The following is a 55,756-nucleotide window of genomic DNA, read 5'->3' as shown; positions in this document are numbered from 1 at the left end:
TCCGCTTCGAGAACGGCTTCGACGTCGTCGGATCCAGCCCCGAGGCCCTCGTCAAGGTCGAGGACGGCCACGCGCTGCTCCACCCCATCGCCGGCACCCGGCACCGCGGCGCCACCCCGCAGGAGGACCACGACCTCGCCGAGGAACTGCTCGCCGACCCCAAGGAGCGCGCCGAGCACCTCATGCTCGTCGACCTCGGTCGCAACGACCTCGGCCGCGTCTGCGCACCCGGCTCCGTCGAGGTCGTCGACTTCATGTCCGTCGAGCGCTACTCGCACGTCATGCACATCGTCTCCACCGTGACCGGCGAGGTCGCCGAGGGCAGGACCGCCTTCGACGTCCTCACCGCCTGCTTCCCGGCCGGCACGCTCTCCGGCGCGCCCAAGCCCCGCGCGATGCAGATCATCGAGGAGCTCGAACCGTCCCGGCGCGGCCTGTACGGCGGATGTGTCGGTTATCTCGATTTCGCCGGCGACGCGGACACGGCCATCGCCATCCGCACCGCCCTGCTCCGCGACGGAACCGCGTATGTGCAGGCCGGAGCGGGTGTCGTCGCCGACTCCGACCCCGTCGCCGAGGACAACGAGTGCCGGAACAAGGCCGCGGCCGTCCTCCGCGCCGTCCACACCGCCAACCGGATGAACGGCGCCTGACCACGTAGGGGATAGTGGGGTACGTGAGTGCCGTACCCGTACCCCAGCCCCGGGCCGCCCGCGCGGCCGTCTCCGGCGGCCGCCGCAGCCTGGCAGCGGCCCTCCTCCTCGGTGCCCTCGGCGCCACCGTCGTCCTGCTCTCCGCGGGCCAGATCTGGGCGGAGGGCACCGCGTCCGTCGGCGGCGGCAGCGTCCCCGTCGAGGCCGACGGCGGCACCGTCACCGGTGTGCCGACCGCCCTCGCGATCGTCGGCCTCGCCGCGCTCTTCGCCGTCTTCGCCGTCCGCCGCACCGGCCGCACCCTCGTCGCCGCGCTCCTCGCGCTCAGCGGCGCGGGCGCCGCGCTCGCCGCGGTCCTCGGCGCCTCCGACAGCGCCGCCCTGGACGCCGAGGCCGCCCGCATCAGCGGCGACACGGCCGCCGCCGTGGCCGGCCTGAGCCACACCGTCTGGCCGTACGTGACCGCCGCGGGTGCCGTGCTCATCCTGCTCGCCGGACTCTTCGCGCTGCGCTTCGGCAAGAGCTGGCCCGCGATGGGCGGCCGCTACGAGCGCTCGGGCACCCCGCGGGCCGCCCGAAAGGCCCCCACGACCGACCCGGACCGGCCCGAGGACCTGTGGAAGGCCCTGGACCGCGGTGAGGACCCCACGCACGGGGCGTGACCGACGACCCCCCGCACGGGGCGGGACGGGGCCGGCCCCCGGTCCCGACGACGCCGCCGCGCGCGACGCGTGATCGTCCCGGTACCCCCGATTCACCCTCGCGCGCCCGCGTGCGGGACAATGAGCGCCGAGAGTCCGCGCACGCGAGACCTCACCATCGAGCAACTGCAACGAGGAGCAACTCATGGCGGGCAGCGCCCACGGACACACCCCGGCCGCCTGGACCGGTGTCATCATCTCCTTCATCGGCTTCTGCATCGCCGGGGTCTTCATGGTGGCCGCCAACATCGCCGGTTTCTGGGCCGGCATGGGTGTCATCGTCCTCGGCGGCATCGTCGGCGGTGCGATGAAGGCCGCGGGCCTCGGCATGCCGAAGGAGTCGGCGGCCGTCGCCGCCGCCCGCGAGGCCGCGACCGCGCAGGCCCGTTCCTGACGCGCCACGACACATCCGAGAGCGCAGTCCGGCCGTGCCGGGCTGCGCTCTCGCGCGTCGGGGGCGAGAATCACCGGGTGGACCCGCAGCCGACGGCCGGAGCCGTGACCGACGCATCCAGCACCCGACCGGGTGAACCTGTGCCACCGGCCGAACCGGCCCGCCAGGAGGCTCCCGAAGTGCCGGGGGCTCCCGAGGTGCGGGGGGAGGCGTCGGGAGAGGCGCCCGTCACGCCTCCGCCCGGGCCCGCGCCCGCGTCCGCGTGGCCGGGTGCCGGGGCCGTCACGCCTCCGCACGCGCCCGCGTGGCCGGGTGCGGTGCCCGTGACGCCGCCGGGCGCCTGGGGACCCGGCCGGACCGGAGGGCCCGTACCGGCGCCGCCGGCGCCACCGGCCCGGTCGCTCGCGCGCCGGCTGTTCGCGCCCGTCGCCACGCTCGCCGGGGTGGCGGCCGCCTTCGCGTACGTCGGGACCGTCGACCCCAACGAACCCGGGCACTACCCCGTCTGCCCCCTGCTCCGCTTCACCGGCGTCTACTGCCCCGGCTGCGGCGGGCTCCGCAGCGCCCACGCCTTCGTCCACGGCGACCTTCCGGCCGCCCTCGGTGCCAACGCCCTCGCCGTCATCGGCTACGGCCTCTTCGGCGTCCTCATGGTCATCTGGCTGATTCGTGCCATCCGCGGGGTGCCCATGCGCCTCGCGGTCTCCCCGGTCCTGTGGTGGGGGATCGGGGCCGTCCTCGCCCTCTTCACCCTGGTCCGGAACCTTCCCTTCGGCTCCGCGCTGGCCCCCTGAGGGCCCCGCACGGCGCCGCGGGGACCCCTGAGGGAGTCCCAGCAGGTGGGACGCGACTCCGGCCGATGCGAGTCCGGGGCCGTCCTGCGGATAGGATCGATGTGGCTGAACCTGGTTCATCATCACCATCACCGTCCCGGAAGGGGGCCCCTCGCGTGAGTGTGCTCGACGAGATCATCGAAGGCGTACGCGCCGACCTCGCAGAGCGGCAGGCGCGGGTCACCCTCGACGAGCTCAAGGAGCGCGCCGCCAAGGCGCCGCAGGCCAAGGACGGCGTCGCCGCACTGCGCGGCGACGGCGTCAAGGTGATCTGCGAGGTCAAGCGCTCCAGCCCGTCCAAGGGCGCGCTCGCCGCGATCGCCGACCCGGCCGGACTCGCCGCGGACTACGAGGCGGGCGGCGCGGCCGTCATCTCCGTCCTCACCGAGCAGCGCCGCTTCGGCGGCTCGCTCGCGGACCTGGAGGCCGTCCGGGCCAAGGTCGACATCCCGGTGCTGCGCAAGGACTTCATCGTCACCGCGTACCAGCTCTGGGAAGCACGCGCGTACGGAGCGGACCTCGCGCTCCTCATCGTCGCCGCCCTGGAGCAGGAGGCCCTGGTCTCCCTCATCGAGCGCGCCGAGTCCATCGGGCTCACCCCGCTCGTCGAGGTCCACGACGAGGACGAGGTCGAGCGTGCCGTCGAGGCGGGCGCCCGGATCATCGGCGTCAACGCGCGCAACCTGAAGACCCTCAAGGTCGACCGCTCCACCTTCGAGCGCGTCGCCCCCGAGATCCCCGCGCACATCGTCAAGATCGCCGAGTCCGGCGTCCGCGGCCCGCACGACCTCATCGCCTACGCCAACGCCGGCGCCGACGCGGTCCTGGTCGGCGAGTCGCTCGTCACCGGCCGCGACCCGAAGGCCGCCGTCGCAGACCTGGTCGCCGCGGGCGCCCACCCGGCACTCCGGCACGGCCGGAGCTGACCGCGTCATGACCCGCCGCCGTGCCACGCCGACCCCTCCGGGCACCGCCCGGGGGACCGTCGGCGTGCCCGGCGGCAGGCTGCGCGTCGCAGCCGCGTCCGTACCCGCGCCGCACGCCCCGCTGGCCCGGGGCTGCCGTCCGCGTGGCTGCCGCGCGCCCGCCCGCCGTGTCCACGGTCGCCGGGTGCGGTACGTCATCGGGGACGAGCCCGGCCAGGTCAACGGCATGCGATGGCGCCGGCGCCCTGCGCGCACCTCCACGAACCGACGCGGCCACTGAGGCCCTTCGGCCCCGTGACCTCGCCGTCGCCCGGCACCGCGCCGCCCCCCGCCGCCTCCGTGTGGGCAATCGTCCCTCCCCCAGACTCCGTCCGGGGGACCCCCAGGGCGGGACGGGTGGGCACACGGGAGGGCGCCCTCTGGCGGCTCCTCCGCCCCCTGTGCCTGAACCCGCACCACCAGTGCGGCGCACACGGTCACGGCGGCAGGGAGCCTGGGCCCGGCAACGGGCGCCGTTCCGTTGTGCCCACCCGTTCCGCCCCAGCGGAACAGATGCCCACAACGGGGGCGGCGGGGCGCGGCGTCAGCCGACGTCGGCGGAGGGAAGTGGAGCGTGCGCATACCGTGACCATCGACCGCACGTAAAGAACACGGGGCACCCGCCCCGCGAGGAGCATCCGCATGTCCAGCGAGTTCTTCATTCCCGACCCGGAGGGTCAGGTCCCCACCCCCGAGGGCTACTTCGGTGCCTACGGCGGCAAGTTCATCCCCGAGGCCCTCGTCGCCGCCGTCGACGAGGTCGCCGTCGAGTACGACAAGGCCAAGTCCGACCCGGAGTTCGCCCGCGAGCTCAACGACCTCATGGTCAACTACACGGGCCGCCCGAGCGCCCTCACCGAGGTGCCCAGGTTCGCCGAGCACGCCGGCGGCGCCCGGATCTTCCTCAAGCGCGAGGACCTGAACCACACCGGCTCGCACAAGATCAACAACGTGCTCGGTCAGGCCCTGCTCACCAAGCGCATGGGCAAGACCCGCGTCATCGCCGAGACCGGCGCCGGTCAGCACGGCGTGGCCACCGCCACCGCCTGCGCCCTCTTCGGCCTCGACTGCACCATCTACATGGGCGAGGTCGACACCCAGCGCCAGGCCCTCAACGTGGCCCGGATGCGGATGCTCGGCGCCGAGGTCGTGGCCGTGAAGTCCGGCAGCCGCACCCTCAAGGACGCCATCAACGAGGCGTTCCGCGACTGGGTCGCCAACGTGGACCGCACGCACTACCTGTTCGGCACCGTGGCGGGCCCGCACCCCTTCCCCGCCATGGTCCGCGACTTCCACCGCGTCATCGGCGTCGAGGCCCGCCGCCAGATCCTGGAGCGCGCCGGCCGCCTCCCCGACGCGGCCATCGCCTGCGTCGGCGGCGGCTCCAACGCCATCGGTCTCTTCCACGCCTTCGTCCCCGACGCGGACGTCCGGCTGATCGGCTGCGAGCCGGCCGGCCACGGCGTCGAGACCGGCGAGCACGCGGCCACCCTCACCGCCGGCGAGCCCGGCATCCTGCACGGTTCGCGGTCGTACGTCCTCCAGGACGAGGAGGGCCAGATCACCGAGCCCTACTCGATCTCGGCGGGCCTCGACTACCCGGGCATCGGCCCGGAGCACGCGTACCTGAAGGACAGCGGCCGCGGCGAGTACCGTGCCGTCACCGACGACGCCGCCATGCAGGCGCTGCGGCTGCTCTCCCGTACCGAGGGGATCATCCCGGCGATCGAGTCGGCGCACGCCCTCGCCGGGGCCCTGGAGGTCGGCAAGGAGCTCGGCAAGGACGCCCTGCTCCTCGTGAACCTCTCCGGGCGCGGAGACAAGGACATGGACACGGCCGCCCGCTACTTCGGCCTGTACGAGACCGACGCCGAGGTCGCCGCGGACGCCGGGGCCGACGACACCGCGGAGATCGAGGGGGACACGAAGTGAGTGGGAACATCCAGCTGCTGACCGACACCCTCGCCAAGGCGAAGGCGGAGGACCGGGCCGCGCTCATCGCGTACCTCCCGGCCGGCTTCCCGACCGTCGACGGCGGCATCGCGGCGATCAAGGCCGTCTTCGACGGCGGCGCGGACGTGGTCGAGGTCGGCCTCCCGCACAGCGACCCCGTCCTCGACGGGCCGGTCATCCAGACCGCCGACGACATCGCCCTGCGCGGCGGCGTCAAGATCGCCGACGTCATGCGGACGGTCCGCGAGGCCCACGAGGCCACCGGCAAGCCCGTTCTCGTCATGACGTACTGGAACCCGATCGACCGGTACGGCGTCGAGCGCTTCACCGAGGAGCTCGCCGCGGCCGGCGGCGCGGGCTGCATCCTGCCCGACCTGCCGGTCCAGGAGTCCGGGGTGTGGCGCGAGAACGCCGACAAGCACGGTCTCGCGACCGTCTTCGTCGTCGCGCCCAGCAGCAAGGACGAGCGCCTCGCCACCATCACGGCGGCCGGCTCCGGCTTCGTCTACGCGGCCTCCCTCATGGGTGTCACCGGCACCCGCGAGTCGGTCGGCGAGCAGGCGGCCGACCTGGTCCGGCGTACCCGCGCCGCCGCCCCTGCCCTCCCCGTCTGCGTCGGCCTCGGCGTCTCCAACGCCACCCAGGCCAAGGAGGTCGCCGCCTTCGCCGACGGCGTCATCGTCGGCTCCGCGTTCGTGAAGCGGATCCTCGACGCCGACGGCGACGAGAGCGCGGGACTCGCCGCCGTAAGGGAACTGGCGGCCGAACTCGCCGAGGGCGTCCGGCGCGTTTCGTAACCCATCCGGGTGGATCTGCGACCGGGGAGGCACGCACGTGCCTCCCCGGTTCGTTTCCGAGGCGTGAGCCAGAAGAACAGTGGTGACGGTAATCGGAGTGCGCGGGAGCGTCTCCAGCAGCAGCGCGAGCGCGAGAAGGCCCGCGAGAAGCAGCGGCGGATCCTGATCGTGTCGGCGGCGGTGGTCGGCGTCCTCGGACTGGCCGCGGTCGTCGGTGTGATCGCCGCGGGCGGCGACAAGGACAGCGGATCCGACAAGGCGGGCCCGGTCGTCGCGCCCGCCGGAGCGACCGAGGAGGACGGCAAGCCCGCCATTCCCACCGGGAAGGCGGACGCCCCGTCGACGCTGGCGATCTGGGAGGACTTCCGCTGCCCGGCGTGCGCCCAGTTCGAGAACGCGTTCCGGGACACCATCCACGAGCTGGAGGCCGCGGGCGCGATCAGGACCGAGTACCACCTCGCCACCCTCATCGACGGGAACATGGGCGGCAGCGGCTCCCTGCGCGCGGCGAACGCCGCCGCGTGCGCCCAGGACGCGGGGAAGTTCACCGCCTACCACGACACCCTCTACATCAACCAGCCGCAGGAGACGGACGACGCCTTCGGCAGCAACGACAAGCTGATCGAGCTGGCGGCGAAGGTGCCGGGGCTCGACACGCCCGCCTTCCGCGGCTGTGTGAACGACGGCACGCACGACACCTGGGTGGCCAAGTCGAACGAGGCCTTCCAGAACGGCGGCTTCCGCGGCACGCCGTCCGTCCTGCTCAACGGAGAATCGGTCTTCCCGCAGAAGGGGAACGAGCAGATCTCCCCGGAGAACCTGAAGAAGTGGGTCGCCGAGGCCAACAAGGGCAAGAAGCCCGGCACGGCGGCTCCGACGACGGCCCCGGCGGCCTCCCCGGGCTCTCCCTCGGCGGGCTGAGCCACCGCTTCCGGCCCGGGTTAGTTACCCATACGTTGCCGGGTGGGCTGCCGTCCCGCCCGCCCGGCAGGGTAGCGTCGGTCCTGCCATGGACCTTGCCTACATTCCCAGCCCGTCGACCGGCGTGATCAACCTCGGACCGGTCCCGCTGCGCGGCTATGCCTTCTGCATCATCATCGGTGTCTTCGTCGCCGTCTGGTACGGCAACAAGCGCTGGATCGCCCGGGGCGGCACCGCCGGCACCGTGGCCGACATCGCCGTCTGGGCGGTGCCCTTCGGCCTCGTCGGCGGACGCCTCTACCACGTGATCACCGACTACCAGCTGTACTTCAGCGAGGGTGAGAACTGGGTCGACGCCTTCAAGATCTGGGAGGGCGGCCTCGGTATCTGGGGTGCCATCGCGCTCGGCGCGGTGGGTGCCTGGATCGGCTGCCGCCGCAGGGGCATCCCGCTCCCGGCGTACGCCGACGCCATCGCTCCCGGAATCGCGTTCGCCCAGGCCATCGGCCGCTGGGGCAACTGGTTCAACCAGGAGCTGTACGGCAAGCCGACCGATCTGCCCTGGGCCCTGAAGATCACCGAGAGCGCGAACCGTGAGGCCGGGCTGTACCACCCGACCTTCCTGTACGAGTCGCTCTGGTGCGTCGGTGTCGCCGTCCTCGTCATCTGGGCCGACCGCCGCTTCAAGCTCGGCCACGGACGCGCCTTCGCGCTGTACGTCGCCGCCTACTGCGTGGGCCGGGCCTGGATCGAGTACATGCGCGTCGACGAGGCCCACCACATCCTCGGCCTGCGCCTGAACGTGTGGACCGCGATCGGCGTCTTCGTGCTCGCCGTGGTCTACATGGTGATCTCGGCGCGGATCCGCCCGGGCCGCGAGGAGGTCGTCGAGCCGAAGGCCGCGAAGGCCGGCGCGGACAAGGCGGCCGGGGCGACGGCCGACGGCGAGGACGCGTCGCCCGAGGGCGCCGCCGAGGACTCCGTCACGGACGCCCTCCCGGACACCGGGAAGGACGCCGGGAACGCCGACAGCCCCGACGGCTCCGACAGTTCCGACGGGGACGTGGAGCACGGGGCCGACAACGGCGCCGGGTCCGCCGCCAAGAGCTGATCACCCTCCAGCCGCTCGAAAGGGCCGCCGGGACCGAGAGGTCCCGGCGGCCCTTTCGCATGCCGGAGACAGGGGCCGGTCAGGCCGTGCGGGCCGCGAGGGCGAGGGTGCGGTGGGCGCCCGCCACCACCGCCGCGTCCACGAAGCGCCCGTCCGGGAGGGCGAGGGCGCCCCGCTCGGGGCCGGCGGCCTCGACGACCTCCCGCGCCGCGTCGACCTCCTCAGGAGTGGGGAGATAGGCGCGCTCGATGACCGGGAGCTGGCGGGGGTGGATGGCCGCCCGGCCGAAGAAGCCCATGGCCCGGCCCCGGGCGCAGCCCGCGGCCAGCGCCTCCAGGTCGCTGATGTCGGGATGGACCGACTGGGCCGGGGGCGGCAGGGCGGCCGCACGGGCCGCGACCACCACCCGGCCGCGCGACCAGTCCAGGGCGCGGTCCTCCCGTACCCCCAGGTCCGCGCGGAGATCGGCCTCGCCGAGCGCGATGCCGCGCACCGCGGGGTGGGCGGTGGCGATGGCGTACGCCTGCTCCACGGCCAGGGCGTTCTCCAGGAGCGGGTAGAGCGGGAGGCCCGGGGCCAGCTCGACGAGCCGGTGGATGTCGGTGGCGTGTGTCACCTTGGGAACACGAAGACCGTGGAGGCCGGGGAGGAGGGCCAGGGTGGGGATGTCGCGCGGGGTGTGGACGCGGACGTGGACCGGAATGGGATGCGGGTCCGCGAGCAGATCGGCCGTGGCGTCGAGGGCGTACGCCTTGCGGTGCGGGGCGACCGCGTCCTCCAGATCGACGATGACCACGTCGGCCCCGGAGGCCAGGGCCTTGCGGACCACCTCGGGGCGGTCGCCGGGGGCGTACAGCCAGGTGAGGGCGGGCGCGGACGGCCAGCGGCGGGTCGTGCCGTTCGCGCGGGTCGGGGTCTCGCTCATGTTGCTCATACCGCTCCCTGCTCGCGGAGGCTGCCGATCTCGGCGGGGGTGAGGCCGAGTTCGGAGAGGACGGCGGTGGTGTCGGCGCCGTGGGGACGGCCGGGCCAGCGGATGGCTCCGGGTGTCTCGGAGAGGCGGAAGAGGACGTTCTGCATCTTGATCGGGCCGAGTTCGGGGTCCTGCACCTCGGTGACGGTGCCGAGCGCCCGGTACTGGGGGTCGTCGAGGACGTCCCGGATGTCGTAGACGGGGGCGATCGCCGCCTCGGCCTTCTCGAACGCGTCCATCGCCTCGTCCCGGGTGCGGCGGGCGATCCACGAGCCGACCGCCTCGTCCAGGACGTCCGCGTGCGCGGCCCGTCCCGTGCCGTCGGCGAACCACGGCTCGTCGATCAGATCGGGGCGGCCGACCAGGGTCATGACGCGTTCGGCGATGGACTGGGCGGAGGTGGAGACGGCGACCCAGGAGCCGTCGGAGGTGCGGTACGTGTTGCGGGGGGCGTTGTTGCGGGAGCGGTTGCCCGTGCGGGGCTGGACATAGCCGAGCTGGTCGTACCAGAGGGGGTGGGGCCCGATGACCGAGAGCATCGGTTCGATGATCGCCATGTCGACGACCTGGCCGCGCCCGGTCGTGGTCCTCGCGGTGAGCGCGGTCATCACCGCGTACGCCGTGGCCAGGGCGGCGATCGAGTCGGCAAGGCCGAAGGGAGGCAGGGTGGGCGGGCCCTCGGGCTCGCCGGTGATGGCGGCGAAACCGCTCATGGCCTCGGCGAGGGTGCCGAAGCCGGGGCGGTGGGCGTACGGGCCGAACTGGCCGAAGCCGGTGACCCGGGCGAGGACCAGACGCGGGTTGACGGTGGAGAGTTCCTCCCAGCCGAGACCCCAGCGTTCCAGGGTTCCGGGGCGGAAGTTCTCCACGATCACGTCGGCGTCGGCGGCGAGCGCGAGAAGGGTGTCACGGCCCCCGGGGGAGGACAGATCGAGGGTGATCGCCCGCTTGTTGCGGCCGAGGACCTTCCACCAGAGACCGACGCCGTCCTTGGCGGGGCCGTGGCCGCGGGACGGGTCGGGCTTGCGGGGGTGCTCGACCTTGACGACGTCGGCGCCGAAGTCGCCGAGCATCGTGGCGGCGAGCGGGCCCGCGAAGAGGGTCGCGAGATCCAGGACGCGCAGGCCGTGCAGGGGTGCCGGGGGCGTGGGGGCGGGCGCGGGCGGGGCGGTCGGTGCTTGGGGTGTGGGGGTCATGCGGGGTCGGTCTCCTTCTCGTCCGTGTCCTCGGGCTCGCCGAGGGAGCCGAAGGCGGCCTCGATCTCGGTGCGGTAGGGCATCGACGTCGACGCGCCCTCGCGCTGGACGGAGAGCGCGGCGGCGGCCCCCGCCCAGGCGAGGGCCTCGGGGGCGGGGCGCCCCTCGCCGAGCGCGACCACCAGTGCGCCGACGAAGGTGTCACCGGCGGCGGTGGTGTCCACGGCCCGGACGCGGGGCGCGGGCACCGTCACCGGATCGGCGCCCCGGACCGCGTACAGGCTGCCGGCCGCCCCCAGGGTGACGACGACCTCGGGGACGTCCCGGAGCAGGGCGAGGGCGGCCTCGCGGGGGTCCGTCAGGCCGGTGAGGGCGGCGGCCTCGTGCTCGTTGGGCACCAACAGGTCGATCGTGGCGAGCAGTTCGGGAGGGAGTGGCTGGACGGGGGCGGGCGTGAGGACCGTACGGACGCCGAGGCGGCGGGCGGTCGCGGCGCCCTCCACGACGACGGAGAGGGGGAGTTCGAGCTGGAGCAGCAGGGCGTCGGCGGTGCCGATGAGGGCCTCGTCGCCGTGGTCGAGGGAGGTGACGGTGCCGTTCGCGCCGGGGACGACGACGATCGCGTTGCCGCCCTCGTCGTCGACGACGATGTGCGCGGTGCCGGAGGCGCCCTCGGCGGTGCGGAGGAGATCGGTGTCCACCGAGCAGTGTTCGAGGGTGTCCCGGAGCCTGGTGCCGAATTCGTCGGCGCCGACCGCGCCGATCATCGACACCTCGCCGCCCGCGCGGGCGGCGGCGACGGCCTGGTTGGCGCCCTTGCCGCCGGGGATCGTACGGAAGGCGCGGCCGGTGACGGTCTCGCCGAGGGCGGGGGCCCTCGGGACGTAGGCGACGAGGTCCATGTTGGTGCTGCCGAGTACGACGATGCTGGTCATGGGCGTACTGCCTCCCGGTGGGTCAGTTCGGCCAGGGTGTCGAATCCGATGCCGTCGAAGGACGGGACGGAGGTCGCGAGACGGTTCTTGAGGGGGGTGGTCCAGTGTTCCGGCAGCCGGTCGGGGTGCCCGGCGAGGAGCCCGGCGACCGAACCGGCGGTGGCGCCGTTGGAGTCGGTGTCCCAGCCGCCGGAGACGGCCGCGCAGATGGAGCGGGTGAAGTCGCCGTCGGCGTGGGTGAGGGCGGCGGCGAGCACGGCGGCGTTGGGGACGGCATGCACCCAGTGGTACCCGCCGAGTTCGCTGTGCAGGCGATCGACGACGGTGTCGAAGTCGGGGGTGTCGCGGGCGAGTCCGATCCCTCGGCGGACCGCCTGCGCGAGGCGGGAGCGCGGTGGGATCACGGCGAGGCCCTCGGCGAGCGACCGGTGGACGTCGGCGGTGCCGGTCGCGGCGGCGGCGAGGGTGGCGGCGACGAACATGGCGCCGTAGACGCCGTTCGCCGTGTGGGTGAGGGTCGCGTCCCGGTACGCCTGCTCGGCGGCGGCGGCCGGATCGCCCGGGTGGGTCCAGCCGTGGACGTCGGCCCGGATCTGGGCGCCGATCCACTCGCGGAACGGGTTGCGGTGGACGGCGGTCAGCGGGGGTTCGATCCCGTCGAGGAGATTGCGGTAGGCCACGCGCTCGGCCGTGAACGTGCGGCCGGCGGGAAGCTCGTCGAGCCAGAGGCGGGCGACGTCGGCGGTGGTGAAGCCGCGGCCGTGGCGCTGGAGCAGCAGCAGGTTGAGGAGGGGGTAGTTGAGGTCGTCGTCCTCGGGCATCCCGTCGATGTTCTCGGCGAGGGAGGTGGAGGCCGAGCGGCGGTTCCAGGGGTGGGCGGCGAGCAGCTCGGACGGGACGCCGCGGGCGGTGAACCAGGTGGAGAGCGGCCAGTTGCCCGCGGCGCGGGCGAGGGCGCGGATGGCGGTGAGGGGGAGCTTCTCGACGGGCTTGCCCAGGAGGCAGCCGGCGGCGCGGCCGAGCCAGGCGGCGTGCAGGCGGTGCGGGAGAGAACCGGGGGCTTCGCTCCCGAACCCCTGGAGCAAGGGCGCTTCGCGCGGGGCGTGGTGGGCCCACCGCCCTGCGGGACGATTCCCCGCGGCGGTGGCGGTGCCGGCGGTCCCGTCAGAGTGTGGGGGAGGGGTGGTGCGGGGGGTCGTCAGAGCTCTGATCTCGGGGAGGGGGGTCGGTTCGTCGTCCGACAGGGGGGTGGGGAGGGCCGTCAGGGTGTCCAGGAGTTCCTCCGCCAGGGGGCGGAGGTCCGGGCGGGGGGTGGCGGACGCGCCGGCCGTGTGCGGGGCGGGTGGGCCGCCCGCCGCCGTCCAGCGGGCCGCGACGGCGCGGGCGTCGCGGCCGTCCTCCGCCGCCTGGCGGAGTTCGTGGCCCACCAGGTCCTCCGGTTGGACCCAGGTCAGGCGGAGGTTCATCGGGCGGCCGTGCCCGTCAGGGTCGCGAACGCCTGCTCGTGGGCCCGGCGGCGTTTCCCGTCCTGGGCGAAGATCTCGTGGGTCACCTCCATCAGGGCCCTCGCAGGGGCGTGCAGGTCCAGTCGGCTCGCCTCCGCCACCCGCTTCGCCCACTCCGCCGGCACCGCCTGCTCCCCGTGCAGCGCGCCCACGATCGCGCCCGCCATCGTGGCGATGGAGTCGCAGTCACGGCCGTAGTTGACCGAGCCCAGCACCGTACGCCGGTAGTCGCCCTCTCCGACGAGCAGCATGCCGAGCGCGATCGGGAGCTCCTCGATCGCGTGCAGACGGGACGGGCGACGGGCGCCGAGGGAGGGGGAGCGGTAGTCGGGACCCACCGAGTCGAACGGGGCCACCGCCGTGCGGAGCGGCGTCAGCGCCGACTCGAAGTCCCGGTGCCGGGCCGCCACTTCCGTCACCTCCTCGATCGCCGCCCGCGTCCCGTCCTTCGCGACGGACAGGGCCGTGTCGACCACGGACGCCGGCGTGGCGCCGGGCGCGCACGCGGCCGCCACCGCCGCCGCGAACACCCCCGCCGCCTCGCGGCCGTACGAGGACTGGTGCGCGCCCGCGATGTCGAGGGCCTCGGCGTACGCGGCCTCCGGGTTCGCCGCGTTGACGAGCCCGACCGGTGCCATGTACATCGCGGCGCCGCAGTTGACGATGTTGCCGCTGCCGGCCTCACGCGGGTCCACATGGCCGTAGTGGATGCGTGTCACCAGCCACTTCTCCGCCAGGAAGATCCGCTGGAGCGGGAGGGCCTCCGCCTCCAGCTCCGGGATCCAGACGGGGGTGCCCATGAGGTCAGGGACGAGGTGGTCCGCGACCGCGTACGCGTCGAGGTGGCCGCGGACCTTCTCGTACACCCGGATCAGCGCATGGGTCATCAAGGTGTCGTCGGTGACGTGCCCGTCGCCCTTGTGGTACGGGGCGATGGGGCGGGCGGTGCGCCACTCGTCGCCGTTCCACGGGCCGACGATCCCGGTGACGCGGCCGCCGTGGCGCTCCAGGATCTGCTGGGGGGTGTAGCCCTCGACGGGGCCGCCGAGCGCGTCGCCGACGGCGGCCCCGAGGAGACTGCCGGTGATCCGGTCATCCAGTGTGGGCGTCACAGCCGGGGGTGTTGTGGGTGTCATGTCTGGATTGTCCACCCGGGGTGGGTGGTTCCGTGGCTGCGAGCAGCCCGGCGAGTTCGACCAGATCCGTTCCCGCGAGGCGGGGCAGCGCGCAGCCCGCGAGGGTCCGGCACGCCTCGCGCCAGGTCGCGGGCACCGAACGGCCCCCGCCCAGCGCCCCGGTGAGCGCTCCCGCCAGTGCGGGCGCGGAGTCGGCGACCCGGGAGAGGCAGACGGCGGCCGGGACCGCGGCCGTCATCTCGCCCCGGGCGGCGGTGGCGAGGGCGAGCGCCACCGGGACGGTCTCGGCGGCGGCGATGCCGTAGCTGTAGACGTGGTCCACGATCTGGTGTTCCAGGAGCGGGACCAGTTCGAAGGCCGAGGCGGCGGTCTGGGCCAGCTTCACCGCGTACCGGGCGTTGCGGCCGATCTCGGTGACGGGCGGCAGCTCGGCGAGCGCCGCCTCGACGGCCTCGTCGACCGTCGCCCCGCCGAGGGCCGCGGCGACGGCCGCCGCCATCGCGCGGGCGCCGTGGACGCCGTCGCCGTCCTGGGTGTACCGGGCGTCGAACTCGGCGAGTTCGGCCGCGGCGCGGGGGTTGCCGGGGTGCACCACGGCCAGGACGACGGCCCGGACGCATGCCGCGTCGTCGAAGAAGTGCGGGTTGTCGTGGCCGGTCGCGGGCGGACGGAGGCCGGTGGCGAGATTGCCGAGGCCCGCGCGGACGGAGATCCGGGCGCGGAGCGGGAGCACGGCGGACTCGACCTCCGGAGCGCGTTCCGCCGCGGCGGCGACCTGTCCGGCGAGGGCGTTCCAGGCGAGGTCGACGGCGGCGCGGAGACGGCGCTCCTCGGGGAGGCCGGTGAAGACCGGGCCCGAGGCGGTGAGGATCGCCTCTGCGGCGAAGACCGCCCATTCGGCGTCGTCGGAGGGGCCGAGGCGGAGGGGCTCGGGGGGCTGGTTGAGGGCGATGGGGACGGGGAGGGTGGTCGTGGCGTTCTGCTCGGCGAAGGTGTCGAGCTCGCGGGTGAGGCGGCGGGTCCACTCGGGCATGCGGGCGGCGCGGTGCCGGGCGGCGGGCCATCCTGCGGCGTCGCCCGCGGCCAGGCCGAGGAGGAGGCCTTCTACTGCGTCGCGCGGTGGCCTGCGGGGGGCTTCGGGCTGTCGGGCCTCTTGGGCGCCGCCCCATGAACCCGTGCCGTGGGGTGGGGCGAGGTCCAGCGAGTCGGTGCCCGGCAGCGGGGTCACCGTCAGGTCCTGGTGGGCGCGGAGCGGGAGGCCGGTATCCGGCAACGGGCGCTGTGCCCACCCACCCCCAGACTCCGTCTGGGGGTGCCCCCACCGCCCTGGGGAACGATCGCCCACAGCGGTGGGGGTGTCGCCCACGGCGGCGGGCGCATGGCCCGCGGTCACTGCTGCCGTGGTCGTCGTCGTGTCGCCGCTCATCAGGATTCCCCCTCCGGGGTCAGGAGGTCCGCTACGTCCAGGACGTGGTAGCCGCGCATCGAGGGGAGGCAGCTGCCCGTGACCGGGGTGATGGCCGAGGCCCATTCCTCGGGGATCGACCGCACCCCGCCCGCCGCGCCGGCCAGCGCGCCCGCCACCGCCGCCGTGGTGTCGGCGTCGCGGCCCATGTTGACGGCCGTCAGGACCGCCGTACGGAAGTCGCCCCGCGCCGCCGCGAAGGCGCCGAACGCCAGGCCCACCGCCTCCGGGGCCAGGTCCGTCCACGGGTAGCCGCCGATGACGACCGCCGAGCGGACCTGGCGCTCGCGGGTCAGCGGGTCCGGCTGGACGCGCTGGGCGGCCACCACCGCGCGGCGCAGCGAGCGGGCTGTCCACGAGTCCATCGGGACGGCCGAGAGGGCCGCCGCGATCACCGAGGTCACCCCCGCTCCCGCCATCGCCGCCGCGACGCCCGCCGCGACCGCCTGGCCGCCGTAGATGCCCTCGCCGTCGTGGCTGACGCTGCCGTCGATCGCGACCAGTCGGGCCGCCTCCGCCGGGCGCCCCGCCGCGAACACCCCGAACGGCGCCGCCCGCATGGCGAGACCGTCGCTCCAGGCGTGCCGGTGCTGCGCGGAGATCGGTGCGGCAAGGCCCCGGCGGAGGTTCTCCAGGGTGCCGCGCTCCGAGAAGCCCGCGCCGCGAAAGGGGCCTTCGTCGAGGTCGGCGATCCAGTGGTGCCAGGCCCGTTCGACGTGGTGGACGGTGAGGGCCGAGCCGTGCCGGGCGAGGAGCAGCGCCGAGAAGATGGCGTACTCGGTGTCGTCCGTGCCCGCCGGGCTGTCCGTCACGAAGCCCTCGATCCGGCCCCAGCGGCGGCGGATCTCGGAGGGGCGCATGTTCTCGGCGGGCGCGCCGAGCGCGTCGCCGACGGCGAGGCCGAGGAGCGCCCCTCTCGCCCGTTCGCGCGTATCGCATGCCGTGGTGGTCGCCATGTCCGTGGCCCCTTCCTCGGTGGGGGCGCATCGACGGCGCCCCGATGCCTGGATCTGTGCCACGGCGGGCCGCGAACTCGCCGAAGAAACGTCTCTGTCACCCGCCTGACACCTCGCCAGAACCCGGTTCACGCAGCAAGGCACGCCTTAGTAAGTACGGCCTGCCTTGCTGGCGGGCCCCTTACATCGCGCGTATTTTCGAGGGTGTTGGGGCGGCGGGAGCTACCCGGCCCGCCGGAACGAGGGGAGAGCCATGTCCATCATCGAAGCTCAGGCGCCACTGCACGAGGCCCACCGCGACAACCACACGCACCGTGACGTGAACGGCGGTTGGCTGCGTCCGGCGGTGTTCGGCGCCATGGACGGACTCGTCTCCAACCTCGCCCTGATGACCGGTGTCGCAGGCGGCGCGGTCTCCACGCAGACCGTCGTCATCACCGGCCTCGCCGGACTCGCGGCCGGCGCCTTCTCCATGGCCGCCGGCGAGTACACCTCCGTCGCCTCGCAGCGCGAACTCGTCCAGGCGGAACTGGACGTCGAGCGCCGCCAGTTGCGCAAGCACCCCATGGACGAGATGGAGGAGCTCGCCGCGCTCTACGTCTCCCGGGGCGTCGAGCCCGCGCTGGCCCGCGAGGTCGCGATGCAGCTGTCGAAGGACCCCGAGCAGGCCCTGGAGATCCACGCCCGCGAGGAGCTCGGCATCGACCCGGACGACCTGCCGTCGCCGATGGTCGCCGCGGTCTCGTCCTTCGGCTCCTTCGCGCTCGGCGCGCTCCTCCCCGTCCTGCCGTTCCTGCTCGGGGCGACCGCGCTCTGGCCGGCCGTGCTGCTCGCGCTCGTCGGGCTCTTCGCCTGCGGCGCGCTCGTCGCCCGGGTCACCGCGCGTGGCTGGCTCTTCAGCGGGGTGCGTCAGCTCGTCCTCGGTGGTGCCGCCGCGGCCGTCACGTACGGGCTCGGCATGCTCCTCGGGGCGGCGCTGTAGCCAGCGCCGTACGAACATCGGACCGGGTGCGGAATCCGTACCCCTACAGAAGACCGAGAGGCTCCCAAAAGGGGCCTCTCGGTCTTTTCGCGGCACCTTTTCGGGATGAAAGCCCCGTATCGGCTGTGACGTATATCCCTGGCCCGATCCGCCGCAGCGATGAGACACTATGCACGACGCCACATATGTAGCCGGTTACTCGGCGGTTTCGAACCCGTGACCAACGGGAATGAGGCCTGAGCGTCGCTGGGCAATGAGGCCCACACAGTGACGGGTCGCCGACGACCCGGAGATCCTCCGGATCACCTCGATCCGTCCCCGCGGGGCAGGCCGCTGACCTCGCAAACCACAGGTGAACCCACACCACCGCTCCGTATCGGTGGTGTCCGCATGTTGGAATGCGCTATCCACTTAGCGAGAAACCAGCCATCATGTAACCTGCACGAAATTTCGCGGAGGGCCAACGTCGTCCCTCGGCAGCAGAGCTCCCCCAGACGTGGTCTGGGAGGTGCCCCCAGCCACGACGACGACGGGAGAGCCGATGCGTTCCGACGCCTGGTCGCCCATGGACGGTCGCCCTGCTCCGCAGGGGATGTACGACCCCCGTAACGAACACGACGCCTGCGGTGTCGGGTTCGTGGCCACCCTCACCGGTGTAGCCAGCCACGCGCTGGTCGAGCAGGCGCTGACCGTACTGCGCAACCTCGAACACCGAGGCGCCACCGGCTCCGAGCCCGACTCCGGTGACGGCGCCGGCATCCTGCTCCAGGTCCCGGACGCCTTCTTCCGCGAGGTCGCCGGATTCGAGCTCCCCGAGACCGGCGCGTACGCCGTCGGCATCGCCTTCCTCCCCGAGGACGGCACCGACGAGACCGCCGCGAAGATCGAGGCGATCGCCGCCGAAGAGGGCCTGAACGTCCTCGGCTGGCGTGAGGTCCCCGTCGCCCCCGAGCTGCTCGGCGCCTCCGCCCGCTCCACCATGCCGGTCTTCCGCCAGCTCTTCGTCGCGGACACGGCCGGCGAGGCCACCGGCATCGCGCTCGACCGCAAGGCGTTCGTCCTGCGCAAGCGCGCCGAGCGTGAGGCCGCGACGTACTTCCCGTCGCTCTCCGCCCGCACCATCGTCTACAAGGGCATGCTGACCACCGGCCAGCTGGAGCCCTTCTTCCCGGACCTGTCGGACCGCCGCTGCGCCACCGCCGTGGCCCTGGTCCACTCCCGGTTCTCCACCAACACCTTCCCGAGCTGGCCGCTGGCCCACCCGTACCGCTTCGTCGCCCACAACGGTGAGATCAACACCGTCAAGGGCAACCGGAACTGGATGACCGCCCGCGAGGCCCAGCTCGAATCCACCGTCTTCGGCGAGGGCTCGCTGGACCGGATCTTCCCGATCTGCACCCCGGACGCCTCCGACTCGGCCTCCTTCGACGAGGTCCTCGAACTGCTCCACCTCGGCGGCCGCTCCCTGCCCCACGCGGTCCTGATGATGGTCCCGGAGGCGTGGGAGAACCACGAGACGATGGACCCGGCCCGCCGCGCCTTCTACCAGTACCACTCCACGATGATGGAGCCCTGGGACGGCCCGGCCTGCGTCACCTTCACCGACGGCGTCCAGGTCGGCGCGGTCCTCGACCGCAACGGACTGCGCCCCGGCCGCTACTGGGTCACCGACGAGGGCCTCGTCGTCCTCTCCTCCGAGGTCGGCGTCCTCGACATCGACCCCGCCAAGGTCGTCCGCAAGGGCCGCCTCCAGCCCGGCAAGATGTTCCTCGTCGACACCGCCGAGCACCGCATCGTCGAGGACGACGAGATCAAGGCCGCCCTCGCCGCCGAGCACCCCTACGAGGAGTGGCTGGAGACCGGCGAGATCGAGCTCTCCGACCTCCCCGAGCGCGAGCACATCGTGCACACCCACGCCTCGGTCACCCGCCGCCAGCAGACCTTCGGCTACACCGAGGAAGAGCTCCGCGTCATCCTCGCGCCGATGGCCCGCACCGCCGGCGAGCCCCTCGGCTCCATGGGCACGGACTCGCCGATCGCGGCCCTCTCCGCCCGCCCGCGGCTCCTCTTCGACTACTTCACCCAGCTGTTCGCGCAGGTCACCAACCCGCCGCTCGACGCCATCCGCGAAGAGCTCGTGACCTCCCTGCGCTCCTCGCTCGGCCCCGGCAGCAACCTGCTCGAGCCCACCTCCTCGACGTGTCGCAGCGTCACGCTGCCGTTCCCGGTGATCGACAACGACGAGCTGGCCAAGCTCATCCACATCAACGCCGACGGCGACATGCCCGGCATGAAGGCCGCGACCCTCTCCGGCCTCTACCGGGTCTCCGGCGGCGGCGACGCCCTCGCCGCCCGCCTCGACGCCATCTGCGCCGAGGCCGACACCGCCATCGAGGGCGGCGCCCGCCTCATCGTGCTCTCCGACCGGCACTCCGACGCCGAGCACGCGCCGATCCCCTCGCTGCTGCTCACCGCGGCCGTCCACCACCACCTCATCCGCACCAAGCAGCGCACCAAGGTGGGTCTGCTCGTCGAGGCCGGTGACGTCCGCGAGGTCCACCACGTCGCCCTGCTCATCGGCTACGGCGCCGCGGCGGTCAACCCGTACCTCGCCATGGAGTCCGTCGAGGACCTGGTCCGCGCCGGCACCTTCATCGAGGGCCTGGAGCCCGAGCAGGCCATCCGGAACCTGATCTACGCGCTCGGCAAGGGCGTCCTCAAGGTCATGTCCAAGATGGGCATCTCCACCGTCGCCTCCTACCGCGGCGCCCAGGTCTTCGAGGCCGTCGGTCTCGACGAGACCTTCGTCGCCACGTACTTCAACGGCACGGCCACCAAGATCGGCGGCGCCGGTCTCGACGTCGTCGCCAAGGAGGTCGCCGCCCGCCACGCCAAGGCGTACCCCGTCTCCGGCGTCCCCTCGGCGCACCGCCTCCTGGACATCGGCGGCGAGTACCAGTGGCGCCGCGAGGGCGAGCCGCACCTGTTCGACCCGGAGACCGTCTTCCGCCTGCAGCACGCCACGCGCAACAAGCGGTACGACATCTTCAAGCAGTACACGGACCGGGTGAACGAGCAGTCCGAGCGCCTCATGACGCTCCGCGGCCTCTTCGGCTTCACCTCCGACCGCCCCGCGATCCCGATCGACGAGGTCGAGCCGGTCTCCGAGATCGTCAAGCGCTTCTCCACCGGCGCCATGTCGTACGGCTCCATCTCCCGCGAGGCGCACGAGACCCTCGCCGTCGCCATGAACCAGCTGGGCGCCAAGTCCAACACCGGTGAGGGCGGCGAGGACCCGGACCGCCTCTACGACCCGGCCCGCCGCTCCGCGATCAAGCAGGTCGCCTCCGGCCGCTTCGGCGTCACCAGCGAGTACCTGGTCAACGCCGACGACATCCAGATCAAGATGGCCCAGGGCGCCAAGCCCGGCGAGGGCGGCCAGCTGCCCGGCCACAAGGTCTACCCGTGGGTCGCCAAGACGCGTCACTCGACGCCCGGCGTCGGCCTCATCTCGCCGCCGCCGCACCACGACATCTACTCCATCGAGGACCTGGCTCAGCTGATCCACGACCTCAAGAACGCCAACCCGGTCGCCCGCATCCACGTGAAGCTGGTCTCCGAGGTCGGCGTCGGCACGGTCGCCGCCGGTGTCTCCAAGGCCCACGCGGACGTCGTCCTCATCTCCGGCCACGACGGCGGCACGGGCGCCTCGCCGCTCACCTCGCTCAAGCACGCGGGCGGCCCCTGGGAGCTCGGCCTCGCCGAGACCCAGCAGACGCTGCTGCTCAACGGCCTGCGCGACCGGATCGTCGTCCAGACCGACGGCCAGCTCAAGACCGGCCGCGACGTCGTCATCGCCGCGCTGCTCGGCGCCGAGGAGTTCGGTTTCGCGACCGCGCCGCTCGTCGTCTCCGGCTGCGTCATGATGCGCGTCTGCCACCTGGACACCTGCCCGGTCGGCATCGCCACCCAGAACCCGGTCCTCCGCGACCGCTTCTCCGGCAAGCCCGAGTTCGTCGTCAACTTCTTCGAGTTCATCGCCGAGGAGGTCCGCGAGCTCCTCGCCGAGCTGGGCTTCCGCACCATCGAAGAGGCCGTCGGCCACGCCGAGCTGCTCGACACCAGCCGCGCCGTCACCCACTGGAAGGCGCAGGGTCTCGACCTGGAGCCGCTCTTCTACGTGCCGGAGCTGCCCGAGGGCGCGGTCCGCCACGCCCTCATCGAGCAGGACCACGGTCTGGAGAAGGCCCTCGACAACGAGCTGATCCAGCTCGCCGCCGAGGCCCTCAACGCCGCCTCCGCCGAGGAGGCCCAGCCGGTCCGCGCCCAGGTCGCCATCCGCAACATCAACCGCACGGTCGGCACCATGCTCGGCCACCAGGTGACGAAGCGGTTCGGCGGCGCCGGCCTCCCGGCCGACACCATCGACATCACCTTCACCGGCTCCGCGGGCCAGTCGTTCGGCGCCTTCCTGCCGAGCGGTGTCACCCTCCGCCTGGAGGGCGACGCCAACGACTACGTCGGCAAGGGCCTCTCCGGCGGCCGTGTGATCGTCCGCCCCGACCGGGGCGCCGACCACCTCGCCGAGTACTCCACGATCGCGGGCAACACGATCGGGTACGGCGCGACCGGCGGCGAACTGTTCCTCCGCGGCCGCACCGGCGAGCGCTTCTGCGTCCGCAACTCCGGCGCCCTGGTCGTCTCGGAGGGCGTGGGCGACCACGGCTGCGAGTACATGACCGGTGGTACGGCGGTCGTCCTCGGCGAGACCGGACGCAACTTCGCGGCCGGCATGTCGGGCGGTGTCGCCTACGTCGTCGACCTCGACCGGGACAACGTCAACTCCGGCAACCTGGGCGCGATCGAGGCCCCGTCGGACACCGACAAGGCGTGGCTGCACGATGTCGTGCGCCGCCACCACGAGGAGACCGGATCCACGGTCGCCGAGAAGCTCCTCGCCGACTGGGACGCGAACGCGGCCCGGTTCAGCAAGATCATCCCCACCACGTACAAGGCAGTGCTCGCCGCCAAGGACGCCGCTGAGCTCGCCGGTCTCTCCGAGGCCGAGACCACCGAGAAGATGATGGAGGCGGCGACCCATGGCTGACCCCAAGGGCTTCCTGACCACCGGTCGCGAGGTCGCCGAGACCCGCCCCGTGGGCGAGCGCGTCAGGGACTGGAACGAGGTCTACGTCCCCGGCTCCCTGCTGCCGATCATCAGCAAGCAGGCCGGCCGCTGCATGGACTGCGGCATCCCGTTCTGCCACAACGGCTGCCCGCTCGGGAACCTGATCCCCGAGTGGAACGACTACGCCTACCGCGAGGACTGGTCGGCGGCGCAGGAGCGCCTGCACGCCACCAACAACTTCCCGGAGTTCACCGGCCGCCTCTGCCCGGCGCCGTGCGAGTCCGCGTGCGTGCTCGGCATCAACCAGCCGGCCGTCACCATCAAGAACGTCGAAGTCTCCATCATCGACAAGGCCTGGGACGCGAACGACGTCAAGCCGCAGGTGCCCGAGCGCCTGTCCGGCAAGACCGCCGCCGTCATCGGCTCGGGCCCGGCGGGTCTCGCCGCCGCCCAGCAGCTGACCCGGGCCGGCCACACCGTGGTCGTGTACGAGCGCGCCGACCGCATCGGCGGCCTGCTGCGCTACGGCATCCCCGAGTTCAAGATGGAGAAGCGGCACATCAACCGCCGCATCGAGCAGATGCGCGCGGAGGGCACCAAGTTCCGCACGGGCGTCGAGGTCGGCCGCGACCTGACGTCGACGGACCTGCGCAAGCGGTTCGACGCCGTGGTCATCGCCGCCGGCGCCACCACCGCCCGCGACCTGCCCGTCCCGGGCCGCGAGCTCAACGGCATCCACCAGGCGATGGAGTACCTGCCGCTGGCGAACAAGGTCGTCGAGGGTGACTTCGTCGCCCCGCCGATCACCGCCGAGGGCAAGCACGTCGTCGTCATCGGCGGCGGCGACACCGGCGCCGACTGCGTCGGTACGGCCCACCGCCAGGGCGCGGCCTCGGTCACGCAGCTGGAGATCATGCCCCGGCCGGGCGAGGAGCGGAACCCGGGTCAGCCCTGGCCGACCTTCCCCATGCTGTACAAGGTCACCTCCGCGCACGAGGAGGGCGGCGAGCGGGTCTACTCCGTCTCCACCACCCACTTCGAGGGCGACGAGGACGGCAACGTCCAGTTCCTCCACCTCGTCGAGGTCGAGTTCGTCGAGGGCAAGCTGACCCAGAAGCCGGGCACGGAGCGGAAGATCCCCGCCCAGCTGGTCACGCTCGCGATGGGCTTCACCGGCACGGACGTGGAGAACGGCCTGGTCGCCCAGTTTGGTCTGGACCTCGACGAGCGGGGTAACATCGCCCGAGACGCGGACTTCGCCACCAACGTCGATGGCGTGTACGTCGCCGGCGACGCCGGCCGCGGTCAGTCGCTCATCGTCTGGGCCATCGCCGAGGGCCGCTCGGCCGCCCGCGGCGTGGACCGCTACCTGACCGGCGCCAGCTCCCTGCCGGCCCCGATCCGCCCGACGGACCGTTCGCTGACGGTCTGATCCGACCGGATCACCCCGAGAACGTCCCGTACAACGAGGTACGGAACTGAGCACGGCGCCCCCCGAATGTCCCCGACCGGACGACTGGGCGGGCGCTGTCGCGCGTCTGGGGGCGCGGGAGGTCAGGCGGTCGGGCCCGGGAGGATCCAGGTGATCAGCGAGGCGGCGGAGACGGCGAGAACGCCGACGAGACCCATCCAGCGGGCCCAGCCGGTCGTCCGCCGGACGGCCTTGGCCCGCTTCCTCTCGTAGTTCAGCAGATACTCCGCGTCGGTGAGCACCTCATCGCCCGGCCGCTCGTGCACCGCCGAGACCATCAGCCAGGACGCCAGCAGGAGCAGCAGGAACGCCCCGGCGAGCAGCCCGATCACCCACCACCTCGGGCCGGTGGTCATCCTGCTCAGGTTCTCCTGGCCCTTGAGCACGAAGATCACGGTGAGCAGCCCGGTGAGCGTGGTGAGGAAGTTCCGGTACCCCTCCGCCTGCTGGAGCGCCGCCCTGAGCCGTTCGGGCGGGCTCGCCATCGCCCGTCCCCGCAGGTTGGCGTCCCACAGTTCGTCGTCGGTGAAGTCGCTCACAGGGAGAGTCCCCCCGGCGGAAGCGCGATCCAGAACGAGGCTCCGCAGCCGTCCGGGACCCCGTCGGGCCGGTTCAGGTGCCAGGTCGTGCACTCGCACCGGGCGGGCCTCGGCGCACCTGTGGCCAGGAGGTCCCGCAGGGACTTCGAAGGGCCCTTGGTGACGTACTGGACACCCGCGATGACGTTCTTGGTCACGCACCGGCACTGGGGGCACTCACCGGTGGCCTCCACACCGTCGCCGTCGCCCCGCACCTGCCAGAGGAAGGCGGTGAGGGGCTGGGCGAGGGGAAAGGGCTTGCGCTGGTAGGGGATGGCGGGGCTCATGCCTGCGGTCCTCCGGGGGTGGGAACGACGAGCGAGAACAGTCGGGCGTAGCTGCGGAGGCTGTCACGGACGTCGGCCTCGGACTGCTCCGTCTCCTCGGCACAGAGAACGACGTGCTCGTCGGTGACGGTTCCCGTGACGGCGGGCGCGCGACCGGTCAACTGCTCGGTGAGGACGATGACATCACGCCAGCCGGGGACGATTCCCCTTTCTTCGCCCTGGGGTTCGGGCGTGCTGAGCTTGAGGCCGAGGCTCGTGAAAGGTGCGTACCGGTCGTAGGTCTCCCCGAGCTCCCAGCCGAACCGGCCTGCCACGAGGACGAGTTCGAGGGGGCCGAGGACGCCGGGGCCGAGGAGACTCGGGTCGAAGGCAGCGAGGTCGAAGTCGGTGGGTTCGAAGGCGGCGAGGGCGTCGGTGATCGGGCCGGGGGCCGCGGGGCCGCCGAGACAGCGGTAGGAGTCGAGGACCGTGGCGGCGTGGCGGAGAGTACCGCCGCGGCGGGTCATCGCGAGCGAGAGGAGGTTCTGGATCGACAGGTGCTCACGGAAGGACTCGCCGTGTTCGCTCTTGTGGAGCAGGAGGGTCAGCTCGGAGTGCACGGGTGTCAGGGAGCGGGCTTCCTCGGGGACGACGGGGATCTCGAGCGGAAGCCGGGGCCCGTCCTGTCTCTCCCGCATCACGTCGAAGACGGCGTCGCCCAGGGCGCTGCGGTTCAGGGCCGCGAATTTCAGGAAGAGGGGGATGCCGAGGGTGCCGACATCGAACCCCCACCGGTCCACGTCGTTCGACCAGTTGCTGAGTCCGTACTCCAGCAGGCCGACGAGGGCGGGTGAGAGGTGCTCGAACTCCTCGACCAGCGTGTCGACGGGATCGGCCAGGCAACCCCAGGAGTCCAGGAGGACGAGTTCCCGCCGCAGCTCCTCCGGTGAAGGGCGGCGGTCGGCCTGGTGGGCGAGGGTGAGCAGGCGCCAACTGGAGTGCGTGGCCCCGGCCCCGGACGTGGGGGTGGCGGCGCGTGTCGCCCGCGCCACCCACCGCGGGGGGACCCAGCCCCGGCACTCCTCGGGCACCTCCGGTGCGGACACCCCGGTGGCCGGTGCGATGCGGGCGACCTCCCGAGCCACCTCGCCGAGCGGCTGGCTCAGGCTGTGGCTGCGTTCCATGAGCTGCGGCACGGTCAGACGACCGGCGGGGAGCCATGGGTGGATGCCGTCGATGTCGCGCGACACGAGCCTTCGTTCGAAGGGAGTGAGCGCGGGGTGGTCGAGGGTCTCGTCGCGTACGGGTTCGGTGAGGGAGAGGCCCAGCGGCTCCAGGGCCGTGATCCGCTCGGCCAGCCGACGCCGCTGTGCGGGCAGCGGCGCGTACAGCAGCAGATCGACGGGGTGCACCGTGCGCCGCTGGCCCTCGTCCCAGGGACCTCCGGGCCCTTCGAGGAGTGCGGATTCGGCCTCGAAGGGCTTCGCCGTCAGGTCGACGGCGGAGAGGACGTCCGGATCCGGGATCTCGACGCCGAGGCGCCGAAGGACGTCCAGATCGGGCAGCAGGCGGGACGGGGGCACGCCATGCTGGGCGGCCACGGTCAGCAGGGGGGCGTGAGAGGTGGCGGGCCGCTCGCCGGCCGCCGCCCGCGCGGCCGCCGCTTCGTAGGCCTGGCAGAGATCTGCCATCTCCTCGCCGGGTGCGCCCACCGCGCGCAGGTCCGCGATGCTCCGAGCGGCCGGGACATGGGCGCCGGCGATCGCGTACCGGCGCAGCGCCCGGACACTCGCGGCCAACGGGATACCGGCGCGCAGCGCGGCCCTCACAGGGACCGTCCACCGGCCGTCGAGCAGGCGGGAGGACACCAGGAGCGCGTCCAGGCCGATCGGCACCGGGTAGCGGTCGGGCGCGAACGCGGGCTCGCCGCGCGACGACGCCCCCAGCGCTGTCAGCCGCCACCGTCTGAGAACCTTCGCCTCCGCGCGCTCGGACATCGGCATGGGCTCGCGGCCCGTCCACTGCCGCATCTGGGTGAAGTCCATTCCGAGAACGCCCGTGCGGCGCAGTGGCAGGCGGGTGGCGGGGAGTTGGTAGTCGACGGTCTCCGCGTCGAGGAGTCCGGTCGCCCCGGGAGGCAGATGGTCGAAAAGCTGGACGACGAGTTGCGGCTCCTCGCTCGCCAGTTCCCAGAGCCACGACAGATGGACCTCGTCGAGCACGCCCGCCGCGACCGGTACCGCGCCGAGCAACTCTTCCGCCACCGCCGCCGAGTCGTACGAGACCAGCGAGTTCCGGTTGACACTCGGCTCCGGACGATGCTTCTCCCGGAGGTTGAAGACATACCCGAAGACCTTGGGAGCGCGCTCCACGACGATGCCGTCGAGCAGCAACTGTCCGGGTCCCTGGACGATCCAGCTCTCACCGCCCCCCTTCACGGCCGGCCCGTGCCACTCCGCGGCGCGGTCCGCCGAGGCGTGGAGGACGCCCGGCTCCCAGGCGTCCGAGCGGATCTCCGTTCCGTCCGGGCCCAGCTCCACCGCCGTCACCCGGAAGTCGCTCACCCACAGCAGGCGCCGCAGCGTCGTCACGACCGACGGCGGGTCCTCCTCGTCGCCCTCGTGGTTGAGGTAGAGCCGCACCACCGTGCCGCCTCGCCCCGGCGGGCCGTCCGTCGGGCCGATCTGGAGCAGACCGGAACCCGACTGGACGGTGGCCCGGAGCGGGTCGGCCGTGCGGGACGGGTTGCCGTACTCGTCGATCGCCTCCGTGTGCACGGTGACCTCGTCGGCCAGCATGAAGTAGCTGAACACGCCGATGCCGAAACGGCTGTTGAGGGGGATCGGCTCCATGCCGACCCGCCGCCAGTTGCGCCGCTCCTGCACGTAGTCCGGGTCCTGTGCGTACCGCTTGCCCGCGCGCGCGAACATGGAGGTGAGCTTCTCCCGGCTCATGCCGGAGCCCTCGTCGTGGCACTCGATGTACGGCCGGTCCCCGTCGTACGCCTGGAGGAAGTGGATCTCGGGTTCACGGTCGGGGCCGTTGAACCGCCTCCTCCTGTTGCCGTACTCGGCCCGCTGCCGCCGGTGCCGGCAGGCGTCGAGCGCGTTCTGGTACAGCTCCCGCACCGCGAGCGTCCGGTCGCCGTACAGCTGGGTGCCCATGAGCAGCGGGCGGATCTCGTCCTCCGCGAGGCGGAATCGCTCCAGAGGCGCTGTGTAGCTCTGATCGGCGGGCTTCAGCAAGTCGGTGGTCACCTTCCGGGGAACGCCCCGGAGGAGGTCCGGCGCCGTGCGCCCGTCGGCGTGCCAGCGTCGGTGAAGGGCCCGCACGGAGGCGTCGGCGGTCGCCGCCAGCTCTTCGAGCGCCGCGTGCAACGCGGGATGCGGGCAGGCCAGGCGGAGCACGTACCCGGTCGACCCGTCACGGTCGAGCGCCTCCCAGCCACTGTCCGCGAGCGCCGTCACCACGGCGGCCGGGGTGAGCGGTCGGCGCGCGCCGAGGTGGTCGACGAGCACGCTGGACATGCGGCGTGGATCGGCGGCGAGCAGCGCCGCCAGCCACAGGAGATAGGCGAGCTCCCAGGCGCGCCAGCTGTTGCCGGGGACGGGGCGTTCGAGACGGCTCCAACTGGGGCTGGCGGAGGCGTCGATGCGCGGGCTGGAGCCCGGGGGGACCGTCATGTGCGGCAGAACCCGGCGGACGTGCCGGTCCACCTCGGAGAGTTGCGCGCCGGACATGTGCTCGGCGCCTGCCGAGACGGCCCCGACGACCCTGTCGAGGAGGCCGTTCACCGACGGGTAGTCGTCGGTGCGGTCCCACAGTCGGTCCCAGTCGGCGATGAATCGGTGGCGCAGCCAGTGGTCGGCGGCGGTGGCGGCGTCGGTCAGCTTTCGCTGCCTCAGCGACTCGGCCGCCTGGTGCACTCCCGAGTTGGCCTGGCAGAGGTCGGCCGCCTCGTCGCAGACCTGCCGTTGGTGACCCTCTGCGGGCTCCTTGCCCCGGCCACCCTCGTCCGGCTTGTCCAGTCTGTCGGGTCGCAGCCATGCCAGCTCGCTCAGCGCGACGGCGACGACGCCCTCGTGCATCAGGGGAGCGGCGAGGAGGGCGGCCGTCTCGGCGGGGGAGAGACGTTCGTTGTCGCCGAGGTGGGCGTCCGCGACGAGGCGGCCGAGGCGGTCCACGACCCGGATCGGGTAGTCCGGATCGCTCCAGGGGCCGGTGAGGGCCGCGTCCGTGCCGAGGCGGCTCTTCGCGACCTCGCGCGCCAGGTCTTCGAGCTCGTCCTTGACCCGCTGGTGCGCCTCGGGCCCGTGCGAGGTGTGCTTCCAGAGAACGGAGTCGGTGATCGCCTTGGCCCAGCGCTCGGTCTGCCGGGAGCCCCGGCAGAGGACCAGCCGGTCCTCAAGGTCCTTCGCACACCGGAACTCGACCGTCGGTGAGGGACCCGGGAGGTGGGCCGTGAGGTGCTCCACCCGGCCCTCGACGTAGGAGTGGACCTCCTTGAAGGTCTTGGGGGCGCTGGTGCGTGACAGGGCCTGGGAGAGGGCGATCCCGAAGTAGCTGCCCTTCCGGGGGTCGGCATAGGCCGGCTGACCGCGTCCGCTCGCGTGCAGCCAGGCCACGTCGCGGTAGGCGGAACTCGCCAGGGGGGTCTCGTGGAAGTCGGCGGGCGAGCGGGAGTCGTCGGTACGGCAGGTGTCGAGACAGACGACGACGGTGACGCCGTCGGGCACGGCACCGAGGAGGACCTCGGGGCTGACCTCCAGGATGGTGTGCGAGATCAGGGAGCCGTTGGCGCGGGCCTGTGCGGCGGACGTGAGGAGGTACTCGCGCTCGCCGACGGTCACCCCGTGGCAGGAGAAGTAGAGGAAGGCCGTGTCCCCGGCCTCGCAGGAGAGGAGGAACCTCTCCACGGCCACCACGATCGAGCCGGCGTCCGGGTCCTGCCGTTCGGGGTCGGAGTGGCCGGGATGGAGGGCGTCGACCTCGTAGTCGGACTCGATGAGGGCGGCGCGGACCATCTCGATGTCGCGGTCGACGAAGTCGAGCGGTTTGAAGCGCCGGGAGAGGACCTCGTCCCGTTCCAGGAACGGGGTCCTGCCCACACCGATGAGCAGCGCCCGCCGCCTGCCGGTGCCCACCTCCTCGGCCGCGTCCGTCGTCGAGCTCATCCGTACCCCCAACTCCCCTGTGTGCCACCCCTGGACGTCGATGATTCCAGAACGTCCGCCCGGATCGAGGGCCGTTGGGGCGACTGGGCGGCCTACCCTCCGCGGCTCCTCAGCCAGGCCGCCGCCCCCTCCAGCGCCGCGTCCGCCTCCGGCAGCACCCCCGTTCCGCCCAGGAAGCCGTGGAACACCCCCGTGTGCAGGTGGACCTCGGTGCGGACGCCCGCTCCGGAGAGGCGGCGGGCGTAGGCGAGGGCCTCGTCGCGGAGGGGGTCGCAGTCGGCGAGGACGAGGAGGGTCGGCGGGAGGCCCGAGACGTCGGCCGTCAGGCCGGGGGAGGCGGCGGCCGGGTCGCCGGCCGGGCCCACGTACTGCCGCCAGTACCAGCGCATGTGCGCCGTCGTGTGGAAGTAGCCCTCCGCGAAGTCGTGGGCCGACCGTCCCTCCAGTCTGTGGTCCAGGGCCGGGTGGACGAGGAGCTGGCCCGCCAGGGGCGGGCCGCCCCCGTCGCGGGCGCGGAGGGCCGCCGCCGCTGCCAGGTTCCCGCCGCTGCTGTCGCCCGCCAGGACCAGGGGGCGGCCCGGGTACCGGTCGGCCGCCCACGCCAGGGCCGTGCACACGTCGTCCTCGGCCGCCGGGAAGCGGTGCTCCGGCGCCCGCCGGTAGTCGACGGAGACGACGGTGGCGCCGGTGCGGTCGGCGAGCGCGCGGCAGGTGCGGTCGTGGGTGTCCAGGTCGCACAGGACCCAGCCGCCGCCGTGGGCGAAGACGACGACGAGGTCCTCCCGCCCCTCGTAGAGCCGTACGGGAACGCCGTTCGCCGAGGCGGTCGGGGCCGGTGGGATGTCGCCGAGGCGTGCTCTCGCCGCCGACCTCAGTGCTTCCGCGCCCGCCTCCGGGGGTGGGAAGGCCGCCGCCATCGCGTCGCAGAGCGCGCGGGCGTCCGGGGTGAGGGGGTCGGCGGGCCGTGCGTCGGTCGTCGTCATGCGGTGAGGCCTCCGTCGATGCTGAACTCGGCGCCCGTCACGTACGACGACGCCTCCGAGAGCAGGAACGCGACCAGTTCCCCGACCTCCTCCGGGCGGCCCATCCGGCCGAGGGGGATGTGCGACCAGTCCCGGTCCGCGACCGCCGTCGTCATGGGGGTGTCGACGGCGCCCGGGTGGACCGAGTTGACCCGGACGCCGTACGGCGCGAGGTCGCGGGCCGCGGCGCGGCTGAGGCCGCGCAGGCCGAACTTGCCCGCCCCGTACGCCGCGTGGCCGGGAAGGCCGACGCGGCCGGCCGTGGACGACACGTTCACGATCGAGCCGCCGCCCGCCTCGCGGAGCGCGGGCAGCACGGCCTGGATGCCGAGGAACGGCCCCAACAGGTTGACCCGGAGAAGGAGGTCGAAGTTCTCGTACGTCTCCGACTCCACCGGGGCCGTCCGCCAGAGGGCCGCGTTGTTGACGAGTCCGTCGATCCCGCCGTACGTGGTGACCGCCGTGTCCGTCACCGTCCGCCAGTCGTCCGCCGACGTCACGTCGTGGCGGACGAAGACCGCCGCCCCGCCGAGCCCCGCCGCCACCGCACGGCCCTCCTCCTCCCGTACGTCGGTGAGGACCGTCCGCGCCCCGGCCGCCACCAGGAGCCGGGCCTCGGCGGCGCCCTGGCCGCGTGCCGCGCCCGTCACGATCACGACCTTGCCGTCCAGGGCGCTCACGCGGTGGCGTCCAGGGCACGGACGTGCGGGATGACCTTCGTGCCCCACTGGCGGATGGTCTCCAGACAGGCCTCCTGCGGCACGGTTCCCATCTGGATCAGGCACATCACCTCGTCGACGCCGATCTCCCGGAGCCGTTCGACGTACGCGATCGCCGTGGCGGCGTCCCCGTACGCGTGGTCGGTGTTGTAGGTGCCGGTGTCGACCGGCCGGGCGGGGACGTTCGCCTCGTGCAGCCGGGCGATCAGCTCGTCCCGTTCGCGGGCGAGGGCGCCGGTGTGGTCCTCGTCCTCCGCGTAGCCGGTGGGCGCGGGCGCGCCGCCGTACCAGTGGGCGATCGACTCGGCGAAGAAGCGCTGGCCCCGGGTGCCGAGCCGGAGCGCGCGGTCGGCGTCGTCGAGGACGACGGTCGGGCAGAGGGCGGAGAAGTGGTCGTTGACCTGGGTGGAGACGAACCGCGACCCGTCCCGCGTGGCGAGCGCCTCGTCGTACACCGTGCGCATCGCGCGGACGTCGTCGGCGCCGGCGAAGCCCATCACCAGGGCTCCGATGCCGAGTTCGGCGGCCTGCCGGAGCGAGGCGTGCTGCGAGCAGGCCAGGAAGAGCGGCGGGTGCGGGTGCTGGACCGGGCGGGGCAGGATCGCGCCGGGGCCGATGTCGAGCGAACCGTGCCACTCGAACTCCGGCTCGCGCCAGGCGGCGGCGAGGATCCGCAGGGCCTCCTCCGTCTGCGGTGCGGTGTCCTCGGGGCGCACCCCGAACATCCGCATCTCCTGGCGGGTCGCGCCCCGCCCGGCGCCGATGTCGACCCGGCCGCCGGAGAGCACGTCGAGCATGGCGGCGCGTTCGGCGACCCGAACGGGGTGCTGGTAGCCGAAGGGCATGGTGACCACGCCGTGCCCGACGCGGATCGTGCGGGTGCGGGCGGCGACCCAGGTCAGGAAGATCTCGGACGCGCTCATGTGGGCGTACTGGGTGAGGGAGTGGTGTTCGACCGCCCAGATCCGGTCGAAGCCCATCTCCTCGGCGAGGACGGCCTGTTCGACGCAGTCGTGGATGACGCGATGTTCGCGGGCGGGGGTCGGGTCGACGAGCTGTGCTTCGAAGATCATGGAGAACTTCACGGGGCGCTCCTCCCGGAGATGACGACGGCAAGTATGCCTAATCGAAATACTTCTAGCAGGCATAGGTGGGGGAGGGAAGGGCCGTAGACTGCCGACCGTGGCGGACGAAGAGACCGCGCCGGCGCTTCCGGCGACCAGCTGGGCCGTGCTCGGACTGCTCTCCTTCGGGCGGGAGTTGTCCGGCTACGACCTCAAGAAGTGGTCGGACCGGTCACTGGGGCTCTTCTACTGGAGCCCGTCCTTCAGCCAGATCTACAGCGAGCTCAAACGCCTGGAGAGGGCCGGATACGCCGGCTCGCGCCTGGTCGCCCCGGAGGCCGGCTCGCGCGACAAGCGCGTCTACCGGATCACCGACGAGGGCCTCGCCGCCGTCAAGGCCTGGGCCCGCACGGCGCCCCTCGACCCGCCGGTCCTCAAGCACGGGCCGATGCTCCGGCTCTGGCTCGGCCATCTCCTCGAACCCGAGCGGATGCGGGAGGTCCTCGCCGCGCACCGGGAGTACGCCGAGACCATGCGGCTGCGCGCCGAGGCCGACGCGGCGGACGCGTCGGCGGACCAGGCCTGGACGTACCCCCGGCTCACCCTCGCCTGGGCCGAGCGGTACTACACCGCCGAGCGGGATCTGGCCGACGCCATGCTCGCGGACATCGAGCGGGTGGAGCGGGAGTCGGAGGAGGGGCCATGGCACTGAGTCTGCGGAAGGTCGAGGAGACCGCGCCCGCGCTGGTGAGTCTCTACAAGGAGGCGGGCGCGTCGCTGCGACGGCACGGGATCGACGGGCAGCGCGTCGCCGTCTACCTCGTCGTCGACCACTCCGGGTCGATGAGGCCCTACTACGCCAGCGGCGCCGTCCAGGCCCTCGCCGACCGGGTGCTGGGGCTCTCCGCACAGCTCGACGACGACGGACGGGTGCCCGTCGTCTTCTTCTCCACCGACATCGACGCCGAGACCGACATCCGGCTCGACGACCACGCCGGCCGGATCGACCGGATCGTCGCCGGGCTCGGGCACATGGGGAAGACCAGCTACCACCTGGCCATGGACGCCGTCATCGACCACTACCTCGACAGCGGATCCACCGCGCCCGCGCTCGTCGTCTTCCAGACCGACGGCGGCCCGATCAACAAGCTCGCGGCCGAGCGGTACGTGTGCAAGGCGGCCCGGCTGCCGATCTTCTGGCAGTTCATCGGCTTCGGCGACCCCGGAAGCCGACAGTTCGAGTTCCTGCGCCGGCTCGACGAGCTGGCCGTGCCGGCGAGGCGGCCCGTCGACAACTCCGGGTTCTTCCACGCGGGTCAGGACCCGAGCCGGGTCCCGGACGCGGAGCTGTACGACAGGCTCGTCTCCCAGTTCCCGGTCTGGCTCGCGGCGGCGCGACGGCAGGGCATCGTCCGGTCATGACGCCGCGGCCCCCACCTCCTTGTCGAGCCGGGCGAACAGCTCCTCGGTGAGGGCGACGTCGAGCGCGCCCAGGTTCTCCACGAGATGGGCGGCCGAGGTCGTGCCCGGGATCGGGAGGATGTGCGGGGCCCGGTGCAGCAGCCAGGCGAGGGCCGTCTGCGACGGGGTGGCGCCGATCTCGCGGGCGACCCGGGCGACCGGCCCGTCCGGGCCCGCGTGTCCGCCCATGGCGACCGGGAAGAAGGGGATGAACGCGATCCCGCGTCCGGCCGTGTGCTCGACGACGGCCTCGTGGCCGCGGTCCGCCAGGTTGTAGAGGTTCTGCACGGCCGCGATCGGCGCGACCGCCTCGGCCTCCGTCAGCTGGGCGACCGTCACCTCCGAGAGGCCGATGTGCCGGACCTTGCCCTCCTCCTGGAGCTGCCGCAGGGCACCGACCTGCTCGGCGACCGGGACGTTCTCGTCGAGACGGTGCAGATGGAGCAGGTCGATCCGCTCCGTGCGCAGCCGGCGCAGGCTCAGCTCGGCCTGCTGGCGCAGATAGGCGGGGTGGCCGAGCGGCACCCACTCGGTGGGGGAGGGCCGGACCACACCGACCTTGGTGGCCACCGCGATCCCGTCGCCGTACGGATGCAGGGCCTCGGCGAGCAGCTCCTCCCCGGCCCCGAGGGCGTACGCGTCGGCCGTGTCGAAGAGGGTGACGCCCGCCTCGGCGGCCGTCCGCAGCAGGGCGACCGCCGCCGCCCGGTCGGCCGGGGCCGTCCAGACGCGGGCCTCCGGGCCGGTCGGGTCGCCCGGGCCGTCGGCGAGCCGCATCGTGCCGTAGCCGACCCGCCGGACCGGGAGGTCACCGCCGAGCTGGAATATCGTCGTGTCCGAGGAGTGCGTGTCGTTCGTGTTGTTCGTCATGCTCGGACCGTAGGAGCTCACACGGATGTGAGGTTCAAGCGCGCCCGGGCGGATGTGAGGGGGGTCACATGAAGATCGGTGAGCTGGCGCGCGAGACCACGGTGAGCGTCCGGCTGCTCCGCTACTACGAGGAGCAGGGCCTCCTCGCCTCGGAGCGCACCCCCGGCGGCCAGCGGGTGTACGGGCCCGACGCCCCCGCCGTCGTACGCCGGATCCGGGCCCTCCTCGGTGCCGGACTGCCGACCCGGGTCATCGCCGAGGTCCTCGACTGCGTCTGCGGCAGCGAGGCCGAGATCGAGCCCTGTCTCAGCCCGATGCTGGTCGCCCGGCTCGACGCGATCGACGAGCAGATCCACGACCTCCAGGGTGCCCGCTCCTCCCTCGCCGCGCTCGTGGCGGCGACCGAGGGCCGGGAACTCGCCACCGCCGACTGAACGAGGGGGAATCCGGTGGCCCGCGGTCGTTGCCGTGGGTGATCATGACGCCCATGACTTCTCTGGTACGACACGTGACCATCGACTGCGCCGACGCCTACGCTCTGGCGACTTTCTGGGCGAAGGTCCTGGACTCCCAGGTCTCCGACGACGACCGGCCGGGGGACGAGGAGGCGCTCGTCGAGTCTCCCGGAGCCAGCCTCCTCTTCATCCAGGTCCCCGAGACGAAGGAGGTCAAGAACCGCGTCCACCTCGACCTCCAGCCGCAGGACCGCACCCGCGACGAGGAGGTCGAGCGGCTGCTCGGCCTCGGCGCCACCCTCCTCGACGACCGCCGCAACCCGGACGGCACCGGCTGGGCGACCCTGGGCGACCCCGAGGGGAACGAGTTCTGCGTCGAGCGCAGCGCCGCCGAGCGCGCCGCCACCGCCTGATCGTGATCCCGGCCCCGATGCCGAGACGTACGGAGTAATCCGGACAGTGGATGTCGGGTATCCGGTGTTTCCTGGACGCATGGGAGACACCGGAACCGGAACCACCTGGTCGGCCTTCGAGGCCGCCGAACCCGAATTCGCCGAGACCGTGCGCGAGCGCTTCGGGCAGTACACCCACCACGCCCTCGCCACCGTGCGCGAGGACGGCTCGCCCCGGCTCAGCGGCATCGAGGTGGGCTTCCGCTTCGGCGAACTCTGGCTCGGCATGATGCCCGGCTCCCGCAAGGCCCGCGACCTGCGCCGCGACCCCCGGCTCACCCTCCTCGCCAACCTGGGCGAGGGCACCGGCATGGGCGGCGGGGACGTCCGGGTCTCCGGGCGGGCGGTCGAGGTCACCGACCCGGAGACCGTCGCCCGGTACGTCGCCGCCGCGGGCGAGCCCCAGCCGTTCCACCTCTTCCGGGTGGACCCGACCGAGGTCGTACGGACCTGGGTGGACGGCGACGAGCTCGTGATCCGCACCTGGTCCGCCGGGCGCCCGGCCCGGACCCTCCGGCGCGGCAACGACGACAGCCCGCCCCGTCAGGTGTCATGAGCGCGCGGTCAGGACAGCGGCCCGGCAGGCGGCCGGATCGCCCCAGGCGTCGCGTAGCGGGCGGGCCTTGCGGAGCCACAGGGAGAGGTCCAGCTCCTCCGTGTAGCCGATCGCGCCGTGGATCTGGAGGGCGGTGCGCGCCGCCGAGTATCCCGCTTCTCCGGCCGCCACCTTGGCCGCGGCCAGGTCCCCGTCCGACCTCGTCACCGCCGCCCCGAACAGCAGCGGCCGCGCGAACTCCAGGGCGAGGAGCGTGTCCGCCAGCCGGTGTTTGACCGCCTGGAACGCGCCGATCGGGGTGCCGAACTGGGTGCGTTGCCGGGCGTACGCCACCGTCCGGTCGAGCAGCGCCAGACCCACGCCCAGGGACTGCGCGGCCGTCGCCAGCATCGCCCAGCGCCGGGCCCGCCCGGCCGCGACGGCCACCGCCGGGCCCTCGGCGAGCAGCTCCCCGCCGGGTGCCGGGCGGGCGAGCCGGCGCGCGGGGTCGGCGGAGACCCGGACCGGCCCGTGGCCGGGCGCCCGCCACAGCTCCTCCCCGCGTACGACGAGCACCGTGTCCGCCCGGTCGGCGTCCAGGGCGTACGGGACGGCGTGCCGTACGTCCTCCGTCCCGGCGATCGCCAGCGTCGCCGTGCGCTCGCCCGCCGCCAGGGCCGGCAGGAGGCGCTTCGCCGGGCCCGGGTCGCCCAGGCGCGCCAGCTCCCCGAGGAGCACCGCCGCCGCCACCGTCTCCACCACCGGGCCCGGCACCGCGTGACGTCCCAACTCCAGGAAGGCGTGGGTCAGTTCGACCGGGAGCGGGCCCAACCCCTCGTACTCCTCCGGGACCGCGAGCGCGCACACCCCCGCCTCCGTCAGCCGGCCCCACAGGGCCCGCCCCGGGCCGGGGTCGTCGCCTGCCCAGGCGCGTGCGGCCGCCGGGGTGTCCGCGGCGGTGAGCATCGCGTCCAGGGAGCGGGCGAAGGCGCGCTGTTCGTCGGTCGGCAGGAAGGACATCAGCGGCGCCCCTTCGGGAGGCCGAGCAGCCGCTCGGCGATGATGTCGCGCTGGATCTCGTTGGTGCCCGCGTAGAGGGGACCCGCGAGGGAGAAGACGTACCCCTCCGCCCACGCGCCGTCCGCGAACTCGCCGTCCGGGCCCAGGAGGTCCAGCGCCGTCTCGTGCAGGGCCAGGTCGTACTCCGACCAGAAGACCTTGTTGAGGCTGGACTCCGCCCCCGACGGCGCCCCCGTCGCCAGCCGGGCCGCCGCGCCCGCCGTGAACAGCTGGTACGCCCGCGCCCCGATCACCGCGTCCGCCACCCGGTCCCGCAGCGCCGAGTCCGCCGGATCGCCCTCCGTCCGCCAGAGCCGTACGAGCCGGTCGGCGGCGGCGAGGAAACGGCCGGGGGAGCGGAGCATCAGTCCGCGCTCGTTGCCCGTCGTGGACATCGCGATGCGCCAGCCCTGCCCCGGCTCCCCGATCACGTCCTCGTCCGGGACGAACACGCCGTCGAGGAACAGCTCGGCGAAGGCGGGTTTGCCGTCGAGCCGGCCGATGGGCCGGACGGTCACCCCCGGCGCCCGCAGGTCGAACATGAGGTAGGTCAGGCCCCGGTGGGGCCGGTCCGCGTCGGGGTCGCTGCGGAAGATGCCGAACGCCCGGTCGGCGAAGGCGGCCCGTGAGGACCAGGTCTTCTGCCCGGTGAGCAGCCAGCCGCCGTCCGTGCGGACCGCGCGCGAGGTGAGCGACGCCAGATCGGAACCGGCCTCGGGCTCGGACCAGGCCTGCGCCCAGATCGTCGCGCCGGTCGCCATCGACGGCAGCACGCGCGCGCGTTGTTCCGTAGTGCCGTGGTCGAAGAGGGTGGGCGCGAGGAGCTGGACGCCGTTCTGCGAGACCCGGCCGGGCGCCCCCGCCGCCCAGTACTCCTCCTCGAAGACCAGCCACCGGTCGAGGTCGACGCCCCGGCCCCCGTATTCCTCGGGCCAGGAGACCACCGACCAGCGGGCGGCGGCCAGTTCGGCCTCCCAGGCGCGGTGGGCGGCGAAGCCCTCGGCCGTCTCGAGGGAGGGCAGCGGCCCGGCGGGGACATGGTCCCGCAGCCACTCCCGGGCCTCCGCCCGGAAGGCCTCCTCGGTCCGCGTGTACGAGAGATCCATCGGTCACCCCGCCCTCACCCGTTCCCTAACAAGTGTTTGGTAGGTTAACGTACGGCCATGAGCAGCGTCGAGGAGTTCCGGGCGGAGATACGGGGCTGGCTGAAGACCCACCTCAGCGGCTCCTTCGCCGCCCTCAAGGGGCGCGGCGGACCCGGCCGCGAGCACGAGGCCTTCGCCGAACGCCTCGCCTGGGAGAGACACCTGGCCGCCCACGGCTGGACCTGCGTCGGCTGGCCCGAGAAGTACGGCGGGCGCGGCGCGAGCATCGAGGAACAGATCGCCTTCCACGAGGAGTACGCCCTCGCCGACGCCCCCGCCCGCGTCAACCACATCGGCGAACAACTCCTCGGACCCACGCTCATCGACCACGGCACCGAGGAACAGAAGGCCCGCTTCCTGCCCCCGATCCGCGCCGTCGAGGAACTCTGGTGCCAGGGCTACAGCGAACCCGGCGCCGGCTCCGACCTCGCCGCCGTCCGCACCCGCGCCACCCTGGAGGACGGCCGGTGGGTGGTGAACGGGCAGAAGATCTGGACCTCCCTCGCCCACGAGTCCCAGTGGTGCTTCGTCCTGGCCCGGACGGAACCGGGTTCACGGCGCCACGCCGGACTCTCGTACCTCCTCGTCCCCCTCGGCCGGCCCGGCGTCGAGATCCGGCCCATCGTCCAGCTCACCGGCACCAGCGAGTTCAACGAGGTGTTCTTCGACGGGGCCGTCACCGACGCCGCGAACGTCGTCGGCGCACCCGGCGACGGCTGGCGGATCGCCATGGCCACCCTCGGCTACGAACGCGGCGTCTCCACCCTCGGCCAGCAGGTCGGCTTCCGCCGCGAACTCGACGCCCTCGTCGCCCTCGCCCGCCGCAACGGCGCCGCCGCCGACCCCGACATCCGCGACCGCCTCACCCGCGCCTGGGCCGGCCTCCAGGCGCTCCGCGCCGGTGCCCTGCGCGGCACCGACCCCTCCGCCGCCAAGCTGTACTGGTCCCACTGGCACCGCGACCTCGGCGAACTCGCCCTGGAGGTGTGCGGACCCGCCGCCACGCTGGCCGCCGGAGCCCCGTACGAACTCGACGACTGGCAGCGGCTGTTCCTCTTCTCCCGCGCCGACACCGTCTACGCCGGATCCAGCGAGATCCAGCGGAACATCATCGCCGAGCGGGTGCTCGGCCTCCCGAAGGAGCCGCGTCCATGACCCGCACCCCCGCGCCGCCCTACGTGCAGGGCCACGGACTCCTCGCCGGGCGGACCGCCGTCATCACCGCCGCCGCCGGAGCCGGCATCGGCGGCGCCACCGCCCGCCGCTTCCTGGAGGAGGGCGCCCGCGTCCTCGTCAGCGACGCCCACACCCGGCGCCTCAAGGAGACCGAGACCGCGCTCGCCGCCGAGTTCGGCGCGGACGCGGTCGCCTCGCAGCCCTGCGACGTCACCGACGAGGCCCAGGTCCAGGCGCTGTACGACACCGCCGTACGGCTCCACGGACGCCTCGACATCACCGTCAACAACGCCGGCCTCGGCGGCACCGCGGAGCTCGCCGACATGACCGACGAGCAGTGGAACCGGGTCCTCGACGTCACCCTCGGCGGCACCTTCCGCTGCACCCGCGCCGCCCTCCGCCACTTCCGGGAAGCGGCCACCGGCGACGGCACCGGCACCGGCGGCGTCGTCGTCAACAACGCCTCCGTCGTCGGCTGGCGCGCCCAGGCAGGCCAGGCCCACTACGCCGCCGCCAAGGCCGGCGTCATGGCCCTCACCCGCTGCGCCGCCGTCGAGGCCGCCGCGTACGGCGTCCGCGTCAACGCCGTCTCACCGTCCCTCGCCATGCACCCCCACCTCGCCAAGGTCACCACCACCGAACTCCTCGACGAGCTGACCGCGCGCGAGGCCTTCGGCCGTCATGCCGAGCCCTGGGAGATCGCCAACGTCATCGTCTTCCTCGCCGGCGACTACTCCTCCTACATGACCGGCGAGACGGTCTCGGTCAGCAGCCAGCATCCGTAGGACCAGAATGGACGTGTGCCGAACACTCCCCAGAGCTCAAGCAAGAAGAAGACCCCGGTGAGCGGCGGGCCCGAGCGGCGCCGTGAACTCCTCGACACGGCGGCCGAGGTGTTCGCCGCCCAGGGGTACAACGCCACCACCGTCCGCAAGATCGCGGACGCCGCCGGCATGCTCGCCGGCAGCCTCTACTACCACTTCGACTCCAAGGAGTCGATGCTCGACGAGATCCTCTCCACCTTCCTCGACGAGCTCTGGGAGGGGTACGACACCGTCCTCGACGCCGGACTCGGGCCCCGCGAGACCATCGAGGCCCTCGTCACCGAGTCCTTCCGCGAGATCGACCGGCACCGCGCCGCCGTCGCCATCTACCAGAAGGAGTCCCGGCACCTCACCGACCAGCCCCGCTTCCACTACCTCACCGACTCGCAGCGCAAGTTCGAGAAGGCCTGGCTCGGCACCCTGGAGCGCGGGGTCGCCGCCGGGGTCTTCCGCGCCGACCTGGACGTCCGCCTGACCTACCGGTTCGTCCGCGACACCGTCTGGGTCGCCGCGTCCTGGTACCGGCCCGGCGGCCTGCACAGCCCCGAGGAGATCGCCCGCCAGTACCTGTCCATGGTCCTGGACGGAATCGCCGTACGTACGTAACCGCGCACGGTCCCGGCACCGGCCCCGTGCGTCCCACCCGACCCACCGGAGGAGTCGCCATGCCCGAGGCCTACATCGTCGAAGCGGTCCGCACGCCCGTGGGGCGCCGAGGGGGCGGACTCTCCGCCGTCCACCCGGCGGACCTCGGCGCCCACGCCCTGAAGGCCCTCGTCATCCGGGCGGGCATCGACCCGGCCGCCGTCGACGACGTCGTCCTCGGCTGCCTCGACACCGTCGGACCGCAGGCCGGCGACATCGCCCGTACGGCCTGGCTGGCCGCCGGTCTCCCCGAGGAGGTCCCCGGGGTGACCGTCGACCGCCAGTGCGGCTCGTCCCAGCAGGCCGTGCACTTCGCCGCCCAAGCGGTGATGTCCGGCACCCAGGACCTCGTCGTCGCCGGCGGCGTGCAGAACATGTCGATGATCCCCATCGCCTTCGCCTCCCGGCAGGCCGCCGAACCCCTCGGCCTCACCGGCGGCCCCTTCCAGGGCAGCGAGGGCTGGCGCGCCCGGTACGGCGACGCGCCCGTCAACCAGTTCCACGGCGCCGAGCTGATCGCCGAGAAGTGGCGGATCACCCGCCGCGACCAGGAGGAATTCGCCCTTCGCTCGCACGAGCGGGCGCTCCGCGCGATCGACGGCGGCCGCTTCGCGCGGGAAACCGTGGCGTACGGCGACGTCACCGTCGACGAGGGGCCGCGCCGCGACACCAGCGCCGAGAAGATGGCCGGGCTCCGGCCGGTCGTCGAGGGCGGCACCATCACCGCCGCCTGCTCCTCCCAGGTCTCCGACGGGGCGGCGGCGCTGCTCCTGGCGAGCGAGCGGGCCGTACGGGAGCACGGGCTCACCCCCCGGGCCCGGATCCACCACCTCTCGGCGCGCGGCGAGGACCCGATCCGGATGCTGTCCGCGCCGATACCCGCGACCGCCCACGCGCTCAAGAAGACCGGCCTGACCATCGACGACATCGACCTCGTCGAGATCAACGAGGCCTTCGCGCCGGTCGTCCTCGCCTGGCTGAAGGAGACCGGAGCCGACCCGGCCCGGGTCAACGTCAACGGCGGCGCGATCGCCCTGGGCCACCCGCTCGGCGCGACCGGCGCGAAACTGATGACGACCCTCCTCCACGAACTGGAACGCACCGGAGGCCGCTACGGCCTCCAGACGATGTGCGAGGGCGGTGGCCAGGCCAACGTCACGATCATCGAAAGGCTCTGATGATCACCGGGCGGCTGTGAGGTCGCCCACGTCACACCCTCCTGGTCAGGTCTGATCCGTCCGGGCATCGGTCGGGAGGGGCGGGAAGGTTCCGGGGCGCACTATTGTTCCGGTAGAGACATCCGGGGCTCGTACCGCGCGTTCCGGGAAAACAGCCGGGGCCCGTATCGCGTGTTCCGGGTAGAGCAGCCGGGGCCCGCACCGTGCAGGTGCGGGCCCTGGCTGTGCCGCGAGCACCGGCCAGAAAGGCACGCATGACCCGCTCCGAGCGCCCCCACAAGCGCAGCCCCCGCACCGCCCAGGCGAAGTCCACGTCACAGCCGAAGGCCTCCCGAGGAGGGCGCCGCCCCTCCGCGCCCCCGCCGCCGAGCGAGTTCACGCCGCCGGAGACGGTGACGCCCGCCCTGCCCGCGGTGGCCGCCTTCGCCGACCTCGACATGCCCGAGGGCCTGCTGCGGACCCTGGGCGAGCAGGGCGTCACGGAGCCGTTCCCGATCCAGGCCGCGACCCTCCCGAACTCGCTGGCCGGCCGTGACGTGCTCGGCCGGGGACGTACCGGCTCCGGCAAGACCCTCGCCTTCGGACTCGCGATCCTGGCCCGCTCGGCCGGCCGCCGCGCCGAGCCGGGCGCGCCGCTCGCGCTCGTCCTGGTGCCCACCCGCGAGCTCGCCCAGCAGGTGACCGACGCGCTCACCCCGTACGCCTCCGCGCTGCGGCTCCGCATCACCACCGTCGTCGGCGGCATGTCGATCAGCCGGCAGTCGTCCGCGCTGCGGCGCGGCGCCGAGATCCTCATCGCCACGCCCGGCCGGCTCCACGACCTCATCGACCGCGGCGACTGCCGTCTCGACCAGGTCGCCGTCACCGTCCTCGACGAGGCCGACCAGATGGCCGACATGGGCTTCCTGCCCCAGGTCACGAAGCTGCTGAAGCAGGTCGAGCCGAACGGGCAGCGCCTGCTGTTCTCGGCCACCCTCGACCGGAACATCGACCGCCTGGTCAAGATGTTCCTCGACGACCCGGTCGTGCACTCGGTCGACCCGTCGGCCGGCGCGGTCACCACCATGGAGCACCACGTCCTGTACGTGGCCGACGAGACCGACAAGAAGGCCGTCACGCTGCGGATCGCGGCCCGCGACGGCCGGACGATCCTCTTCCTGGACACCAAGCGGTCCGTGGACCGCCTGGTCAAGCGGCTCCTCGCCAACGGCGTACGGGCCTCCGGCCTGCACGGCGGCCGTTCGCAGCCGCAGCGCAACCGGACCCTCGACCAGTTCAAGAGCGGTCAGGTCACCACGCTCGTCGCCACGAACGTGGCCGCGCGCGGCATCCACGTCGACGACCTCGACATGGTCGTCAACGTCGACCCGCCGATGGACCACAAGGACTACCTGCACCGCGGCGGACGCACCGCCCGTGCCGGTGAGTCCGGCAGCGTCTTCACCCTGGTCCTGCCCGAGCAGAAGCGCGACATGGGCCGTCTGATGTCGAACGCGGGCATCAGCCCCCGCACGGCGCAGATCAAGTCCAGCGACGAGCAGCTCGCCGAGCTGACCGGCGCCCGGGAGCCCTCGGGCGTCCCGGTCGTCGTCGAGACCCCGCAGCCGACCCAGCCGCGCAAGCCGGCCGCGTCGGGTGCCGGCGGTGGCCGCTCCTCGGGCCGGCGCCGCCGTCCCGCCCCGGCCGGAGGTACGGCCGGCACGGGCACGGGCTCGGGCCGTTCCGGAGCCACGGGCACGGCCTCGGGCCGCGCCGCGGGCTCCGCGGGCCGTACGTCGGGCTCCGCGGGCCGCACCGCCGGTTCCGCCGCCGGCGCGGGCCGCGCGTCCGCCGCTGGCCGGGGCGCCGGCGCCGGCACGGGCGGCGGACGCGGTGCCGCCGCGGGCGCCGGTGCCGGTCGCGCCGGGCGTCAGGCCCCGGGCACCAGCCGTTCGCGCAGCGCCAGCAGCTCGCGGAACTCCAGGCCGAGGCCGTCCGACACGTAACGGAACACGCTCCCGTACGAGGAGCGCAGCTGCTCCAGGGCGGTGTCGAGGTACTCCGCCCGCACCTCCTGGAGCGGAATGATCAGGGCCGGGTTCTGCATGAGCCCGGCCTCTTTCAGTCCCTCCCGCACCCGTGCGTCGTACGTGGCACGGAAGATGTTGGAGGCCAGGTAGTCCGCGCGGGCGAGCGAGTCGGGCACGCCGAGGAGCGTGAGCAGCAGCCAGCCGGTCCAGCCGGTGCGGTCCTTGCCCGAGGTGCAGTGCAGCAGCAGCGGCCCCCGGCGGGGATCGGCCAGGTCCCGCAGGGTCGCCGCGAAGGCGGCCCGGTTCGCGGGGTCGGTGACGAACGTCCGGTACACCTCGCGCATGAACGCGGCGGCCCGTCCGCCGCCCAGCATCTCCTCCTGCCGCACCGGGTCGCGCGAGCCGATCGCGGTGAGCAGCCGCCCGAACAGGCCGTTGTCGGTGACGGGCCGGGGGAGCGGGACGGCACCGGCCGGCAGCCGGTCGGCGCCGTCGTAGCCGACCTCCAGGGGGATCCGCAGGTCGACCACGGTGCCGAGGCCGAGCCCGGCGAGCGTGGTCACGTCCGCGTCGGTCAGCTTGGCGAGGTGGTCGCCCCGGTAGGCGAGGCCGTACCGGACCCGGCTCCCGTCGTACGTGGGATAGCCGCCGAGGTCGCGGACGTTGACGGCGCCCTGGAGCGGGATCTGCCGGATCGGGGACGCCTGCGGGGACCGGGGGCGGGCGATCGCCTCCGTGGGCAGGGCGCCGAGCAGGGCGGTGGTGCCGGTGGCGGTGAGCAGCGCGCGTCGAGACAGGTGCACGGCCGGACTCCTTTGCGGCTCATAGGGGTTGAGGGTCAGGGGTCAGGGGTGGGGGGCGGGGGTCGAGGGTCGAGGGTGGTCTGTGGTGCGGCGTGTGGGTCGCTCCGCCGGGGCGTTCCTCCGGATCGCCCCTCCGGGGTCACTCGTCGGGGTGCGGCAGCGTCCGCAGGACCCGCGCGGCCTCCGTCATGATCCGGGCGACCAGTTCCTCGCAGCTGGGCAGGTCGTCGATGACCCCCGCGACCTGGCCGGCGGCCATGACGCCGAGGTCGGTGCGGCCCTCGACCATGGACGCCCGCAGCAGCATCGGGGTGTTCGCGGCGAGCAGGACCTGGCTCCAGGAGAGGTCCTTGCCGTGGCGCATGGCCAGGCCGTCGCGGATCATCGCGGGCCAGGAGAGCCCGGAGATCCGGCGGAGGCCGGCCGCCCGGCGCAGCGCCCGGGCCAGGGACCGTACCCGCCCCGCGTGCTCAAGGGATGCGACGAGGTCCGTACGGAGCATCCGGTGCGGCAGCCCGTCGACGGCCGTCGTCACGGTGACGTCCTTGACCGTGGCCGCCAGATAGCGGGCCTTGACGGCGTCCGGCACGGTCGAGTCGGAGGTCAGCAGGAAGCGGGTGCCCATGGCGATGCCCGCCGCCCCGTGGGCGAGGGCGGCGACCAGGCCGCGCCCGTCGCGGAAGCCGCCCGCGGCGATCACCGGGATGCCGACGGCGTCCACCACCTGCGGCAGCAGGACGGTCGTCGCGACCTCCCCGGTGTGGCCGCCGCCCTCGCCGCCCTGGACGAGCACCGCGTCCGCGCCCCAGCCGGCGACCTTCTCCGCGTGCCGCCGGGCGCCGACGGAGGGGATCACGACGACACCGGCGTCCTTGAGCTCGGCGATCAGGTCCCGGGACGGCGCGAGGGCGAAGGAGGCGACCCGTACGCCCTCGTCGACGATGATCCGGACCCGTTCGCGGGCGTCCCCGGCGTCGGCGCGCAGATTCACCCCGAAGGGCCGGTCGGTGCGTGACTTCACCTCGCGGACGGCGGCGCGCAGTTCCTCCACGGTCATCGTCGCGGAGGCGAGGACGCCGAGCGCGCCCGCGTTCGCGGTGGCGGAGACGAGCCGCGGCCCGGCGACCCAGCCCATCCCGGTCTGCACGAGGGGGTGGCGGACGCCCACCAGCTTGGTCAGAGCGGTCTCCATCAGGACCTGACCTCGCGGTTCCGCAGCCCGCCGGGGTCGATGACCTCGCGGATCAGCCGGAGTTCCTCGGCGGTGGGCTCGCGGGTGCTCGGCACGTCCGCGTCGATCACCAGGTCGAAGCCGGTGGCCGCCCGGACGTCGTCGACGGTGACGCCGGGGTGCACGGACACGAGCCGCATCGCGTGGTCGGGCGTCTCGAAGTCGAGGACGGCGAGGTCCGTCACCACCCGGGGGAGACGGTGGTACGGCCCGACGGCATGGTCGTAACCGACCCCGCAGATCATGTCGACCCGCTCGACGAAGACCCGGGTCGAATGCTTGGGGATCCAGTAACTCACCGGATTGTTAAGGGTGTTGGCGGGCGCGCCGCGGACGCCGAGGAGCTGCCGGGTGGGCTGCTCCCAGTCGCCGATGCAGGAGATGTTCTGGTTGCCGTACCGGTCGATCTGGCTGGCGCCCATCATCACGTGCCGTCTGCCGCCGGTGACCATGGTCAGGTGTCTGCGGTACGGCAGCCAGCCCTCGGGCCGCCCGTCGAGGCCGACGAGCAGGGCCTCGCCGTCGGTGAGGAGGAGGTCGGGGGAGAAGGTGCGTTTGGCCAGGCGGGCCCCGAAGGAGGGGATCAGGCCCATGGGGCTGGCGAGCACCTCGCCGTTGTCGCGCCAGGCCTCGGCGCAGGCGATCACGCAGTACTCGGCCCGGCTGGTCGCTGTCGTCGTCGCGTCCGTCGTCACTTCCGCTGCTCCTTGTGCCAGGCCTGGACGGCCGCCTGGTAGTCGTCCTCGCTCTTGCCCGAGAGGAAGCGTTCGGCGAACTCGGCCCAGGGGGTGGTCGCGTAGAGCTTCTGGAACGGCTCGTCGCGGTCGTGGTCGGGGACGCAGGAGGTGAAGTGGGCCCCGTTCGGGGTCTCGACGACGCCGGTGACGCTGTGGCGGCTGACCAGGAGCGTCTGGGGCACGGTGTCGGGCCCGAAGGAGTCCACCACCCGCTCGCAGGAGACGTACGCCGTGTCGGCGGCCTCGCAGAACAGGTCGTCGAAGTACGGGTCGGGGCCGAGGTACTGGCCGTTCCCGAGCCGGTCGGCGCGGTTGAGGTGGACCAGCGCGGCGTGCATGCGCAGCGCGGGCACGGCGACGAACTCCTCGCCGTCCTCGTACGGGGAGGTGACGGTCCGCAGGGCGGGGTTGACCCGCATCACGTCGGAGCCGAGACCGGCCCGCACCGGCAGGAAGGGCAGCCGGTTGGCGGCGGCGTGCAGCCCCCACATGAACATCGCCTCGTCGAGTTCCGTGAGTTCGAAGGCACCGCGCTCGCGGGCGGCCCGGTAGTGCGGTTCGAGGGGGATGGAGTCCAGGGTCACGAAGGGGGTGACGAGCCGCCGGATCCGGCCGGCGGCCGCGAGCAGGCCGACGTCCGGGCCGCCGTACGCGATCACTGTGAGATCGCTGATCTCGGACCGGAGCAGCGCTCTGACCAGGGCCATCGGCTTGCGCCGCGAGCCCCAGCCGCCGATCCCGATCGTCATGCCGGAGCGGAGCCGGCCCACGACGTCCTCGGGGGTCAGCACCTTGTCCGTCTTCTCCGCCCTCGTCTTCTCCGCCCTCCGGTTCACGGGGAGCCCTCCTTCCCGAAGGTGTCGCGGACCCGGTCGGCGACACCGCTGAGATTGGCCTCGAAGGTGAAGCCCTGCTCGAAGCGGTAGCTGCGCCGGACGTCCACGGGGTCGATGCCGTTGAGCGCGGCCTTGGCGAGCCGCAGGAGACTGCCGTCCTTCGCGGCGATCTCCCCGGCCAGACCGAGGGCCGCGTCGAGGAGTCCGGCGCGCGGCACGACCTGCCACACCGAGCCGTGGGCGTGCAGTTCGGCTGCGGTCGCGGTCCGCGAGGTGTAGTAGAGCGCCCGCATCAGGTGCTGGGGCACGAGCCGCGCCAGATGGGTGGCGGCGCCGAGCGCGCCCCGGTCGAGCTCGGGCAGTCCGAAGACGGCGTCCTCGGCGGCGACGATCGCGTCGGCGTTGCCGACGAGCCCGATGCCGCCGCCCAGACAGTGCCCGGCGACCGCGGCGACGACCGGCACCTCGCACTCGTACACGGCGGCGAAGGCCTCGGCGCAGCCGCTGTTGGCGCCGATCAGGGAGGTGTGCCCGGGGTCGCGCTGCAACTCCTTGATGTCGACGCCCGCGTTGAAGCCGCGGCCCTCGGCGGTGAGCACGACGCAGCGGACCTCGGGGTCGCGGCCCGCCGTGCGGACGGCGTCGGCGAGCGCGTACCAGCCCTTCACGGGAAGGGCGTTGACGGGTGGGAAGTCGACGGTGACCAGGGCCACGCCCGGAGTGGGGCGCGAGGTGCAGACACCCATGAGTGGATCAGCTACCTTTCCACCAAACGTTTGTTAGGTACCCTCTCGGGAGGAAGGTAGCAGCCGATGGAGCTGGACGGGAGGGTCGTGCTCGTCACCGGCGGAACCCGTGGTGTCGGCGCGGGCATCGCCCGCGCCTTTCTGCGGGCCGGCGCCCGGGTCGCCGTCTGCGCCCGCAGACCCCCGGACACACCGGTCGAAGCGGCGGGCCGCACCGCCGAGTTCCACCCCGTCGACCTGCGCGAACCCACCGCCGTACGGGAGTTCCTCACCGGCTTCGCCGAGCGGTACGGGCGGCTCGACGCGCTCGTCAACAACGCGGGCGGCACGCCGTACCGCCTCCTGGGGGAGAGCGGCGCGGAACGTCACGCGCGCGTGGTCGAGCTGAACCTCACCGCCCCGCTCACCGTCAGCCTCGCCGCCCACCCGCTCCTCAAGGCCTCGCGCGGCGCCGTCGTCATGATCGGCAGCGTCAGCGGCACCCGCCCCTCCCCGGGCACGGCCGCCTACGGCGCGGCCAAGGCGGGCCTGGAGAACCTCGCCCGCTCGATGGCCGTCGAATGGGCCCCCGAGGTACGGGTCAACACCCTGGTCCTCGGCATGGTGGAGACCGAACTGTCCCACCTCCACTACGGCGACGAGGCCGGGATCGCCGCCGTCGGCCGGACCGTGCCCCTGGGCCGGCTCGCCGCCCCGGACGAGATCGGGGAGGCGGCCGTCTTCCTCGCCTCCGACCGGGCGGCCTATGTGTCGGGTGCCTCGCTGCTCGTGCACGGCGGCGGCGAGCGCCCCGCGTTCCTGGATGTCGCAACAGCCAACAAGGAGGGCCGAGATGGGTCTGAGTGACGAGCGAGTGGTGATCGTGACGGGAGCGGGCCGGGGGCTCGGCCGGGCGCACGCGCGCGCCTTCGCCGCCGAGGGGGCCCGGGTCGTCGTCAACGACCTCGGGGTCGGTCTGGACGGCCGCCCCGGGTCGGACAGCCCGGCGGCCGCGGTCGTGGCGGAGATCCGGGCGGCCGGCGGTGAGGCCGTCGCCCACGGCGGCGACATCGCGACCACCGAGGGCGCCGCCTCGCTGATCGCGACCGCCCTCGACACGTACGGCCGGCTCGACACCCTCGTCAGCAACGCGGGCTTCCTGCGCGACCGGATGCTCGTGAACCTCGACGAGGAGGACTGGGACGCGGTCATGCGGGTCCACGGCAAGGGTCACTTCCTGCCGCTGCGGCACGCGGGCGCGTACTGGCGGGCCGAGGCGAAGGCCGGGCGGACCCCGGTGGCGCGGGTCGTCCACACCACCTCGGGCGCCGGACTCCTCGGCAGCGTCGGGCAGGGCAACTACGCAGCGGCCAAGGCCGCGATCGTCGGCCTCACCCTCGTCGCGGCGGCCGAGCTCGCCCGGTACGGGGTCCAGGTCAACGCGATCGCCCCGGCGGCCAGGACCCGGATGACGGAGCAGGTCTTCGACGGTCTCGACGCGCTGCCCGAGGACGTGTCACCGCTCGTGGTGTGGCTGGGCTCGGCCGCGTCGGACGGGGTGACCGGCAGGGTCTTCGAGGCCGAGGGCGGCCGCCTCACCGTCATGGAGGGCTGGCGGCCGGGCCCGACGGCCGACAAGGGCGCGCGCCGGACCCCGGCGGAGGCGGGGGAGACGGCCCGGCGCCTCCTGGCCGAGGCGGAGCCGCCGCACCCGGTGTACGGGGCGTGAGTCGCCGCGAGCAGGCGTCCGCCTCACCGAGTCGCCGTACGCCTACTCGGTGAGGCGCTTGGTCGCGGCCCGCTGGCGTGCGGTCGCCCCGGTGAGGAAGCGGGTGATCGTCGCCAGTTCCTCGGTCGTGAACTCCTCGTAGAGTTCGTGGACCTCGCGCGCCCAGTCGTCGAAGAGGGGGGCGAGTTCGGCCAGCTTCTCGGGGCGGGGCTCGACGAGCACCCGGCGCTTGTCCGTCGGGTGCTTCACTCTGCGGACGAATCCCTTGCGTTCCAGGCGGTCGACGAGCCCGGTGACGGAGGCGGGGGCGAGGCCGGAGTGCTCGGCCAGTTCCTTGGCGGTGAGGGCGCCGTGCCGCTGCAGCAGGTCGAGCGTCTTGGTCTCGGTGGCGCCCAGGTCCTGCTGCGCGGCGACCGCCGAGTGGAAGGCGACGGAGGCGGCGCTGGAGTCCCGGCCGGCGGCGGTGAGGGCGGCGACGACCTCGCTGCGTCGCCCTGTGTCCTTCTCGCTCATGAGGCGCAGCCTAGCAAGATTCATTTAGTTCGGCCGAACGAAAGACTTGCGATCACGGGCGGGCTCGTGCCATTTTTATTTCGTTAGGCCGAACGAAATAAAAGAAGGGGCCGAGATGTCCGCGACCGTCACGACCGACACCACCGCCACCGGCGACCCGCACCCCGTCCACCCGCGCCGCTGGGCCGCCGCCGTCGTCATGATGGTCGCCGCCCTGATGGACCTGGTGGACGTCACCATCGTCAACGTCGCCCTGCCCTCCCTCGGGGAAGGTCTCGGCGCCTCCGAGAGCGCCCTCCAGTGGACCGTCTCGGCCTACCTCCTGGGCTTCGCCGCCACCCTCGTCGTCGCCGGCCGGCTCGGCGACCGCTACGGCCGCAAGGCCCTCTTCCTCGCCGGCACCGCGGGCTTCGGCCTCGCGAGCCTGGCCTGCGGCCTCGCCCAGAGCCCCGGCCAGCTCATCGCGGCCCGCGCCGTGCAGGGCGTCACCGCCGCCGTCCTGATGCCCCAGGTCCTCGGCTCCTTCCAGAGCCTCTTCCACGGCAAGGACCGGAGGAAGGTCTTCGGGATGTACGGAGCGGTGGCCGGCCTCGCCTCCGCGATCGGCCTGCTGCTCGGCGGGATCCTCACCGACGCCGACCTCTTCGGGCTCGGCTGGCGCAGCGTCTTCCTCGTCAACGTGCCGGTCTCCTTCCTCACCCTGGCCGCCGCCCTCGTCCTCGTGCCCCGCACCCGCGAACGCGCCGCCGCCCGGCCCCCGGTGCTCGGCAGCCTCGTCCTCGCCGCCGGACTCGTCGCCGTCGTCCTGCCGCTCGTCCAGGGCCGCGGCTGGGGCTGGCCGCTCCGGGGCTGGGTCCTCCTCGCCGCCGGAGTGCTCGCGGTGGTCGCGGTCGCGGCGCGCGGCTCGGTGCTGCCGGGCCGGATGTTCACCGTGCCCGCCTTCTCCCACGGCCTCGCCGTCCAGCTCCTCTTCTCCTTCGGCATGCAGGGCTTCTTCCTGGTCCTCGCGATCTGGCTGCAGGGCGGCCAGGGCTACACCCCGACCCAGGCCGGGGTCCTGATGGCCGCCTTCTCGGCCGGCGGCTTCCTCACCGCGCCCGCCGCCGACCCCCTCGCGGCCAGGCTCGGCCGGTACGTCCCGACCGCGGGCGCGCTCCTCATGGCGGGCGGCTACGGCTGGGTCTGGTACGCCATGGAGACCGCGGCCCCCGCGCACACCGGCGCCTGGCCCCTGGTCCCCGGCCTCGCCGTCGCGGGCGCGGGCCTCGGTCTCCTCGTCGTCCCGCTCGTCGGCATCGTCCTGTCGGCCGCCCCGGCCGAGCTCGCGGGCGGCGCGTCCGGAGTCTTCTCCACGGCCCAGCAGTTCGGCGGCGCGCTCGGCGCGGCAGCCATCGGAACGGCCTGGTTCGCCGACCTCTCGCTCGGCGCGGCGATGCCGTGGGTCCTCGCCGCGTACGGCGCGGCGGCCCTGCTCAGCCTGCGGCTCCCGGCGGGCGGCCGCGGCTGAGGCCCCCCGTCCCCCGCGCGTCGGCCGTCGGAGCCCGAGGGGCTTCGGCGGCCGCCGGGCGTTCCCCGCGTCACCGGCGACGCGGACCACGGCAGGCGGCCCGCGTTCCCCGTGAGCCCCCGGCCACTCCCGCGTACACGGGATCCGCACGTTCGCGGGCAAGGAGTTAACGTCCGGCGAATTGAAGGGAGTTGTACTTCCCGGCCGGATCTACGCGCGTCAAGATCTCAGCCATGCGAATCCCCCCTCGATTCACCCTCGCCGGCGGTGTCGCCGCCGCCCTCGTCTCCTCCCTCCTCCTCGGCGCCCCCGCCACCGCCGCCGCCCCGGCCCCCGCGCCCGCCACCGTCGTGACCTCGGTCGCGGCCACCGCGGCCGTCGGGGACATCTGCTACTCCGACCTCCCCAGCCAGGCGTACACGACCCTGCGCCTGATCGACGCGGGCGGCCCCTTCCCGTACAGCCAGGACGGCTCCGTCTTCCAGAACCGCGAGCGGATCCTGCCGGCCCACTCGCTCGGCTACTACCACGAGTACACGGTCGAGACCCCCGGATCCTCCACCCGCGGCGCCCGCCGGATCGTGACCGGCGACTCGGCCCAGGAGGACTACTACACGTCCGACCACTACGCGTCCTTCGACCTGATCGACCACGGCTGCTGAGCCCGCCCGAGCAGGTCAGCCGCGGCGCGGGGACGTCCATTCCAGACGGGTCCTGACCCTGGGATCGTGGACGTACTCCAGGGCGGCGAGCGCCGTCTCCCGCGCCGCGCCGTCCGGGTCGCCGTCCGCCAGGGCCGAGGCCAGCGCGTCGACGGCGCGCGGGTCCTGACGGATCGCGAGCCCGCGCGCCGCCTCCGCCGCCGTCTCCGGATCGGTGTCGCCGAGCCGCTCGGCGAGCCCCTCCCGCACCAGAGGGGTGTCGTCGGGCAGCTCGGCGAGCGCGAGCGTCGCCCAGTCCCGCACCCGCGCGTCCCCGTCCCGGCTGAGCGCGAGCAGCACCCCGAGCGCCTCCAGGTGCCCGGCCGGCACGATCCCGGCGAGAGCACCCGCGACCGCCCGCCGGACGGCCGGGTCAGGATGCCCGGCCGCGGCGAGGAGTTCGGGCACGGCCGCCGGGTCCCCGCACTCCCCGAGCGCCGTCACCACCGACAGGACCGGCTCCCGCGCCGGCACCGGCGAAGGCCCCGGCTCCCGCGCGGACGGAATCCGCCCGCGCCCCGCGGGTCCCGCCTCCCGCGGCGGCCCCGCCACAGCCACCTCCGCCGCGAGCCGGCGCAGCACCGGCACCGCGCTCGGCGCGAAGCCCGGCAGCGCGCCGAGCACCCGCGCGCCCAGCGCCCGGCGCAGCGGATCGCGGTACGCGCACCACGCGGCCGCCGCCACGAACGTCTCCTCGTCGGCCCGGCCCGCGAGTTCGGCCACCGCCGTCGTCCAGTCGTCGAGCTCCGGATCGCCGCAGCGCAACGCCCGCGCCGCCAGCTCCTCGTGCGAGGTGCGCAGCCCGAGCGCCGCCTCGATGAGCGTGGCGATCGCCGCGTGCCCGGTCTGGCGGTCGTCGCCCCGGCCGGGCGCGCCGTCCTCCCGCAACAGCTCGACGACCACCGTCACCCCGCCGTCCTCGCGGACCCGGCGGACCACCGCCTCGTACGTCTGGCCGCCCTCGTTCCCCGCGACGAGTCCGCGCCGCAGCTCGGCCGCCATGTCGACGCCGATCCAGCGCCGGGCCTCCCGCAGCGCGGCCTCCCGGGAGTTCGCCCCGTGGTCGAGCAGCGCCCGTACACAGCCGGTGGAGCCGCGCCGGGCGGCGGCCACCAGCGGCAGGATCCCGTCGGGCCCGCGCCGGTCGGGGTCGGCCCCGTACTCGAGGAGCAGTCGCGCCGTGCCGGAGTGCCCGAGCCGCAGGGCCCAGGCGAGGGCCGTGAAGCCGTACGCCTCCTCCTGGTCGGGTGCGGCGCCCGCCGCGAGCAGGGCCCGTACGACCTCGGTGTGCCCGCCGACGGCCGCCCCGCACAGGGGCAGATCGTCGCCCTCCTCGCCGCTGCCCCGGCCGGGATCCGCCCCGGCGGCCAGCAGCACCCGCACGATTCCGGCCTCGTTGCCGACGGCCGCCCGGTACAGCGCGGTCTCCTCGCCCTCCCGGCCCTCGGGGTCGGCCCCGCCCCGCAGGGCCTGTACGGCCCCGTCCTCGTCCCCGTCACGGATGGCGTCGAACAGCGTGCTCATGCGCCGACCCTGACCCGCCGTCCGGTCCTGGCGCAAATCGATTCTCACCCCCGGCCCACCCCGCGCGGGCGCCCCGCTCCCCGTCCGCCCCCCGGCCCTCACTCTCCGTCCGGCTCCCCGCCCCGTCTCCGGGGCCGTGGCCCGCCCGTACGCCTGTGCCAGAATCGGGCCGCATGACGCACGATCACGATCACGGTCGGGACGGCACGAAGCTCAGCGTCGGCCACGGGGACACCGCACTCGCCAAGGCCCTGGAGCAGGGGCTCGACGCCTACAACTTCGCGGCCACGCACACCACCCCCGAGGACCAGGGCGAGCTGTCCGTGAAGGCGGTCGACGAGAACGGCGAGCTGATCGGCGGTCTCACCGGCTGGACCTGGAGCGGCCTCCTCGGCATCGACATGCTGTGGGTCCGCGAGGACAGCAGGCAGGACGGCTGGGGGAGCCGGCTCCTGCGCGCCGCCGAGGACGAGGCGCGGCGGCGCGGCTGCGACCGCGCCAACGTCTCGTCGTTCACCTTCCAGGCCCCGGACTTCTACCGGCGGCACGGCTACGTCGAGACCGGCCGGGCGCTCGGCATCCCCGGCGGCGCCGAGGACGTCCACTTCCACAAGAGCCTGGTCCCGTCCCCGCCGGACAGGCCCTAGCTGTATTGATCACGAGCGTTGTTGACACTGGTCTGGTCTTGAACATGGCGAAGACCTCCGGTGTGGTGGGAGCTGTCTAGGAACTCACCGCACGGA

The 55,756-nt window shown here is 73.3% G+C and carries 50 protein-coding genes and 1 pseudogene (1 of these 51 cut by a window edge); 28 read left to right on the top strand and 23 right to left on the bottom strand.

Annotated features, from left to right (window positions below):
- From ACIP8Z_RS30000 to lgt, 10 genes are all read left to right on the top strand, one after another.
- On the top strand, positions 1–653 hold the final stretch of the coding sequence (locus tag ACIP8Z_RS30000) for an anthranilate synthase component I (protein WP_402089023.1). Its footprint begins 838 nt before the window's first position; 653 of the gene's 1,491 nt are visible here — the last part of the coding sequence; the start codon falls outside the window, past its left edge; the stop codon is at positions 651–653.
- A 14-nt stretch (positions 654–667) separates the two neighbouring features.
- A complete protein-coding gene (locus tag ACIP8Z_RS29995) occupies positions 668–1,315 on the top strand; it encodes a TIGR02234 family membrane protein (RefSeq protein ID WP_402089020.1) in 648 nt (215 codons plus the stop codon).
- 184 nt (positions 1,316–1,499) lie between these two features.
- The gene (locus ACIP8Z_RS29990) at positions 1,500–1,748 is read left to right on the top strand and encodes an HGxxPAAW family protein (RefSeq protein WP_319308650.1); all 249 of its coding nucleotides are present in this window, start codon (positions 1,500–1,502) and stop codon (positions 1,746–1,748) included.
- A gap of 317 nt (positions 1,749–2,065) precedes the next feature.
- Positions 2,066–2,542 carry a DUF2752 domain-containing protein gene (locus tag ACIP8Z_RS29985; protein WP_402089018.1) on the top strand — a complete coding sequence of 159 codons (477 nt, stop codon included), beginning with the start codon at positions 2,066–2,068 and terminating at the stop codon, positions 2,540–2,542.
- Positions 2,543–2,697: 155 nt separating this feature from the next.
- A complete protein-coding gene (gene trpC / locus ACIP8Z_RS29980) occupies positions 2,698–3,507 on the top strand; it encodes an indole-3-glycerol phosphate synthase TrpC (protein WP_383584462.1) in 810 nt (269 codons plus the stop codon).
- A gap of 7 nt (positions 3,508–3,514) precedes the next feature.
- Entirely contained in the window at positions 3,515–3,787 is a 273-nt protein-coding gene (gene trpM / locus ACIP8Z_RS29975) for a tryptophan biosynthesis modulator TrpM (RefSeq protein ID WP_402089014.1), read from the top strand.
- A 401-nt stretch (positions 3,788–4,188) separates the two neighbouring features.
- Positions 4,189–5,478 (top strand): tryptophan synthase subunit beta, encoded by a 1,290-nt coding sequence (gene trpB, locus ACIP8Z_RS29970; protein WP_402089011.1) that lies wholly within the window; start codon positions 4,189–4,191, stop codon positions 5,476–5,478.
- The gene (gene trpA, locus ACIP8Z_RS29965) at positions 5,475–6,296 is read left to right on the top strand and encodes a tryptophan synthase subunit alpha (RefSeq protein WP_402089008.1); all 822 of its coding nucleotides are present in this window, start codon (positions 5,475–5,477) and stop codon (positions 6,294–6,296) included. Before trpB ends, trpA begins: the two co-directional genes overlap by 4 nt.
- A 63-nt stretch (positions 6,297–6,359) precedes the next feature.
- On the top strand, positions 6,360–7,217 hold the full coding sequence (locus ACIP8Z_RS29960) for a DsbA family protein (protein WP_402089006.1): 858 nt from the start codon (positions 6,360–6,362) through the stop codon (positions 7,215–7,217).
- Positions 7,218–7,305: 88 nt separating this feature from the next.
- A complete protein-coding gene (lgt, locus tag ACIP8Z_RS29955) occupies positions 7,306–8,328 on the top strand; it encodes a prolipoprotein diacylglyceryl transferase (RefSeq protein ID WP_402089003.1) in 1,023 nt (340 codons plus the stop codon).
- A gap of 79 nt (positions 8,329–8,407) precedes the next feature.
- Here the strand turns inward: lgt and ACIP8Z_RS29950 are convergent, their stop codons facing one another.
- Genes ACIP8Z_RS29950 through ACIP8Z_RS29920 form a run of 7 tightly spaced genes read right to left on the bottom strand, consistent with a single transcriptional unit; the run spans position 8,408 to position 16,494 of the window.
- Positions 8,408–9,253, bottom strand: coding sequence for an HpcH/HpaI aldolase/citrate lyase family protein (locus tag ACIP8Z_RS29950; RefSeq protein ID WP_402089409.1), 846 nt, complete (start codon positions 9,251–9,253; stop codon positions 8,408–8,410).
- Between the two features lie 5 nt (positions 9,254–9,258).
- A complete protein-coding gene (locus tag ACIP8Z_RS29945; protein ID WP_402089000.1) occupies positions 9,259–10,497 on the bottom strand; it encodes a CaiB/BaiF CoA transferase family protein in 1,239 nt (412 codons plus the stop codon).
- Positions 10,494–11,432 (bottom strand): ribokinase, encoded by a 939-nt coding sequence (gene rbsK / locus ACIP8Z_RS29940; protein WP_402088998.1) that lies wholly within the window; start codon positions 11,430–11,432, stop codon positions 10,494–10,496. Before rbsK ends, ACIP8Z_RS29945 begins: the two co-directional genes overlap by 4 nt.
- Positions 11,429–12,898 carry an ADP-ribosylglycohydrolase family protein gene (locus ACIP8Z_RS29935; protein WP_402088995.1) on the bottom strand — a complete coding sequence of 490 codons (1,470 nt, stop codon included), beginning with the start codon at positions 12,896–12,898 and terminating at the stop codon, positions 11,429–11,431. The genes rbsK and ACIP8Z_RS29935 overlap by 4 nt, the downstream gene beginning before the upstream one ends.
- Positions 12,895–14,073 carry an ADP-ribosylglycohydrolase family protein gene (locus ACIP8Z_RS29930; RefSeq protein ID WP_402088992.1) on the bottom strand — a complete coding sequence of 393 codons (1,179 nt, stop codon included), beginning with the start codon at positions 14,071–14,073 and terminating at the stop codon, positions 12,895–12,897. The genes ACIP8Z_RS29935 and ACIP8Z_RS29930 overlap by 4 nt, the downstream gene beginning before the upstream one ends.
- Positions 14,030–15,499, bottom strand: coding sequence for an ADP-ribosylglycohydrolase family protein (locus tag ACIP8Z_RS29925; RefSeq protein WP_402088990.1), 1,470 nt, complete (start codon positions 15,497–15,499; stop codon positions 14,030–14,032). The genes ACIP8Z_RS29930 and ACIP8Z_RS29925 overlap by 44 nt, the downstream gene beginning before the upstream one ends.
- The gene (locus ACIP8Z_RS29920) at positions 15,499–16,494 is read right to left on the bottom strand and encodes an ADP-ribosylglycohydrolase family protein (RefSeq protein ID WP_355956537.1); all 996 of its coding nucleotides are present in this window, start codon (positions 16,492–16,494) and stop codon (positions 15,499–15,501) included. Before ACIP8Z_RS29920 ends, ACIP8Z_RS29925 begins: the two co-directional genes overlap by 1 nt.
- Before the next feature lie 253 nt (positions 16,495–16,747).
- Between ACIP8Z_RS29920 and ACIP8Z_RS29915 the strand changes: the two genes are divergently transcribed.
- From ACIP8Z_RS29915 to ACIP8Z_RS29905, 3 genes are all read left to right on the top strand, one after another.
- Positions 16,748–17,476: a VIT1/CCC1 transporter family protein gene (locus ACIP8Z_RS29915; protein ID WP_402088988.1), complete on the top strand. Its 729-nt coding sequence runs from the start codon at positions 16,748–16,750 to the stop codon at positions 17,474–17,476.
- Between the two features lie 541 nt (positions 17,477–18,017).
- Positions 18,018–22,583, top strand: coding sequence for a glutamate synthase large subunit (gltB, locus tag ACIP8Z_RS29910; RefSeq protein ID WP_402088985.1), 4,566 nt, complete (start codon positions 18,018–18,020; stop codon positions 22,581–22,583).
- Complete coding sequence (locus ACIP8Z_RS29905; protein WP_402088982.1) at positions 22,576–24,036, top strand: glutamate synthase subunit beta; 1,461 nt, start codon at positions 22,576–22,578, stop codon at positions 24,034–24,036. The genes gltB and ACIP8Z_RS29905 overlap by 8 nt, the downstream gene beginning before the upstream one ends.
- A gap of 122 nt (positions 24,037–24,158) precedes the next feature.
- On the opposite strand, the gene ACIP8Z_RS29900 is transcribed toward ACIP8Z_RS29905, so the two are convergent.
- The 6 genes from ACIP8Z_RS29900 to ACIP8Z_RS29875 form a co-directional block, all read right to left on the bottom strand.
- Entirely contained in the window at positions 24,159–24,614 is a 456-nt protein-coding gene (locus ACIP8Z_RS29900; RefSeq protein ID WP_402088979.1) for a hypothetical protein, read from the bottom strand.
- A complete protein-coding gene (locus ACIP8Z_RS29895) occupies positions 24,611–24,940 on the bottom strand; it encodes a hypothetical protein (protein WP_402088976.1) in 330 nt (109 codons plus the stop codon). Before ACIP8Z_RS29895 ends, ACIP8Z_RS29900 begins: the two co-directional genes overlap by 4 nt.
- Entirely contained in the window at positions 24,937–30,093 is a 5,157-nt protein-coding gene (locus ACIP8Z_RS29890) for a caspase family protein (protein WP_402088974.1), read from the bottom strand. The genes ACIP8Z_RS29895 and ACIP8Z_RS29890 overlap by 4 nt, the downstream gene beginning before the upstream one ends.
- Before the next feature lie 92 nt (positions 30,094–30,185).
- Positions 30,186–31,076, bottom strand: a complete 891-nt coding sequence (locus tag ACIP8Z_RS29885; RefSeq protein ID WP_402088971.1) for an alpha/beta hydrolase — start codon at positions 31,074–31,076, stop codon at positions 30,186–30,188.
- Positions 31,073–31,795: an SDR family NAD(P)-dependent oxidoreductase gene (locus ACIP8Z_RS29880; RefSeq protein ID WP_402088968.1), complete on the bottom strand. Its 723-nt coding sequence runs from the start codon at positions 31,793–31,795 to the stop codon at positions 31,073–31,075. Before ACIP8Z_RS29880 ends, ACIP8Z_RS29885 begins: the two co-directional genes overlap by 4 nt.
- Positions 31,792–32,919 (bottom strand): LLM class flavin-dependent oxidoreductase, encoded by a 1,128-nt coding sequence (locus ACIP8Z_RS29875; RefSeq protein ID WP_402088966.1) that lies wholly within the window; start codon positions 32,917–32,919, stop codon positions 31,792–31,794. Before ACIP8Z_RS29875 ends, ACIP8Z_RS29880 begins: the two co-directional genes overlap by 4 nt.
- Before the next feature lie 97 nt (positions 32,920–33,016).
- Between ACIP8Z_RS29875 and ACIP8Z_RS29870 the strand changes: the two genes are divergently transcribed.
- Positions 33,017–33,610 (top strand): PadR family transcriptional regulator, encoded by a 594-nt coding sequence (locus tag ACIP8Z_RS29870; RefSeq protein WP_402088963.1) that lies wholly within the window; start codon positions 33,017–33,019, stop codon positions 33,608–33,610.
- The gene (locus ACIP8Z_RS29865; protein ID WP_402088960.1) at positions 33,601–34,320 is read left to right on the top strand and encodes a vWA domain-containing protein; all 720 of its coding nucleotides are present in this window, start codon (positions 33,601–33,603) and stop codon (positions 34,318–34,320) included. Before ACIP8Z_RS29870 ends, ACIP8Z_RS29865 begins: the two co-directional genes overlap by 10 nt.
- Here the strand turns inward: ACIP8Z_RS29865 and ACIP8Z_RS29860 are convergent.
- A complete protein-coding gene (locus ACIP8Z_RS29860; protein WP_402088958.1) occupies positions 34,315–35,229 on the bottom strand; it encodes an aldo/keto reductase in 915 nt (304 codons plus the stop codon). The two genes, ACIP8Z_RS29865 and ACIP8Z_RS29860, sit on opposite strands and share 6 nt — an antisense overlap.
- 68 nt (positions 35,230–35,297) lie before the next feature.
- Here ACIP8Z_RS29860 and ACIP8Z_RS29855 point away from each other — a divergent pair, with 68 nt between their 5' ends.
- The 3 genes and pseudogenes from ACIP8Z_RS29855 (at position 35,298) to ACIP8Z_RS29845 (ending at position 36,692) form a co-directional block, all read left to right on the top strand.
- Entirely contained in the window at positions 35,298–35,663 is a 366-nt protein-coding gene (locus ACIP8Z_RS29855) for a MerR family transcriptional regulator (RefSeq protein WP_402088955.1), read from the top strand.
- A gap of 53 nt (positions 35,664–35,716) precedes the next feature.
- Positions 35,717–36,088: pseudogene (locus ACIP8Z_RS29850) on the top strand (VOC family protein); the annotation flags it as partial.
- 88 nt (positions 36,089–36,176) lie between these two features.
- A complete protein-coding gene (locus ACIP8Z_RS29845) occupies positions 36,177–36,692 on the top strand; it encodes a pyridoxamine 5'-phosphate oxidase family protein (RefSeq protein WP_402088952.1) in 516 nt (171 codons plus the stop codon).
- Here the strand turns inward: ACIP8Z_RS29845 and ACIP8Z_RS29840 are convergent.
- Both ACIP8Z_RS29840 and ACIP8Z_RS29835 read right to left on the bottom strand, forming a co-directional pair.
- Entirely contained in the window at positions 36,687–37,691 is a 1,005-nt protein-coding gene (locus ACIP8Z_RS29840) for an acyl-CoA dehydrogenase family protein (protein WP_402088950.1), read from the bottom strand. The genes ACIP8Z_RS29845 and ACIP8Z_RS29840 overlap by 6 nt on opposite strands.
- On the bottom strand, positions 37,691–38,836 hold the full coding sequence (locus ACIP8Z_RS29835) for an acyl-CoA dehydrogenase family protein (protein ID WP_402088947.1): 1,146 nt from the start codon (positions 38,834–38,836) through the stop codon (positions 37,691–37,693). The genes ACIP8Z_RS29840 and ACIP8Z_RS29835 overlap by 1 nt, the downstream gene beginning before the upstream one ends.
- Before the next feature lie 57 nt (positions 38,837–38,893).
- On the opposite strand from ACIP8Z_RS29835, the gene ACIP8Z_RS29830 reads away from it, so the two are divergent.
- The 5 genes from ACIP8Z_RS29830 to ACIP8Z_RS29810 all read left to right on the top strand — a co-directional run bounded on the left by ACIP8Z_RS29830 (position 38,894) and on the right by ACIP8Z_RS29810 (position 44,683).
- On the top strand, positions 38,894–40,030 hold the full coding sequence (locus ACIP8Z_RS29830; RefSeq protein WP_402088944.1) for an acyl-CoA dehydrogenase family protein: 1,137 nt from the start codon (positions 38,894–38,896) through the stop codon (positions 40,028–40,030).
- Positions 40,027–40,836: an SDR family oxidoreductase gene (locus ACIP8Z_RS29825; RefSeq protein WP_402088941.1), complete on the top strand. Its 810-nt coding sequence runs from the start codon at positions 40,027–40,029 to the stop codon at positions 40,834–40,836. The genes ACIP8Z_RS29830 and ACIP8Z_RS29825 overlap by 4 nt, the downstream gene beginning before the upstream one ends.
- 15 nt (positions 40,837–40,851) lie before the next feature.
- Entirely contained in the window at positions 40,852–41,481 is a 630-nt protein-coding gene (locus tag ACIP8Z_RS29820; protein WP_319308611.1) for a TetR/AcrR family transcriptional regulator, read from the top strand.
- Positions 41,482–41,540: 59 nt separating this feature from the next.
- Positions 41,541–42,698 carry an acetyl-CoA C-acetyltransferase gene (locus ACIP8Z_RS29815; protein WP_402088939.1) on the top strand — a complete coding sequence of 386 codons (1,158 nt, stop codon included), beginning with the start codon at positions 41,541–41,543 and terminating at the stop codon, positions 42,696–42,698.
- Between the two features lie 254 nt (positions 42,699–42,952).
- Complete coding sequence (locus ACIP8Z_RS29810; protein WP_402088936.1) at positions 42,953–44,683, top strand: DEAD/DEAH box helicase; 1,731 nt, start codon at positions 42,953–42,955, stop codon at positions 44,681–44,683.
- Here the strand turns inward: ACIP8Z_RS29810 and ACIP8Z_RS29805 are convergent.
- The 5 genes from ACIP8Z_RS29805 to ACIP8Z_RS29785 form a co-directional block, all read right to left on the bottom strand.
- Positions 44,608–45,510, bottom strand: coding sequence for a tyrosine-protein phosphatase (locus ACIP8Z_RS29805; RefSeq protein ID WP_402088933.1), 903 nt, complete (start codon positions 45,508–45,510; stop codon positions 44,608–44,610). The two genes, ACIP8Z_RS29810 and ACIP8Z_RS29805, sit on opposite strands and share 76 nt — an antisense overlap.
- 139 nt (positions 45,511–45,649) lie before the next feature.
- Positions 45,650–46,702, bottom strand: a complete 1,053-nt coding sequence (locus ACIP8Z_RS29800; protein ID WP_402088930.1) for an NAD(P)H-dependent flavin oxidoreductase — start codon at positions 46,700–46,702, stop codon at positions 45,650–45,652.
- Positions 46,702–47,436 carry a CoA-transferase subunit beta gene (locus tag ACIP8Z_RS29795; RefSeq protein ID WP_402088929.1) on the bottom strand — a complete coding sequence of 245 codons (735 nt, stop codon included), beginning with the start codon at positions 47,434–47,436 and terminating at the stop codon, positions 46,702–46,704. Before ACIP8Z_RS29795 ends, ACIP8Z_RS29800 begins: the two co-directional genes overlap by 1 nt.
- Complete coding sequence (locus ACIP8Z_RS29790; protein ID WP_402088927.1) at positions 47,433–48,314, bottom strand: CoA transferase subunit A; 882 nt, start codon at positions 48,312–48,314, stop codon at positions 47,433–47,435. The genes ACIP8Z_RS29795 and ACIP8Z_RS29790 overlap by 4 nt, the downstream gene beginning before the upstream one ends.
- A complete protein-coding gene (locus ACIP8Z_RS29785) occupies positions 48,311–49,060 on the bottom strand; it encodes an enoyl-CoA hydratase family protein (RefSeq protein ID WP_402088925.1) in 750 nt (249 codons plus the stop codon). The genes ACIP8Z_RS29790 and ACIP8Z_RS29785 overlap by 4 nt, the downstream gene beginning before the upstream one ends.
- A gap of 66 nt (positions 49,061–49,126) precedes the next feature.
- Between ACIP8Z_RS29785 and ACIP8Z_RS29780 the strand changes: the two genes are divergently transcribed.
- Both ACIP8Z_RS29780 and ACIP8Z_RS29775 read left to right on the top strand, forming a co-directional pair.
- Positions 49,127–49,906: an SDR family oxidoreductase gene (locus tag ACIP8Z_RS29780; RefSeq protein WP_402088922.1), complete on the top strand. Its 780-nt coding sequence runs from the start codon at positions 49,127–49,129 to the stop codon at positions 49,904–49,906.
- A complete protein-coding gene (locus tag ACIP8Z_RS29775; protein WP_402088919.1) occupies positions 49,893–50,768 on the top strand; it encodes an SDR family oxidoreductase in 876 nt (291 codons plus the stop codon). Before ACIP8Z_RS29780 ends, ACIP8Z_RS29775 begins: the two co-directional genes overlap by 14 nt.
- A gap of 42 nt (positions 50,769–50,810) precedes the next feature.
- On the opposite strand, the gene ACIP8Z_RS29770 is transcribed toward ACIP8Z_RS29775, so the two are convergent.
- Positions 50,811–51,281, bottom strand: a complete 471-nt coding sequence (locus ACIP8Z_RS29770) for a MarR family winged helix-turn-helix transcriptional regulator (protein ID WP_402088916.1) — start codon at positions 51,279–51,281, stop codon at positions 50,811–50,813.
- Positions 51,282–51,396: 115 nt separating this feature from the next.
- Here ACIP8Z_RS29770 and ACIP8Z_RS29765 point away from each other — a divergent pair, with 115 nt between their 5' ends.
- Complete coding sequence (locus ACIP8Z_RS29765; protein WP_402088914.1) at positions 51,397–52,788, top strand: MFS transporter; 1,392 nt, start codon at positions 51,397–51,399, stop codon at positions 52,786–52,788.
- 233 nt (positions 52,789–53,021) lie between these two features.
- A complete protein-coding gene (locus ACIP8Z_RS29760; RefSeq protein WP_402088911.1) occupies positions 53,022–53,450 on the top strand; it encodes a ribonuclease domain-containing protein in 429 nt (142 codons plus the stop codon).
- A gap of 15 nt (positions 53,451–53,465) precedes the next feature.
- Here ACIP8Z_RS29760 and ACIP8Z_RS29755 read toward each other — a convergent pair whose 3' ends face one another.
- Positions 53,466–55,013 carry a HEAT repeat domain-containing protein gene (locus tag ACIP8Z_RS29755; RefSeq protein WP_402088909.1) on the bottom strand — a complete coding sequence of 516 codons (1,548 nt, stop codon included), beginning with the start codon at positions 55,011–55,013 and terminating at the stop codon, positions 53,466–53,468.
- Positions 55,014–55,186: 173 nt separating this feature from the next.
- Between ACIP8Z_RS29755 and ACIP8Z_RS29750 the strand changes: the two genes are divergently transcribed.
- Positions 55,187–55,660 (top strand): GNAT family N-acetyltransferase, encoded by a 474-nt coding sequence (locus ACIP8Z_RS29750; RefSeq protein WP_402088907.1) that lies wholly within the window; start codon positions 55,187–55,189, stop codon positions 55,658–55,660.
- Positions 55,661–55,756 lie beyond the last annotated feature (96 nt).

This window comes from Streptomyces sp. NPDC088553, from assembly GCF_044752965.1.
Lineage (GTDB): Bacteria > Actinomycetota > Actinomycetes > Streptomycetales > Streptomycetaceae > Streptomyces.
Note: the sequence above shows the minus strand (reverse complement) of the source record. Positions and strands in the feature narration are given on the sequence as shown.

What these genes read in the sequence shown, in the direction of transcription:
- gltB (WP_402088985.1), top strand. Translation starts at nt 18,018, where the DNA reads ATGCGTTCCGACGCCTGGTCGCCCATGGACGGTCGCCCTGCTCCGCAG.
- ACIP8Z_RS29945 (WP_402089000.1), bottom strand. Translation starts at nt 10,497, where the DNA reads ATGACCCCCACACCCCAAGCACCGACCGCCCCGCCCGCGCCCGCCCCC.
- trpB (WP_402089011.1), top strand. Translation starts at nt 4,189, where the DNA reads ATGTCCAGCGAGTTCTTCATTCCCGACCCGGAGGGTCAGGTCCCCACC.
- ACIP8Z_RS29920 (WP_355956537.1), bottom strand. Translation starts at nt 16,494, where the DNA reads ATGGCGACCACCACGGCATGCGATACGCGCGAACGGGCGAGAGGGGCG.
- ACIP8Z_RS29785 (WP_402088925.1), bottom strand. Translation starts at nt 49,060, where the DNA reads ATGGGTGTCTGCACCTCGCGCCCCACTCCGGGCGTGGCCCTGGTCACC.
- ACIP8Z_RS29885 (WP_402088971.1), bottom strand. Translation starts at nt 31,076, where the DNA reads ATGACGACGACCGACGCACGGCCCGCCGACCCCCTCACCCCGGACGCC.
- ACIP8Z_RS29770 (WP_402088916.1), bottom strand. Translation starts at nt 51,281, where the DNA reads ATGAGCGAGAAGGACACAGGGCGACGCAGCGAGGTCGTCGCCGCCCTC.
- ACIP8Z_RS29990 (WP_319308650.1), top strand. Translation starts at nt 1,500, where the DNA reads ATGGCGGGCAGCGCCCACGGACACACCCCGGCCGCCTGGACCGGTGTC.
- ACIP8Z_RS29935 (WP_402088995.1), bottom strand. Translation starts at nt 12,898, where the DNA reads ATGAACCTCCGCCTGACCTGGGTCCAACCGGAGGACCTGGTGGGCCAC.
- ACIP8Z_RS29895 (WP_402088976.1), bottom strand. Translation starts at nt 24,940, where the DNA reads ATGAGCCCCGCCATCCCCTACCAGCGCAAGCCCTTTCCCCTCGCCCAG.
- ACIP8Z_RS29855 (WP_402088955.1), top strand. Translation starts at nt 35,298, where the DNA reads ATGAAGATCGGTGAGCTGGCGCGCGAGACCACGGTGAGCGTCCGGCTG.
- ACIP8Z_RS29825 (WP_402088941.1), top strand. Translation starts at nt 40,027, where the DNA reads ATGACCCGCACCCCCGCGCCGCCCTACGTGCAGGGCCACGGACTCCTC.
- rbsK (WP_402088998.1), bottom strand. Translation starts at nt 11,432, where the DNA reads ATGACCAGCATCGTCGTACTCGGCAGCACCAACATGGACCTCGTCGCC.
- ACIP8Z_RS29915 (WP_402088988.1), top strand. Translation starts at nt 16,748, where the DNA reads ATGTCCATCATCGAAGCTCAGGCGCCACTGCACGAGGCCCACCGCGAC.
- ACIP8Z_RS29815 (WP_402088939.1), top strand. Translation starts at nt 41,541, where the DNA reads ATGCCCGAGGCCTACATCGTCGAAGCGGTCCGCACGCCCGTGGGGCGC.
- ACIP8Z_RS29835 (WP_402088947.1), bottom strand. Translation starts at nt 38,836, where the DNA reads ATGGATCTCTCGTACACGCGGACCGAGGAGGCCTTCCGGGCGGAGGCC.
- ACIP8Z_RS29840 (WP_402088950.1), bottom strand. Translation starts at nt 37,691, where the DNA reads ATGTCCTTCCTGCCGACCGACGAACAGCGCGCCTTCGCCCGCTCCCTG.
- ACIP8Z_RS29950 (WP_402089409.1), bottom strand. Translation starts at nt 9,253, where the DNA reads ATGAGCGAGACCCCGACCCGCGCGAACGGCACGACCCGCCGCTGGCCG.
- ACIP8Z_RS29830 (WP_402088944.1), top strand. Translation starts at nt 38,894, where the DNA reads ATGAGCAGCGTCGAGGAGTTCCGGGCGGAGATACGGGGCTGGCTGAAG.
- ACIP8Z_RS29845 (WP_402088952.1), top strand. Translation starts at nt 36,177, where the DNA reads ATGGGAGACACCGGAACCGGAACCACCTGGTCGGCCTTCGAGGCCGCC.
- ACIP8Z_RS29865 (WP_402088960.1), top strand. Translation starts at nt 33,601, where the DNA reads ATGGCACTGAGTCTGCGGAAGGTCGAGGAGACCGCGCCCGCGCTGGTG.
- ACIP8Z_RS29890 (WP_402088974.1), bottom strand. Translation starts at nt 30,093, where the DNA reads ATGAGCTCGACGACGGACGCGGCCGAGGAGGTGGGCACCGGCAGGCGG.
- lgt (WP_402089003.1), top strand. Translation starts at nt 7,306, where the DNA reads ATGGACCTTGCCTACATTCCCAGCCCGTCGACCGGCGTGATCAACCTC.
- ACIP8Z_RS29760 (WP_402088911.1), top strand. Translation starts at nt 53,022, where the DNA reads ATGCGAATCCCCCCTCGATTCACCCTCGCCGGCGGTGTCGCCGCCGCC.
- trpM (WP_402089014.1), top strand. Translation starts at nt 3,515, where the DNA reads ATGACCCGCCGCCGTGCCACGCCGACCCCTCCGGGCACCGCCCGGGGG.
- ACIP8Z_RS29800 (WP_402088930.1), bottom strand. Translation starts at nt 46,702, where the DNA reads ATGGAGACCGCTCTGACCAAGCTGGTGGGCGTCCGCCACCCCCTCGTG.
- ACIP8Z_RS29925 (WP_402088990.1), bottom strand. Translation starts at nt 15,499, where the DNA reads ATGAGCGGCGACACGACGACGACCACGGCAGCAGTGACCGCGGGCCAT.
- ACIP8Z_RS29755 (WP_402088909.1), bottom strand. Translation starts at nt 55,013, where the DNA reads ATGAGCACGCTGTTCGACGCCATCCGTGACGGGGACGAGGACGGGGCC.
- ACIP8Z_RS29810 (WP_402088936.1), top strand. Translation starts at nt 42,953, where the DNA reads ATGACCCGCTCCGAGCGCCCCCACAAGCGCAGCCCCCGCACCGCCCAG.
- ACIP8Z_RS29930 (WP_402088992.1), bottom strand. Translation starts at nt 14,073, where the DNA reads ATGACACCCACAACACCCCCGGCTGTGACGCCCACACTGGATGACCGG.
- ACIP8Z_RS29905 (WP_402088982.1), top strand. Translation starts at nt 22,576, where the DNA reads ATGGCTGACCCCAAGGGCTTCCTGACCACCGGTCGCGAGGTCGCCGAG.
- ACIP8Z_RS29750 (WP_402088907.1), top strand. Translation starts at nt 55,187, where the DNA reads ATGACGCACGATCACGATCACGGTCGGGACGGCACGAAGCTCAGCGTC.
- ACIP8Z_RS29860 (WP_402088958.1), bottom strand. Translation starts at nt 35,229, where the DNA reads ATGACGAACAACACGAACGACACGCACTCCTCGGACACGACGATATTC.
- ACIP8Z_RS29775 (WP_402088919.1), top strand. Translation starts at nt 49,893, where the DNA reads ATGGGTCTGAGTGACGAGCGAGTGGTGATCGTGACGGGAGCGGGCCGG.
- ACIP8Z_RS29765 (WP_402088914.1), top strand. Translation starts at nt 51,397, where the DNA reads ATGTCCGCGACCGTCACGACCGACACCACCGCCACCGGCGACCCGCAC.
- ACIP8Z_RS29780 (WP_402088922.1), top strand. Translation starts at nt 49,127, where the DNA reads ATGGAGCTGGACGGGAGGGTCGTGCTCGTCACCGGCGGAACCCGTGGT.